This window comes from Devosia sp. Z11_6 (genome assembly GCF_058133665.1).
On the sequence record NZ_JBYUNQ010000003.1, the window covers coordinates 287326 to 341123 of the forward strand.

The 53798-nt window shown below is 61.0% G+C and carries 66 protein-coding genes and 2 tRNA genes (2 of these 68 only partly in view); 11 read left to right on the forward strand and 57 right to left on the reverse strand.

Annotated elements, in window-relative coordinates; translation table 11 throughout:
- The 4 genes in view from AC3YMN_RS10740 to crcB are tightly spaced (at most 20 nt apart) and all read right to left on the reverse strand, a layout consistent with a single transcriptional unit that may run on beyond the window.
- Window positions 1-346, reverse strand: the 5' portion of a protein-coding gene (locus tag AC3YMN_RS10740; RefSeq protein ID WP_127752932.1) for an ATP12 family chaperone protein. 434 nt of this gene lie to the left of the window's left edge; only the first 346 of its 780 coding nucleotides appear in the window; it begins with the start codon at window positions 344-346; its stop codon lies off the left edge, out of view.
- Window positions 330-1013 carry an HAD-IA family hydrolase gene (locus AC3YMN_RS10745; protein WP_127752931.1) on the reverse strand — a complete coding sequence of 228 codons (684 nt, stop codon included), beginning with the start codon at window positions 1011-1013 and terminating at the stop codon, window positions 330-332. Before AC3YMN_RS10745 ends, AC3YMN_RS10740 begins: the two co-directional genes overlap by 17 nt.
- Window positions 1010-1975, reverse strand: coding sequence for an RluA family pseudouridine synthase (locus tag AC3YMN_RS10750; protein ID WP_489890000.1), 966 nt, complete (start codon window positions 1973-1975; stop codon window positions 1010-1012). Before AC3YMN_RS10750 ends, AC3YMN_RS10745 begins: the two co-directional genes overlap by 4 nt.
- Window positions 1976-1995: 20 nt before the next feature.
- A complete protein-coding gene (gene crcB / locus AC3YMN_RS10755; RefSeq protein ID WP_489890001.1) occupies window positions 1996-2379 on the reverse strand; it encodes a fluoride efflux transporter CrcB in 384 nt (127 codons plus the stop codon).
- Between the two features lie 123 nt (window positions 2380-2502).
- Here crcB and AC3YMN_RS10760 point away from each other — a divergent pair, with 123 nt between their 5' ends.
- Window positions 2503-3654 carry a patatin-like phospholipase family protein gene (locus tag AC3YMN_RS10760; protein ID WP_489890002.1) on the forward strand — a complete coding sequence of 384 codons (1152 nt, stop codon included), beginning with the start codon at window positions 2503-2505 and terminating at the stop codon, window positions 3652-3654.
- On the opposite strand, the gene AC3YMN_RS10765 is transcribed toward AC3YMN_RS10760, so the two are convergent.
- Window positions 3651-4979 (reverse strand): replication-associated recombination protein A, encoded by a 1329-nt coding sequence (locus tag AC3YMN_RS10765; RefSeq protein WP_489890003.1) that lies wholly within the window; start codon window positions 4977-4979, stop codon window positions 3651-3653. The two genes, AC3YMN_RS10760 and AC3YMN_RS10765, sit on opposite strands and share 4 nt — an antisense overlap.
- A gap of 9 nt (window positions 4980-4988) precedes the next feature.
- Window positions 4989-6452 carry a Do family serine endopeptidase gene (locus AC3YMN_RS10770; RefSeq protein WP_489890004.1) on the reverse strand — a complete coding sequence of 488 codons (1464 nt, stop codon included), beginning with the start codon at window positions 6450-6452 and terminating at the stop codon, window positions 4989-4991.
- A 194-nt stretch (window positions 6453-6646) separates the two neighbouring features.
- On the opposite strand from AC3YMN_RS10770, the gene AC3YMN_RS10775 reads away from it, so the two are divergent.
- Window positions 6647-7828 (forward strand): type III PLP-dependent enzyme domain-containing protein, encoded by a 1182-nt coding sequence (locus AC3YMN_RS10775; protein WP_164854793.1) that lies wholly within the window; start codon window positions 6647-6649, stop codon window positions 7826-7828.
- Window positions 7829-7895: 67 nt separating this feature from the next.
- A complete protein-coding gene (locus AC3YMN_RS10780; protein WP_489890005.1) occupies window positions 7896-8426 on the forward strand; it encodes a P-loop NTPase family protein in 531 nt (176 codons plus the stop codon).
- Here AC3YMN_RS10780 and AC3YMN_RS10785 read toward each other — a convergent pair.
- The 32 genes from AC3YMN_RS10785 to rpsL form a co-directional block, all read right to left on the reverse strand.
- A complete protein-coding gene (locus tag AC3YMN_RS10785) occupies window positions 8405-9475 on the reverse strand; it encodes an NAD-dependent epimerase/dehydratase family protein (protein WP_489890006.1) in 1071 nt (356 codons plus the stop codon). The two genes, AC3YMN_RS10780 and AC3YMN_RS10785, sit on opposite strands and share 22 nt — an antisense overlap.
- Before the next feature lie 71 nt (window positions 9476-9546).
- Complete coding sequence (gene rplQ, locus AC3YMN_RS10790; protein WP_489890007.1) at window positions 9547-9972, reverse strand: 50S ribosomal protein L17; 426 nt, start codon at window positions 9970-9972, stop codon at window positions 9547-9549.
- Window positions 9973-10004: 32 nt separating this feature from the next.
- Entirely contained in the window at window positions 10005-11024 is a 1020-nt protein-coding gene (locus tag AC3YMN_RS10795) for a DNA-directed RNA polymerase subunit alpha (protein WP_172123154.1), read from the reverse strand.
- 99 nt (window positions 11025-11123) lie between these two features.
- Complete coding sequence (rpsK, locus tag AC3YMN_RS10800) at window positions 11124-11516, reverse strand: 30S ribosomal protein S11 (RefSeq protein WP_127752922.1); 393 nt, start codon at window positions 11514-11516, stop codon at window positions 11124-11126.
- Between the two features lie 82 nt (window positions 11517-11598).
- Window positions 11599-11967 carry a 30S ribosomal protein S13 gene (gene rpsM / locus AC3YMN_RS10805; protein ID WP_108398542.1) on the reverse strand — a complete coding sequence of 123 codons (369 nt, stop codon included), beginning with the start codon at window positions 11965-11967 and terminating at the stop codon, window positions 11599-11601.
- Window positions 11968-12144: 177 nt separating this feature from the next.
- Window positions 12145-12714, reverse strand: a complete 570-nt coding sequence (locus tag AC3YMN_RS10810; RefSeq protein WP_127752921.1) for an adenylate kinase — start codon at window positions 12712-12714, stop codon at window positions 12145-12147.
- The gene (secY, locus tag AC3YMN_RS10815; protein ID WP_127752920.1) at window positions 12711-14048 is read right to left on the reverse strand and encodes a preprotein translocase subunit SecY; all 1338 of its coding nucleotides are present in this window, start codon (window positions 14046-14048) and stop codon (window positions 12711-12713) included. Before secY ends, AC3YMN_RS10810 begins: the two co-directional genes overlap by 4 nt.
- Window positions 14049-14096: 48 nt before the next feature.
- Window positions 14097-14594, reverse strand: coding sequence for a 50S ribosomal protein L15 (gene rplO, locus AC3YMN_RS10820; protein ID WP_172123153.1), 498 nt, complete (start codon window positions 14592-14594; stop codon window positions 14097-14099).
- A 15-nt stretch (window positions 14595-14609) separates the two neighbouring features.
- A complete protein-coding gene (rpmD, locus tag AC3YMN_RS10825; RefSeq protein WP_127752918.1) occupies window positions 14610-14798 on the reverse strand; it encodes a 50S ribosomal protein L30 in 189 nt (62 codons plus the stop codon).
- A 26-nt stretch (window positions 14799-14824) separates the two neighbouring features.
- A complete protein-coding gene (gene rpsE, locus AC3YMN_RS10830) occupies window positions 14825-15358 on the reverse strand; it encodes a 30S ribosomal protein S5 (protein ID WP_127752917.1) in 534 nt (177 codons plus the stop codon).
- A 21-nt stretch (window positions 15359-15379) separates the two neighbouring features.
- Window positions 15380-15742 carry a 50S ribosomal protein L18 gene (rplR, locus tag AC3YMN_RS10835; protein WP_127752916.1) on the reverse strand — a complete coding sequence of 121 codons (363 nt, stop codon included), beginning with the start codon at window positions 15740-15742 and terminating at the stop codon, window positions 15380-15382.
- Window positions 15743-15754: 12 nt separating this feature from the next.
- Window positions 15755-16288 carry a 50S ribosomal protein L6 gene (gene rplF, locus AC3YMN_RS10840; protein ID WP_127752915.1) on the reverse strand — a complete coding sequence of 178 codons (534 nt, stop codon included), beginning with the start codon at window positions 16286-16288 and terminating at the stop codon, window positions 15755-15757.
- A gap of 52 nt (window positions 16289-16340) precedes the next feature.
- Window positions 16341-16739, reverse strand: a complete 399-nt coding sequence (gene rpsH, locus AC3YMN_RS10845; protein ID WP_127752914.1) for a 30S ribosomal protein S8 — start codon at window positions 16737-16739, stop codon at window positions 16341-16343.
- Window positions 16740-16751: 12 nt separating this feature from the next.
- Window positions 16752-17057: a 30S ribosomal protein S14 gene (gene rpsN / locus AC3YMN_RS10850; RefSeq protein ID WP_127752913.1), complete on the reverse strand. Its 306-nt coding sequence runs from the start codon at window positions 17055-17057 to the stop codon at window positions 16752-16754.
- A 29-nt stretch (window positions 17058-17086) separates the two neighbouring features.
- Window positions 17087-17644 (reverse strand): 50S ribosomal protein L5, encoded by a 558-nt coding sequence (rplE, locus tag AC3YMN_RS10855; protein WP_127752912.1) that lies wholly within the window; start codon window positions 17642-17644, stop codon window positions 17087-17089.
- Window positions 17637-17948: a 50S ribosomal protein L24 gene (gene rplX / locus AC3YMN_RS10860; RefSeq protein WP_127752911.1), complete on the reverse strand. Its 312-nt coding sequence runs from the start codon at window positions 17946-17948 to the stop codon at window positions 17637-17639. Before rplX ends, rplE begins: the two co-directional genes overlap by 8 nt.
- Window positions 17948-18316, reverse strand: a complete 369-nt coding sequence (rplN, locus tag AC3YMN_RS10865) for a 50S ribosomal protein L14 (RefSeq protein ID WP_046138380.1) — start codon at window positions 18314-18316, stop codon at window positions 17948-17950. Before rplN ends, rplX begins: the two co-directional genes overlap by 1 nt.
- Window positions 18313-18567, reverse strand: a complete 255-nt coding sequence (gene rpsQ / locus AC3YMN_RS10870) for a 30S ribosomal protein S17 (RefSeq protein ID WP_127752910.1) — start codon at window positions 18565-18567, stop codon at window positions 18313-18315. Before rpsQ ends, rplN begins: the two co-directional genes overlap by 4 nt.
- 12 nt (window positions 18568-18579) lie before the next feature.
- Window positions 18580-18774, reverse strand: coding sequence for a 50S ribosomal protein L29 (gene rpmC / locus AC3YMN_RS10875; protein WP_046172875.1), 195 nt, complete (start codon window positions 18772-18774; stop codon window positions 18580-18582).
- An 11-nt stretch (window positions 18775-18785) separates the two neighbouring features.
- Window positions 18786-19199 carry a 50S ribosomal protein L16 gene (gene rplP, locus AC3YMN_RS10880; protein WP_108459097.1) on the reverse strand — a complete coding sequence of 138 codons (414 nt, stop codon included), beginning with the start codon at window positions 19197-19199 and terminating at the stop codon, window positions 18786-18788.
- A gap of 15 nt (window positions 19200-19214) precedes the next feature.
- Window positions 19215-19964 (reverse strand): 30S ribosomal protein S3, encoded by a 750-nt coding sequence (gene rpsC / locus AC3YMN_RS10885; RefSeq protein WP_127752909.1) that lies wholly within the window; start codon window positions 19962-19964, stop codon window positions 19215-19217.
- Complete coding sequence (gene rplV, locus AC3YMN_RS10890) at window positions 19964-20344, reverse strand: 50S ribosomal protein L22 (RefSeq protein ID WP_127752908.1); 381 nt, start codon at window positions 20342-20344, stop codon at window positions 19964-19966. Before rplV ends, rpsC begins: the two co-directional genes overlap by 1 nt.
- Window position 20345: 1 nt before the next feature.
- A complete protein-coding gene (rpsS, locus tag AC3YMN_RS10895) occupies window positions 20346-20624 on the reverse strand; it encodes a 30S ribosomal protein S19 (RefSeq protein ID WP_126151783.1) in 279 nt (92 codons plus the stop codon).
- A 3-nt stretch (window positions 20625-20627) separates the two neighbouring features.
- On the reverse strand, window positions 20628-21467 hold the full coding sequence (gene rplB / locus AC3YMN_RS10900; protein WP_127752907.1) for a 50S ribosomal protein L2: 840 nt from the start codon (window positions 21465-21467) through the stop codon (window positions 20628-20630).
- A gap of 15 nt (window positions 21468-21482) precedes the next feature.
- Window positions 21483-21776 carry a 50S ribosomal protein L23 gene (locus AC3YMN_RS10905; protein WP_127752906.1) on the reverse strand — a complete coding sequence of 98 codons (294 nt, stop codon included), beginning with the start codon at window positions 21774-21776 and terminating at the stop codon, window positions 21483-21485.
- Window positions 21773-22393 carry a 50S ribosomal protein L4 gene (gene rplD / locus AC3YMN_RS10910; RefSeq protein WP_489890008.1) on the reverse strand — a complete coding sequence of 207 codons (621 nt, stop codon included), beginning with the start codon at window positions 22391-22393 and terminating at the stop codon, window positions 21773-21775. Before rplD ends, AC3YMN_RS10905 begins: the two co-directional genes overlap by 4 nt.
- The gene (rplC, locus tag AC3YMN_RS10915; RefSeq protein ID WP_127755207.1) at window positions 22394-23095 is read right to left on the reverse strand and encodes a 50S ribosomal protein L3; all 702 of its coding nucleotides are present in this window, start codon (window positions 23093-23095) and stop codon (window positions 22394-22396) included.
- 87 nt (window positions 23096-23182) lie between these two features.
- Window positions 23183-23491, reverse strand: a complete 309-nt coding sequence (gene rpsJ, locus AC3YMN_RS10920) for a 30S ribosomal protein S10 (protein ID WP_072338649.1) — start codon at window positions 23489-23491, stop codon at window positions 23183-23185.
- 67 nt (window positions 23492-23558) lie between these two features.
- Complete coding sequence (gene tuf, locus AC3YMN_RS10925) at window positions 23559-24749, reverse strand: elongation factor Tu (protein WP_127752904.1); 1191 nt, start codon at window positions 24747-24749, stop codon at window positions 23559-23561.
- A 53-nt stretch (window positions 24750-24802) separates the two neighbouring features.
- The gene (fusA, locus tag AC3YMN_RS10930) at window positions 24803-26893 is read right to left on the reverse strand and encodes an elongation factor G (RefSeq protein ID WP_127752903.1); all 2091 of its coding nucleotides are present in this window, start codon (window positions 26891-26893) and stop codon (window positions 24803-24805) included.
- A gap of 12 nt (window positions 26894-26905) precedes the next feature.
- Window positions 26906-27376 (reverse strand): 30S ribosomal protein S7, encoded by a 471-nt coding sequence (gene rpsG / locus AC3YMN_RS10935; protein ID WP_127752902.1) that lies wholly within the window; start codon window positions 27374-27376, stop codon window positions 26906-26908.
- 10 nt (window positions 27377-27386) lie between these two features.
- A complete protein-coding gene (rpsL, locus tag AC3YMN_RS10940) occupies window positions 27387-27758 on the reverse strand; it encodes a 30S ribosomal protein S12 (protein ID WP_046136734.1) in 372 nt (123 codons plus the stop codon).
- Window positions 27759-28220: 462 nt separating this feature from the next.
- Between rpsL and AC3YMN_RS10945 the strand changes: the two genes are divergently transcribed.
- The gene (locus tag AC3YMN_RS10945; RefSeq protein ID WP_489890009.1) at window positions 28221-28697 is read left to right on the forward strand and encodes a YbjN domain-containing protein; all 477 of its coding nucleotides are present in this window, start codon (window positions 28221-28223) and stop codon (window positions 28695-28697) included.
- Window positions 28698-28821: 124 nt separating this feature from the next.
- On the opposite strand, the gene rpoC is transcribed toward AC3YMN_RS10945, so the two are convergent.
- The 8 genes from rpoC to secE all read right to left on the reverse strand — a co-directional run bounded on the left by rpoC (window position 28822) and on the right by secE (window position 40933).
- Entirely contained in the window at window positions 28822-33009 is a 4188-nt protein-coding gene (gene rpoC, locus AC3YMN_RS10950; protein ID WP_127752900.1) for a DNA-directed RNA polymerase subunit beta', read from the reverse strand.
- 80 nt (window positions 33010-33089) lie between these two features.
- A complete protein-coding gene (gene rpoB / locus AC3YMN_RS10955; protein WP_127752899.1) occupies window positions 33090-37232 on the reverse strand; it encodes a DNA-directed RNA polymerase subunit beta in 4143 nt (1380 codons plus the stop codon).
- Between the two features lie 355 nt (window positions 37233-37587).
- The gene (rplL, locus tag AC3YMN_RS10960; RefSeq protein ID WP_127752898.1) at window positions 37588-37962 is read right to left on the reverse strand and encodes a 50S ribosomal protein L7/L12; all 375 of its coding nucleotides are present in this window, start codon (window positions 37960-37962) and stop codon (window positions 37588-37590) included.
- 61 nt (window positions 37963-38023) lie between these two features.
- Complete coding sequence (gene rplJ, locus AC3YMN_RS10965; protein WP_127752897.1) at window positions 38024-38545, reverse strand: 50S ribosomal protein L10; 522 nt, start codon at window positions 38543-38545, stop codon at window positions 38024-38026.
- Between the two features lie 323 nt (window positions 38546-38868).
- On the reverse strand, window positions 38869-39561 hold the full coding sequence (rplA, locus tag AC3YMN_RS10970) for a 50S ribosomal protein L1 (RefSeq protein WP_127752896.1): 693 nt from the start codon (window positions 39559-39561) through the stop codon (window positions 38869-38871).
- 3 nt (window positions 39562-39564) lie between these two features.
- On the reverse strand, window positions 39565-39993 hold the full coding sequence (gene rplK / locus AC3YMN_RS10975) for a 50S ribosomal protein L11 (protein WP_127752895.1): 429 nt from the start codon (window positions 39991-39993) through the stop codon (window positions 39565-39567).
- 172 nt (window positions 39994-40165) lie between these two features.
- Window positions 40166-40696 (reverse strand): transcription termination/antitermination protein NusG, encoded by a 531-nt coding sequence (gene nusG / locus AC3YMN_RS10980; protein WP_127752894.1) that lies wholly within the window; start codon window positions 40694-40696, stop codon window positions 40166-40168.
- A gap of 39 nt (window positions 40697-40735) precedes the next feature.
- Entirely contained in the window at window positions 40736-40933 is a 198-nt protein-coding gene (gene secE, locus AC3YMN_RS10985) for a preprotein translocase subunit SecE (RefSeq protein WP_164854949.1), read from the reverse strand.
- 250 nt (window positions 40934-41183) lie between these two features.
- Between secE and AC3YMN_RS10990 the strand changes: the two genes are divergently transcribed.
- The 3 genes from AC3YMN_RS10990 (at window position 41184) to AC3YMN_RS11000 (ending at window position 42778) form a co-directional block, all read left to right on the forward strand.
- On the forward strand, window positions 41184-41513 hold the full coding sequence (locus AC3YMN_RS10990) for a hypothetical protein (RefSeq protein ID WP_489890010.1): 330 nt from the start codon (window positions 41184-41186) through the stop codon (window positions 41511-41513).
- Window positions 41514-41639: 126 nt separating this feature from the next.
- Window positions 41640-42305, forward strand: a complete 666-nt coding sequence (locus AC3YMN_RS10995; protein WP_489890011.1) for a dihydrofolate reductase family protein — start codon at window positions 41640-41642, stop codon at window positions 42303-42305.
- A gap of 209 nt (window positions 42306-42514) precedes the next feature.
- Window positions 42515-42778: a hypothetical protein gene (locus AC3YMN_RS11000; RefSeq protein ID WP_127752890.1), complete on the forward strand. Its 264-nt coding sequence runs from the start codon at window positions 42515-42517 to the stop codon at window positions 42776-42778.
- Window positions 42779-42902: 124 nt separating this feature from the next.
- Here AC3YMN_RS11000 and AC3YMN_RS11005 read toward each other — a convergent pair.
- Window positions 42903-42978, reverse strand: a tRNA-Trp gene (locus AC3YMN_RS11005).
- A gap of 56 nt (window positions 42979-43034) precedes the next feature.
- Window positions 43035-43427 (reverse strand): MAPEG family protein, encoded by a 393-nt coding sequence (locus tag AC3YMN_RS11010; protein WP_489890012.1) that lies wholly within the window; start codon window positions 43425-43427, stop codon window positions 43035-43037.
- Between the two features lie 210 nt (window positions 43428-43637).
- Here AC3YMN_RS11010 and AC3YMN_RS11015 point away from each other — a divergent pair, with 210 nt between their 5' ends.
- Window positions 43638-44225, forward strand: a complete 588-nt coding sequence (locus AC3YMN_RS11015) for a HupE/UreJ family protein (protein ID WP_489890013.1) — start codon at window positions 43638-43640, stop codon at window positions 44223-44225.
- Here AC3YMN_RS11015 and AC3YMN_RS11020 read toward each other — a convergent pair.
- From AC3YMN_RS11020 to AC3YMN_RS11040, 5 genes are all read right to left on the reverse strand, one after another.
- Window positions 44222-45511 carry a DUF6395 domain-containing protein gene (locus tag AC3YMN_RS11020; protein ID WP_489890014.1) on the reverse strand — a complete coding sequence of 430 codons (1290 nt, stop codon included), beginning with the start codon at window positions 45509-45511 and terminating at the stop codon, window positions 44222-44224. The two genes, AC3YMN_RS11015 and AC3YMN_RS11020, sit on opposite strands and share 4 nt — an antisense overlap.
- A gap of 146 nt (window positions 45512-45657) precedes the next feature.
- Window positions 45658-45731: transfer RNA gene (locus AC3YMN_RS11025), tRNA-Gly, on the reverse strand.
- Window positions 45732-45848: 117 nt separating this feature from the next.
- Window positions 45849-46649 carry a Hint domain-containing protein gene (locus AC3YMN_RS11030; RefSeq protein WP_489890015.1) on the reverse strand — a complete coding sequence of 267 codons (801 nt, stop codon included), beginning with the start codon at window positions 46647-46649 and terminating at the stop codon, window positions 45849-45851.
- 106 nt (window positions 46650-46755) lie between these two features.
- On the reverse strand, window positions 46756-47304 hold the full coding sequence (gene phnN, locus AC3YMN_RS11035) for a phosphonate metabolism protein/1,5-bisphosphokinase (PRPP-forming) PhnN (protein ID WP_489890016.1): 549 nt from the start codon (window positions 47302-47304) through the stop codon (window positions 46756-46758).
- Window positions 47301-48449: an alpha-D-ribose 1-methylphosphonate 5-triphosphate diphosphatase gene (locus AC3YMN_RS11040; RefSeq protein WP_489890017.1), complete on the reverse strand. Its 1149-nt coding sequence runs from the start codon at window positions 48447-48449 to the stop codon at window positions 47301-47303. The genes phnN and AC3YMN_RS11040 overlap by 4 nt, the downstream gene beginning before the upstream one ends.
- Window positions 48450-48773: 324 nt before the next feature.
- Here AC3YMN_RS11040 and AC3YMN_RS11045 point away from each other — a divergent pair, with 324 nt between their 5' ends.
- Both AC3YMN_RS11045 and AC3YMN_RS11050 read left to right on the forward strand, forming a co-directional pair.
- Window positions 48774-48989, forward strand: coding sequence for a cold-shock protein (locus AC3YMN_RS11045; RefSeq protein ID WP_127752883.1), 216 nt, complete (start codon window positions 48774-48776; stop codon window positions 48987-48989).
- Window positions 48990-49163: 174 nt separating this feature from the next.
- A complete protein-coding gene (locus tag AC3YMN_RS11050) occupies window positions 49164-49388 on the forward strand; it encodes a hypothetical protein (protein WP_127752882.1) in 225 nt (74 codons plus the stop codon).
- Window positions 49389-49499: 111 nt separating this feature from the next.
- Here AC3YMN_RS11050 and AC3YMN_RS11055 read toward each other — a convergent pair whose 3' ends face one another.
- The gene (locus tag AC3YMN_RS11055; protein ID WP_127752881.1) at window positions 49500-49721 is read right to left on the reverse strand and encodes a hypothetical protein; all 222 of its coding nucleotides are present in this window, start codon (window positions 49719-49721) and stop codon (window positions 49500-49502) included.
- Between the two features lie 343 nt (window positions 49722-50064).
- Here AC3YMN_RS11055 and AC3YMN_RS11060 point away from each other — a divergent pair, with 343 nt between their 5' ends.
- Entirely contained in the window at window positions 50065-50304 is a 240-nt protein-coding gene (locus tag AC3YMN_RS11060) for a DUF6894 family protein (RefSeq protein ID WP_127752880.1), read from the forward strand.
- Here the strand turns inward: AC3YMN_RS11060 and AC3YMN_RS11065 are convergent.
- The 3 genes from AC3YMN_RS11065 to AC3YMN_RS11075 form a co-directional block, all read right to left on the reverse strand.
- Window positions 50301-51035: a Crp/Fnr family transcriptional regulator gene (locus tag AC3YMN_RS11065; protein WP_489890018.1), complete on the reverse strand. Its 735-nt coding sequence runs from the start codon at window positions 51033-51035 to the stop codon at window positions 50301-50303. The two genes, AC3YMN_RS11060 and AC3YMN_RS11065, sit on opposite strands and share 4 nt — an antisense overlap.
- Before the next feature lie 125 nt (window positions 51036-51160).
- The gene (locus AC3YMN_RS11070; protein ID WP_489890019.1) at window positions 51161-52813 is read right to left on the reverse strand and encodes an ABC transporter permease; all 1653 of its coding nucleotides are present in this window, start codon (window positions 52811-52813) and stop codon (window positions 51161-51163) included.
- On the reverse strand, window positions 52810-53798 hold the 3' portion of the coding sequence (locus AC3YMN_RS11075; protein ID WP_489890020.1) for an ABC transporter ATP-binding protein. Its footprint extends 97 nt past the window's final position; only the last 989 of its 1086 coding nucleotides appear in the window; its start codon lies off the right edge, out of view; the stop codon is at window positions 52810-52812. Before AC3YMN_RS11075 ends, AC3YMN_RS11070 begins: the two co-directional genes overlap by 4 nt.

The window sequence follows — 53798 nt, forward strand, 5'->3', positions numbered from 1 at the left end:
ATTTGATGATCTCGGCGCGCAATGCGGGCACCAATTCCTCACCGCTTTCGATGGCTGAATTGATCAGGCGGACGGTGGGCATGGTGGTGGCGTCGATGCGCTCGCCCTGGGCCGCCCATTCCTCGGCCATGGTGGTGGCAATGCCAGCAGCGGGCACGACGATGGGCAATTTGCGCCCGGGCGTGCGCGTGGGGCGACCATCTAGGGTGACGACGAAGCCACCGTCAACCGGAGCGACGCCCACGTCCTTGTAGAAGCGGAGGGGCAGCTCGACCTTGTCGAGTTCCTGGGCGCGGCCATAGCCGTCATCGAGGTGCTTCTGGATGTCTTCAAGCTGGTCGCGCATGCTCTTGCTCCATCAGCTGTTCAATCGCGGCGTCGAGCTGATCAAACGTGTCGATCAGGATATCGGCTCCGGCCGCGAGCAATTCATCGGCTTCGTGATAACCCCAGCTAACCCCGATCGCCCAGGCGCCGGCGGCCTTGCCCATCTCGATGTCAAAGGTGGTGTCGCCCACCATGATCGTATCGGTAGCCAGGGCGCCGCGTTCGTTCATGGCGCGATGGATCATGCCGGGGTGAGGCTTGGAGGGATTGTGGTCGGGCGTCTGGAAGCTGACGAAATGACCGGCAATGCCATGCAGCGCCAGGATGCGCTCGACGCCAGCCAAACCCTTGCCGGTGGCGATGCCGAGTTCGGTATCGCTGCGCACGCGCAGGCGGTTCAAAGCATCAAGTGCGCCGGGGAACAACGCTTCGCGGCTGCTGTCGGCTACGAGCGAGGCGCGATAGTGGGCTTTGTAGGCGTCGACCATGGGATCGATGATGGCGGGATCATCATTGCCGGCCAGACGCCCCAGCGCCAGTGGCAGCGACAAGCCGATGACCCGGCGCGCTTCGGCTGGCGTGGGTGGGCGCAGGCCGGCATCCTCGAAAGTGCGGGCCATGTGCTCGGCAATCAGGGCCTGCGTGTCGATCAGCGTGCCATCCATGTCGAACATGACAAGGGTCATGCCGCTTCCTCCGGATCATCGCCCTGAACATCATAGCGGTCGGGATCAAAGCCGAGCGCCTCGAAGCTCTGACGCATATGGGGCGGCAGCGGAGCCGAGATATCGAGGCGCTTGCCACCACGCAGGGGCAGAGCGATGCGGCGGGCGTGAAGATGAAGCCCCTCCCCCAGCCCTTCGGCAGGCTGCCAGTTCTCGATATTGAAATAGCGGGGATCGCCGATGATGGGCGTGCCGAGCTGGGCCATATGGACGCGCAACTGGTGGGTGCGGCCGGTGACGGGCTTGAGGGTCACCCAGGCAAAGCGACGGCTCGCAGTATCAGTGGTGGAGTAATAGCTGGTGGAATGCTGCGCGCCGGGCGTGCCGTTGCGCACCACGACCATCTGCTCGCCATCGGTGGTCGACTGCTTGGCCAAGAAGCAGGAGATCTCGCCTTGGCGCGGCGTGGGATTGCCCGCGACGATGGCCCAGTAGATCTTGCGCGCCGAGCGGGAGCGGAAGACCGAGCCGAAGTGGCTGGCCGCTGCGTGGGTCTTGGCGACCACAAGACAGCCCGAGGTGTCGCGGTCCAGGCGGTGCACCAGCCGGGGGGCTTCGCCCTTTTTGTTGGGCAGGCTCTTGAGCATGCCATCGATGTGTCGCTTGGTGCCGCTGCCGCCCTGCACGGCAAGGCCGGCAGGCTTGTTGAAGACATAAATGTCGTCGTCCTCATACAGGATGAGGTCGCGCAGGAACTGCGCGTCGGCATTGCTGACCTTGGGCGGCCGTGGCGCTTCGGCATCGTCGATGGGCGGGATGCGCACGGTCTGGCCGGCCGAGAGCCGCGTGCTGGTTTGCACCCGGCCCTTATCGACACGCACCTCACCATTGCGGATCAGCTTTTGCAGCCGTCCGAAACCAAGCTGGGGGAAATTCTGCGCAAACCAGCGATCCAGACGCATACCATCTTCATCGCCGCTCACTTGGCGCTGCTGCACCGCACTCATGTCAGGCTGCCTCGCGTGACCAAAAGCCCCAGATACAGCCCCGCCACCGAAACAGCAACCGATGCCAGCACATAGAGAGCGGCCTGGAGGAGTGCGCCGCGCTCGATCAGCGTCAAAGTGTCCAGCGAAAAGCTCGAAAACGTCGTGAAACCGCCCAGAACGCCCACTGCGGCAAAGAGCCTCGCTTCCTCAGCCCAACTCGTGCTCCAGCGCACAAGCGAGCCCACCAGCAGCCCCATGGCCACAGAGCCCGCAATGTTGACCAGCAAAATAGCGAAGGGGAAGCCTGAGGGTAGCATACGCCCCAGAATCGTCGAGGCGCCGAAGCGCCCCATCGCACCCAAAGCGCCGCCGCAGGCAATCAACAGATAACCACTCATGCACTTGCTCCTTGCTCCCCATGGCGGTTTAGCCACAGTTCAAACAAATGCAAGAAGGCCGGTGTTGGCACGGGAACAGTTCCAAGTCTCAGCTATTGGGCAACAAAGTGACTGGGGCAGATAATGACCGTTTTTGATCAGGGGCTTGCGCTCGGCGTTCGTTCCATGGGGATGGCCCTGTCCATGCTGGCTCTCGCGGGATGCGTGAGCATCAGCAGCCGGTTGCCGGCCGTACCGGCAGCGCTGACCGAACAGGCCGGCATCCCGGGCTCGGCCATTGACGCCGATATTCGCTATTGGGGCGACGAAACCGCCGAGATGAAGGCCGCGGACCTGCGCGACGCGGGCGATGGCAGCATCGATTACCTGACGCTTTCGGGCGGCGGCATCAATGGCGCCTATGGCGCGGGCTATCTGGTGGGCTGGACGGCGCGCGGGGACCGGCCGCAATTCGAGGTCGTCACCGGCATCAGCGTCGGCGCCATGATCGCGCCCATGGCATTCCTTGGCCCGCGCTATGACAGCCGGCTGCAGGCGATCTTCGCCGATCTGGCGTTGCAGCGCTCACCCGCCCTCGACTTCGTTTCAGCCGTGCTGGGCGCGCCCTCGATCGCCAGCAACCGCCCGCTCATCAATGCCATTGCCCGCCTTGTCGATGCACAGGCCCTTGATGAGATTGCCATTGAGCACAAAAAAGGACGGCGCCTGCTGATCGGCACCACCAACCTGGATGCCGAGCGGCCGGTGGTCTGGGATATCGGCGCTATCGCCGCCAGTGCCATCCCCAACAAGCTGCGGCTGGTGCGCCAGATCATCCTGGCCTCGGCGGCGGTCCCGGGCATTTATCCGCCTGTGCTGATCAATGTTGCTGCAGGCGGCAGAGGCTATGACGAGCTGCATGTGGATGGCGGGGTGACGCAGAACCTGGTTCTGCTGCCCGGCGGCTTTGATGGGCTGCCGGGCGCCGCGTCCCGCAACCGGCACCTCTATGTCATCTATAACGGCACCATCGCTCCCACCCGCGAGCCGGTGCAGATGACCAGCGCCTCGATCCTGGGCCGTTCGATCCCGACACTGCTGAAGTATCGCGGACGCAGCGACATCGCCGTGCTTTCGTCCATGGTGGCGGAAAGCGGCATCGACTACAGCCTTACGGCCATTCCGCCGGAGTTCCCAAGCACGGATAATCTGTTCGGCAGCCCGCAGTGGCTGGTGGCGCTCTATAACTATGGCTTTGAAAGCGGCAAGGCCGGCGTGTGGCAGCAGGAGGACTAGTCGTCCTCCTCGCGGGCCCCTTTTTCGGCACGCAGACGGGCGAAATAGTCCAGCCGCTTACCGAGGTCGCGTTCAAAGCCGCGGCCAACCGGATGATAAAAGCTCTGCCGCCCAAGCTTTTCGGGGAAGTACTCCTGCCCCGAAAAGCCTTCCGGCGTGTCGTGGTCATAGATGTAGCCATCGCCATAGCCCGAGCCCTTCATCAGCTTGGTGGGCGCGTTCAGAATGGTCATCGGCGGCATGGGCGAGCCGGTGGACTTGGCAAGGCTGGTGGCTGCTTTGAAGGCCGTGTAGACGGCGTTCGATTTGGGCGCGAGAGCCAGGTAGACCACGACCTGTGCGAGGGCGAGTTCGCCTTCGGGTGAACCCAGCATCTGGTAAGCGTCGCGGGCAGCGACGGCCTGCGGCAGCGCCTGCGGATCAGCCAGGCCGATGTCTTCCACGGCCATGCGGATGAGGCGGCGGGCGAGGAACAGCGGATCCTCGCCAGCGTCGAGCATGCGCGCGAAATAGTAAAGCGCGGCATCCGGGTCCGAGCCGCGCACGGTCTTATGCAGTGCCGAGATAAGATTGTAGTGCCCGTCCTGAGCCTTGTCGTAGATGGGCGCGCGGCGCTGCACGACTGTCAGGAGGGCGGCGGCATCGAGAATCTCGCCTGGCTTGGCCGAGGCCAGTACTTCTTCCACCAGGCCCAGCAAGGCGCGGCCATCGCCATCGGCAAGGGTCAGGAGCGTCGCGCGGGCATCGGGCTCCAGCGGCAGTGCAGCGCCACCCAACGCTTCGGCACGCCCGACGAGTTTTTCCAGATCTTCGAGGCTGAGCGATTCGAACCGCAGGACCTGGCTGCGCGAGAGCAAGGCGGCGTTGAGCTCAAAGCTTGGATTTTCGGTCGTGGCGCCGACCAGCACCACAGTGCCGTCTTCCATCACCGGCAGAAAGCCATCCTGCTGGGCACGATTGAAACGGTGGATTTCGTCGACGAACAGTAGGGTCTTCTTGCCGGAAAGGCGAACGAAGCGCGCCCGCTCAAACACCTTCTTGAGATCGGCCACGCCGGAAAACACCGCCGAAATCTGCTCGAACTCATAGCCGATCTGATCGGCGAGCAGGCGCGCGACGGTGGTCTTGCCCGTGCCCGGAGGACCCCACAGGATCAGCGACCCCAGCCGGCCAGAGGCGATCATGCGGCGCAGCGTGCCATCGCGCCCGAGCAAGTGGGTCTGCCCGATCACCTCATCGAGGCTGCGCGGGCGCAACTGATCGGCCAGAGGGCGGGCGCGATCCTCGGCGGACTGGTCGGTCGGGGTGGCGAAAAGATCGGCCATGGGGCTCCTTTAGCCGCTGACAATGCTGCGCAACACCCGCCCGTCGCGCTGGAGGATAATCTGCCAAGTGCGGACGCGCTGCGCGACGGCACTGGTGAAGGCCTGCACAGTATCCATGCTGATATCGTTGAGCGACAGCACGATGTCGTCCACTCGCAAACCCATCTGATCGGCAGGCGAGCCGGGCTCAACCGCCGTAATCAGCACACCCTTGGCGTCGTAAGGCAGGTCCTTGGCTTCGGCAAGGGCCGGATCAAGCTGACGCACGCTGGTGCCGGCAAAGCGGGTGTTGCCACTGATGTCGGCGATCTTGTCCGGTCCGGCAGCGGGGGCAGTCTCGACAGTGAAGGCAATGGCCTGGGTGTTGCCGCCGCGCAGGCGCTCAAGCTGCGTCTGGGTGCCGATTGGCTTGGTGGCGAGGCGGAAGTTGAAGGCGCTGGGATCATCGACAGTGATGCCGTCCACCGACACAATCACATCGCCCGAGGCAAAGCCGGCGCGTTCGGCCGGCCCGCCGGGCGCTACTTCGGTGATGAGCGCCCCATGCGGTGCGGGCATGCCGAGGCTCTTGGCGATATCAGCGGTCACTGTCTGCATTTTGGCGCCAAACCAGGGGCGCACGATTTCGCCGCCAGCGACGCCGGCATCATCCACCAGCCGCGCCATGTTGGCGGGAATGGCAAAGCCGATGCCCACCGAGCCGCCGGTCTGCGAATAAATGGCGGTGTTGATGCCCACAAGCTTGCCGTCAAGATCAACAAGCGCTCCGCCGGAATTGCCCGGATTGATCGCCGCATCGGTCTGGATGAAGAACTCGTAGTCGCTGCTTTCCACGCCAGTGCGGGCCAGGGCGGAAACAATGCCGCTCGTCACCGTCTGCCCGACGCCGAAGGGATTGCCGATGGCGAGCACCAGATCGCCAACGAGGAGCCCGTCCGAATCGGCAAAGGTGATGGCGGGGAAGGTGACGGAAGCGGGGTCGCGCACGCGCAGGACGGCCAGATCAGTCTGGGCATCTTCGACGACGATGTCGACTGCAAACTCACGGCCATCGGAAAGGGCGATACGCACATCGGTGGCGCCCTCGATCACATGGCGGTTGGTGAGCACGACGCCGCTGGCATCCACAATTACGCCCGAGCCCAGCGAGCGACTCTCGCGCGGGCGGCTCTGGAACTGGCGGCCACCAAAAAAGCGCTGGAAGAATGGATCGCTGGCAAAGGGGGAAGTCGCCTGCTGCTCGATGCGAGTCGCATAGACATTGACCACCGAAGGGGCGACCGTCGCCACGACCGGCGCAAAGCTGAGCTTGAGCTGCCCCTCGCTCTGGGGCACCTGCCGGGTGGCGGGGGCCGAGGTCAGATCCTGGCTTTGCGCTACGGAGGCTTGCTGTAGTGGAGCCAAAGCAAATGTCCCGCCCAGAGCCAGAGCCCCAAGCACCAAACCAGCCCCGATCCAAGCCTGCACACGCATCAAGCAAAACTCCAGCAAAGGGTGCGGCCCAGGGGCCGCGGAGGGGCAGCGAAACGCCCAGACTTTGTCGTCAAAATGGCACAGCGGCCAGCAGATAAATCCAATGCAAATAAAGGTTTGAATTGGGGGGCCCGGCACCCTATATGCAGCGCTCACCTCCCCCCTCTCCCCTGTGCCGGAAAGGCAAGTCGTCAATGACCACTGAGCCGAAACACGTGTTTCCCAATACCTCCGCGCTGATCGCTGCGGAAGCTCCGGATTTTCCGGCATTTCTGTTCTCGGAGCGGGAGCTGCACAAGGCCACAAAAGTGTTTCGCAAGGGCTTTGACGGGCTGCTGACTTATGCCGTCAAGTGCAACCCTTCGCCCCACATCATTGCGCAGCTGCACCGCGAAGGGCTGAAGGCATTCGACGTTGCTTCCAATCGAGAGATGGAGCTGGTGCGCGACTATGCGCCGGGTGCAGCAATGCACTACAACAACCCGATCAAGAACAAGCGGGAAATTGTGCGGGCGTATGAGGAGTTCGGCGTTCGCTCCTTCACCATCGACCATCCCCAGCAGCTCGATCAGCTTGCCTCCGTGGTATCGCCCTCGCGCGACGTTGAGGTCACGACGCGCTTCAAGGCCGGCAAGGCGCTGAAGTCGTACGATTTCGGCATCAAGTTTGGCGTGATGGAGCAAGGCGCCGCCGAGATCGTCACCATGGTCGAGCAGATGGGCTATACGCCGAGCCTGTGCTTCCATGTCGGCTCGCAGTGCGAAGACGCCTATGCCTATGAGCGTCACATCGCGGCGGCATCGCGCATCGTGAACGAAGCGGGGATCGAGCTGAAACGCCTTAATATCGGTGGCGGCTATCCCGCCCCCTACCCGACCAGCGAAGCGCCGCCGATGGACTATTATTTCGAAACGATCTCGACCGCGGTCGAGGATCATTTCGGCAACAAGAATCGCCCTGAGCTGATCATCGAGCCCGGTCGGGCCCTCGTGACCTCGTCCACCTCGCTGCTGCTGCGGGTAAAGCATCAGCGTGGCGGCCAATCGGTTTATGTCAATGACGGCGCCTATGGCTCGCTGATGGAAGTGAAGTTCATGCACTTTACTCCCCCAGTGCGGGTGTGGCGCGGTGCGCGGGTGCACGACAACAATGCGGAGTTCTCTGAGTTCACCATCTGGGGCCCAACCTGCGACAGCTATGACGTGTTGCCCCAGGTGTTCACCCTGCCCGCCGATATCGATGAAGACGACTGGATCGAGTTCGGCCTGATGGGTGCCTATACCCAGGCCTCGCTGACCCCGTTCAACGGCTTTGACCGCCGTGACCAGTACTGGGTCGAGGAAGTCTACACCGGCAAGGATGTCCAGCCGGAGTAAGCGCGAAACAGCTGAACAAGGGCCATCCCAGACCATCGGGGTGGCCCTTTCGTTTGGGGGGAGAAAGATGCCGCAAGTGCCGCCACTGGCCGCCATGGGCGATCGCATCGTGATCATGGGGCCCAGCAATGCCGGCAAGTCGACGCTGTGCGTGGCCTTGGCCCGAAACCTCGAGGCTACGCCGGTGCACCTCGACCAGCTTCGGCACCTGTCGGGCACGGACTGGCAGCTGCGCCCGGATGCACAGTTTCACCAGCTACACGACGAGGCCATCCGGGGTGAGCGTTGGGTGATGGACGGCAACTATTCCGTATTGCTGCCGCAGCGCCTCCAGCGTGCTACCGGCGTCATCATTCTCGATGACCATTTCATCCGGCGCCATCTGCGCTATCTCAGGCGAACCTTGTTGCAGAAGCGCCGTGCCGGCAGCCTCGAAGGCAACAAGGACAGCGTCAAATGGGCGATGATCCGCTGGATCTGGAAGACACGGCGCAGCACTGATCGCCTGAACCTGCTGGTGGGCGAGGCCGGCCTACCCGTGGTGTTCTGCCGGAACCTCAATGAGGTGAAGGCGCTTTATTGTGCCTGGGCGCTCTGAGCCGGCGTGTTGGCGTCGGTCGGCTTTACCAAGCCGAGCCGGATCACGCTTTCGGCGGTGGCGAGAATGGCATCCCGCCCACTGATGAAGGGGCGGCCGAGCAAGCCTTCCCCTTTGCTGCGATCATAGTGTTTCTGGTTGCCGATATCGTTGATGATCTGGCGCGTCGGCCCGCCAAACCGCGCCAGGAGCTTGATCAACCAATCCGGCACCTGCTTGCGGGTAATGGCGCGGTCGGGATAGGCGCTGCGCAAAATTTCGGCCACATCGGGAAAGGGTACATAGTCCGAGGTTGCCAGATAACGGTGCCCGGCAGAAGATGGCTGCTGGAGCGCGGCGACGTGCATGGCGGCCACGTCGCGGACATCCACCACCGAAAAGCCATTGCTGGGCATGGCGGGCGTAGACCCCTCCAGGAGCCCCGAAACCATACGCAGGGACACACTGGCATCATCATCGAGCGCCGGCCCCAGTATCGCGCCGGGATGGATCGTGGTCAGCGCCAGGCGCTCGGAGCGCGCATAAGCCCAGGCGGCGCGTTCGGCCTTGGTCTTGCCCACACAATAAGCCCAGGTGAACTTCATCGCGGCGAGATCGGTGAAGTGCTCCTCGGTGTAAACCCGCTGGCCCGTGACATGCCCATGGCCATAGCCGACGGTGGCGATTGAAGACGTCATCACCACGCGTTTGACCCCCGTGACCACGGCAAAGCGCAAGACCCGCTCGGTGCCCTCTACGGCCGGGGCGATAACCTCCTGCGGATCTTTGGGTTCGATACCGAGGATCTGGGCTGCGACATGGACAATCGCATCCACCCCGATCATCGCGTCCCGCCAACCCCGATCGTGCATCAGGTCGAGCTTGACGAGTTGCAGGCGTGACAAGACCCCCTGCCCCAACTCGGCGGCGACAGTCTTGCGGACGGCCTCTGCCTTGCCTTCGGAGCGCACCGTGCCGCGTACGTCAAAACCGGCGCGCAGCAACTCGAGGACGGTCCACTTTCCGACAAACCCACTCGCACCGGTGACCAGGATCCGACCAGACTGCATTGCGGCACCCAAAACAAAAGCGGCCACGGAGTGAACCGCAGCCGCTTCTAAAAGTCTATGGGTCTGAGCGCTTACGCGGCTTCGGACTCGTCTTCGTCGCGATACTGTACCGGGCCGCTGTCCTGGCCCTTCGCATTGACGTCACGATCAACAAACTCGATCACGGCCATGGGCGCATTGTCGCCATAGCGGAAGCCGGCCTTCATGATGCGGATATAGCCGCCCTGACGCTCGGCATAACGCGGGCCAAGCACGGCAAAGAGCTTGGCGACCTGTCCTTCATCACGGATCTGAGCAATCGCCTGACGGCGAGCATGCAGATCGCCACGCTTGCCAAGGGTGATGAGCTTTTCGACGATCGGACGCAGGTCCTTAGCCTTGGGCAGCGTGGTGACGATCTGCTCGTGCTTGATCAGCGCGGCGGACATATTGGCGAACATCGCCTTGCGATGGCTGGCCGTACGGTTGAGTTTGCGGCCTGAATTACCGTGGCGCATGGTGGTCTCCTAAAGTGCTTGGCAGCGCGCGATCAATAATGATCTTCGTAGCGCTTGGCGAGGTCATCGATATTCTCGGGTGGCCAGTTGTTGACGTCCATTCCGAGATGAAGCCCCATCTGTGCCAGGACTTCCTTGATTTCGTTGAGCGACTTGCGGCCGAAGTTCGGGGTCCGCAGCATCTCGGCTTCCGTCTTCTGGATCAGGTCGCCGATGTAAACGATGTTGTCGTTCTTGAGGCAGTTGGCCGAACGCACCGAAAGCTCGAGTTCGTCGACCTTCTTGAGCAGCGCCGGATTGAAGGCCAGCTCGGGCACAGAATCCTGCGCCTTTTCCTTGCTGGGCTCTTCGAAGTTCACGAACACCGACAGCTGATCCTGCAGGATGCGGGCGGCGTATGCCACGGCATCATCCGGCGAGATCGCGCCATTGGTTTCCACCTGCAGCGTCAGCTTGTCCTTGTCGAGCGATTCACCGGCGCGGGTGGCATCGACCTTGTAGGATACGCGACGAACCGGCGAAAACAGGGAGTCGACCGGGATATAGCCGATCGGCGCGTCTTCAGGACGGTTCTTGTCGGCAGGCACATAGCCTTTGCCGGTGTTCACGGTGAACTCGATATTGATCTCGGCGCCATCATCAAGATGGCAGATCACGAAATCGGGGTTCAGCACTTCGATGTCGCCGGTGACCTTGATGTCGCCCGCGGTCACAGCGCCCGGCCCCTGCCGCGTGAGCTGCAGACGCTTTGGGCCTTCGCCGCCCATCTTCAACGCGATCTCTTTCACGTTGAGGACAAGGTCGGTCATGTCCTCGCGCACGCCCGGCAGCGAGGAGAATTCGTGCAGAATGCCATCAATCTGGATTGCCGTCACCGCCGCGCCCTGGAGCGACGACAGCAGCACGCGACGCAGGGCGTTACCAAGGGTAAGCCCGTAACCGCGCTCAAGCGGCTCGGCAACAACCGAGGCCACGCGCGCGTTATCGCTGCCCGAAACAATCTCCAGCTTGGTCGGCTTAATCAGTTCTTGCCAGTTCCTCTGGATCGTCACGGTTCTTGTCCTTTCAAAATCGCGGCCCTCGCCCGGCCGCACCGCCGCAAACGCAATAAGACTCCCGGCCGCCCCGGCCGGGAGCTCTTGACTGCTCTATTAAACGCGGCGCCGCTTGCGCGGACGGCAGCCGTTGTGCGGGATTGAAGTGACGTCACGGATCGAGGTGACGTTGAAACCGGCAGCCTGGAGAGCGCGCAGCGCAGACTCGCGACCCGAACCAGGACCGCGCACTTCAACCTCAAGGGTCTTCATGCCGTGTTCCTGAGCCTTCTTGGCAGCATCTTCAGCAGCGACCTGAGCCGCGTACGGGGTCGACTTGCGAGAACCCTTGAAGCCCATCACACCCGAGGAGCTCCACGAAATCGTGTTGCCCTGCATGTCAGCGATGGTGACCATGGTGTTGTTGAAGGATGCATTCACGTGAGCAACACCCGACGTGATATTCTTGCGCTCCTTGCGGCGGACGCGCGTGGTTTCAGTCTTAGCCATTTAATTCCTCTGATCGATATCTACGCTGCCGTCAGCCTTGGAGCGGCCCCGGCAGCTACATCGAAGAACCCCAAATGGGTTCTTACTTCTTCTTGCCGGCGATCGGCTTGGCCGGACCCTTGCGGGTGCGGGCATTGGTGTGGGTACGCTGACCGCGAACCGGCAAACCGCGACGGTGGCGCAGGCCGCGATAATTGCCCAGGTCCATCAGACGCTTGATGTTCATTGCCACATTGCGGCGCAGATCACCTTCCACGACATAGTCGCGGTCGATGGTTTCACGGATCTGGATAACTTCAGCGTCGGTCAGTTCATTGACGCGGCGCTCGGCTGGAATGCCAACCTTGGTGCAGATATCCTCGGCGAACTTGTCACCAATCCCGTGGATATACTGCAACGCGATGATCACGCGCTTATTCGTCGGGATATTGACGCCAGCAATACGAGCCACGTCTGCTCTCCTTCATTCAACACGGATACCATCACGGCCCGTGCCTTTAAACAACAAGGGACCGGATTTCGACCCCCAACCAATTGAGGAACCGAATCCAGCCCAATAATCTATGGAACTGACGCGGTTCTTTAAGGACTTGACAAGCCAGAGTCAACTGCCCTGCCAAATCTGCCTTCAGTGCTCGATGGCCGCCTTGATGGCATCGGTCACTGCGGTGACCGGCGCCATGCCGTCCACAGTTCGCAGTAGACCCTTGCCACTGTAATAGGCAACCAACGGCGCGGTTTGCTCGCCGTAAACGGCAAGGCGCTTGCGCAGCACGTCCTCGTTGTCGTCGGCGCGAGCGCCGCCACTTTCCTTGGCGCGATTAATCACGCGCTGGACCAGAACATCGGGATCGGCCTTGATCTCGACCACGGCGTCGAGCTCGACACCCTTGGCCGCCAGCATCTCACCCAAGGCTTCCGCCTGGGCAATGGTGCGGGGAAAGCCGTCGAGGATAAAGCCCGGCTGGCAGTCCTGTGCATCGAGCCGTTCAGCAACGATGCCATTGACGATCTCGTCGGAAACTAGATCCCCACGATCCACAATGGCCTTGGCCTCAAGCCCCAACGGGGTCTTGGCGGCAATAGCCGACCTCAGGATGTCCCCGGTGGAGAGCTGCGGAATTCCGTAGGTCTCCAGCAGGATTTTTGCTTGTGTCCCCTTGCCCGCTCCTGGCGGCCCCAACAGGATCAACCTCATCGACGTTTGCCCCCACCCAGACGAGACTTCTTGACCAGCCCTTCATATTGCTGCGCAATCAGATGGCTCTGGATCTGGCTAACCGTATCGAGCGTCACCGTCACCATGATCAGCAGCGAGGTGCCGCCGATGAACTGGCTCACCGCCAGCTGGTTGTGGATCAACTCAGGAATCAGCGCCACGACAGTCAGATAAAGCGCGCCGATCAGAGTGATACGAGTCAGCACATAGTCGATGTACTGAGCGGTCCGCTCGCCGGGACGAATGCCCGGGATGAAGCCGCCAGAGCGCTTGAGATTGTCAGCAGTTTCCTGCGGGTTGAAGACGATTGCCGTGTAGAAGAAGGCGAAGAAGATGATGAAGAAGGCAAAGAGCGCAAGGTAAAGTGGTTGCCCACGACCGAGCAGCGCCGTGGTCACCTGAAGCCATTGCGGCGCGTTGCCTTGAGCGGCAAAGGACGCGATGGTTGCAGGCAGCAGCAGGAGCGATGAACCGAAGATCACCGGGATCACGCCTGCCGTGTTGAGCTTGAGCGGCAGATGCGAGGTGTCACCCTGGAACATCTTGTTGCCGACCTGGCGCTTTGGATACTGGATCAGCAGCCGGCGCTGGGCACGTTCGAAGAAAACGATGAAGGCGATCACCGCGATCGAAAGCAGCACGATGCCAAAGCCAGCCAGGGGCGGCAAAGCACCGGTCCGGCTCAGCTCGAAAGTCTGAACGATTGTGGTCGGCAGGTTGGCGACGATACCGGCAAAGATGATCAAGGAAATGCCGTTACCTACGCCGCGTGCAGTGATCTGTTCGCCCAGCCACATCAGGAACATGGTGCCGCCAACCAGCGTGATCACCGTCGAGATACGGAAGAACCAACCTGGATTGAGCACAACGCCCTGGCTGCCCTCCAGTCCGACGGCGATGCCGTAGGCCTGAACGGCACAAAACACCACGGCAAGATAGCGCGTGTACTGGTTCATCTTGCGACGGCCAGCTTCGCCTTCTTTCTTGAGCGCCTCAAGACGAGGCGATGCGGTGGCGATCACCTGCACGACGATCGAAGCCGTGATATAGGGGATCAGGTTGAGGGCAAAGATCGCCATGCGTTCGACGGCACCGCCGGCGAACATGTTGAACATGCCGATAATGCCCTGCTGGGATTGTTCGAAGGTCGCGCGGAACGCGTCCGGATCAATGCCAGGAACGGGAATGAAAGTGCCAAGCCGATAAACGAGCAGCGCGCCCAGTGTGAACCAGATGCGCTGCTGAAGGGCCTTGGCCTTCGAGAAGGTCGAGAAGTTAAGATTACGAGCTAGTTGCTCGGCTGCGGACGCCATGCATCGCTCCCTATGGCTTTAAGGCCAGGCGCGTAAGACCGAGTGAGATCACTCGGCCTGTGCGTCCTCTGCCGTCGACTTTGCCTTGAGCAAATCGACCTTGCCGCCTGCAGATTCAATAGCTGCAAGCGCACCCTTGGTTGCATAATCAACCTTGAAGGTGACCTTGGAGGCGGTGAAACCCTCAGCACCGATCAGGCGCACGCCGTCCTTGACGCGACGGATCACGCCGGCAGCAACAAGAGCCTGAGCATCGACAATACCGGACACGTCCAGCTTGCCGCTGTCGATGTAGTTCTGGATGCGATCGATACGGATCTGGTTCCAGTCCTTGGGGTTCGGCGGATTGAAGCCGCGCTTTGGCATACGCATGTGAAGGGGCATCTGGCCGCCTTCAAAACCGTTGATCGCCACGCCTGAGCGTGCGGTCTGGCCCTTGCCACCGCGACCACCGGTCTTGCCCTTGCCCGAACCGATACCGCGGCCTACGCGGATACGGGTCTTGCTGGAGCCTGGATTATCACGAAGTTCGTTCAAACGGGTCATGGGGGACCTTCTTTCCTACTCGCCGATTACGCGGACGAGGTGCGGGAGCTTGTTGATCATGCCGCGCACTTCGGGCGTATCAATCAGCTCGCGCTTCTTGTTCATCTTGTTCAGCCCCAGACCGATCAGGGTTGCACGCTGCACCTTGTCACGGCGGATCGGTGATCCGATCTGCTGGACGGTAATGGTTTTGCCATCAGCCATTTTTAATCTCCGACTAGGTGGTGCGATTAGACTTCGACGGCAGCTTCGCCGCGGCGAGCCTGCAGTTCGGAAACCTTTAGGCCACGACGGGAGGCCACCGAGCGAGGGCTATCAACGCGCTTGAGCGCATCAAAGGTAGCCCGCACCATGTTGTATGGGTTTGCAGTGCCCTGCGACTTGGCAACGATGTCGTTGATGCCAAGCGTTTCGAACACAGCGCGCATCGGACCACCAGCAATGATGCCGGTACCCGGAACAGCTGCGCGCAGGATCACCTTGCCGGCGCCGTGACGACCCTGCACATCGTGGTGCAGCGTACGAGCGTCGCGCAGGGGTACGCGGATCATCTGCCGCTTCGCCTGCTCGGTGGCCTTGCGGATTGCTTCGGGAACTTCGCGCGCCTTGCCGTGACCAAAGCCAACGCGGCCCTTCTGGTCGCCAACAACAACAAGCGCTGCAAAGCCGAAGCGACGGCCACCCTTGACCACCTTAGCCACACGGTTGATGTGGACCAGGCGATCGACGAATTCGCTTTCGCGTTCTTGAACGTCTCTGCTCATAATGTTTTTCCTTGCCGTGTCTTAGAACTGCAGACCGCCCTCACGGGCTGCCTCTGCAAGGGCCTTTACACGGCCGTGATAGATGTACGACCCACGGTCGAAGACGACTTCGGCAACGCCAGCCTGGGTGCCGCGCTCGGCAATCAGCTTGCCGATCGCTGCTGCAGCCTCAGCGGTGCTGCCATTGGCAACACTGGACTTGATGTCCTTGTCGAGCGTCGAAGCGGCCGCAAGGGTGCGACCCGTCGTGTCATCGATGATCTGAGCGTAGATGTTCTTGTCCGAACGGAAAACCGACAGACGCGGACGACCGAAGGCACGAGCCTTGAGCGCCTTGCGGACACGGGCCTTGCGGCGCTCCGCACCTTTTGCACTAATAGCCATAGCTGGCGCTCCTTACTTCTTCTTGCCTTCTTTGCGGAAGACCTGTTCGCCCAGGTACCGCACGCCCTTGCCCTTGTAGGGCTCTGGAGCACGCCACTCGCGGATATTGGCCGCAACCTGGCCAACCTGCTGCTTGTCCGTACCGGTTACGATGATCTCGGTCGGTGCAGGGACAGCAAGCGTGATGCCCGCAGGGGCTTGGTAGATCACTTCGTGGCTGAACCCAAGCGAAAGCTTGATGTCCTTGCCCTGCATTGCAGCGCGATAACCAACACCCTGGATCGCCAGCCGCTTTTCAAAGCCCGTGCTGACACCGGTGACCATGTTCTGGATCAGTGCACGGGTGGTGCCCCAGGCAGCGCGCGCCTCACGGGTGTCGTTGGCCGGAACAACGGTGATGCCGTCGTCGCCCTGCTCAACATTGACAACTTCCATGAGGGGCAGGCTCAGCTCGCCCTTGGGCCCCTTGGCGGTTACGGTGCGACCATTGACGGTCACCGTAACGCCACTCACCGGTGCAACCGGTTTCTTGCCAGTACGTGACATTTTCAGTTCAATCCTTGAGTAATCGTCTTACCGTGGATCCAGGGCACAAGCCCTAGAACACGCGGCAGAGTACCTCGCCACCGACATTGGCGGCCTTGGCTTCGTGGTCGGCCATCACACCCTTGGGGGTGGAGAGGATCGACACACCCAGGCCATTCGCAACCTGGGGGATATTCTTGACCGACGCATAAACGCGTCGGCCGGGACGCGAAACGCGCTCGATGGTGCGAATCACGGGGTCGTTTTCGGCATACTTCAGTTCAATTTCGTATTCGGCAGCGCCGTTCTCGAACTTGGTTTCCGAATAGCCGCGGATGAAGCCTTCGGACTGAAGCACGTCCAGGACGCGACCACGCAGCGTGGAAGCCGGCGTGGACACGGAAGTCTTGCGGCGCAACTGGGCATTGCGGATGCGGGTCAGCATATCGCCGATGGGATCGGAAAAGCTCATCTCAGATTCTCCTTACCAGCTCGACTTCACGAGGCCGGGAATCATGCCCATGTTGCCCAGCTCACGCAGGGCAATACGGCTCATCTTGAGCTTACGATAGTAAGCGCGTGGACGACCCGACACTTCGCAACGATTGCGCACCCGCACCTTGGCGGAATTGCGCGGCAGTTCGGCCAGCTTCAACTGGGCCGCGAAACGCTGATCAATGGGGATCGACTGATCCTTGGTCTGCGCCTTGAGAGCTGCGCGCTTGCCGGCATACTGCTTGGCGAGCGCAACGCGCTTCTTGTTCTTTTCAATGGAGCTGGTCTTGGCCATGTCCTGTTCCTTATCCTTCCCCTGCCCGCTTACTGGCGGAACGGGAAGTTGAATGCCTTGAGAAGCGCGCGCGCCTCATCATCGCTCTTGGCCGTCGTCGCAATGACGATGTCCATGCCCCAGACCTGGTCAACCTGATCGTAGTTGATTTCCGGGAAGATGATATGTTCCTTGATGCCCATAGCGTAGTTGCCACGGCCGTCAAATGAATTCGGATTGAGGCCGCGGAAATCTCGCACGCGGGGCAGCGCAATGTTGACCAGACGGTCAAGGAATTCATACATGCGCGTCTTGCGCAGCGTGACCTTGACGCCCAGCGGCATGTCTTCGCGCACCTTGAAGCCGGCGATCGACTTGCGAGCATGGGTGATCACGGGCTTCTGGCCGGCAATCTTTTCCAGATCGCCCGCAGCGCTCTTGACCTTCTTGGTGTCGTTGACGGCTTCGCCAACGCCCATGTTCAGCACGATCTTGTCGAGCTTGGGCATTTCCATGACGTTCTTGTAGGAGAACTGCTCCTGAAGAACCTTGCGGATATTTTCTTCATACTCGGTACGAAGCCGCGGAATGTAAGCGGTCTCAGCCATCGATCACATCTCCGGTCGACTTGGCAACGCGCGTCTTGACGCCGTCGTTGATCTGGAAACCGACGCGGGTGGGCTTGCCATCCTTGTCGGCGAGCGCGATGTTCGACAAATGGATCGGGGCTTCCTTGGTGAAGATCCCTGCATCGGTCGACGCGGTCTGCTTGGTGTGGCGACGAACCAGGTTGATACCCTGGACCAGCGCCTTGGTTTCGGTCGGGATGACCTGCAGGACCTGCCCGGTCTTGCCCTTGTCCTTGCCGGCCAGGACGACGACCTTGTCGCCCTTTTTAATCTTGGCAGCCATTACAGCACCTCTGGCGCGAGCGAAATGATCTTCATGTGGTTCTTGGCGCGAAGCTCGCGCGGAACTGGTCCGAAGATACGAGTGCCGATTGGCTCTTTCTGATTGTTGATCAGAACCGCGGCATTCTTGTCGAAGCGGATTACGGTGCCATCGGGACGACGGATGTCGAACGCGGTGCGAACGACCACGGCCTTCATGACCTGGCCCTTCTTGACACGGCCACGTGGAATGGCATCCTTGACGGAGACGACGATGATGTCGCCGACCGAAGCGTACTTGCGGTGCGAACCGCCCAGTACCTTGATGCACATGACCCGCTTGGCGCCGGAGTTGTCGGCGACATCGAGATTGGACTGCATCTGGATCATGGCGTAGCACCTTCCTGAGCCGCGTCCTGAACCAGCGTCCAGCGCTTGTTCTTGGAAATCGGCGCACACTCTTCGATCCAAACGATCTGCCCGACCTTGGCCAAATTGGCCTCGTCATGGGCGTGATACTTCTTGGACCGGCGAACCGTCTTCTTCATCACGGGATGCGTGAAGCGGCGCTCAACGCGCACCACGACCGTCTTCTCATTGGCGTCGGAGACCACAGTCCCCTGCAAAACGCGCTTTGGCATGGTCGCGGCTCCTTACTTCGCTGCGTTCTTTTCGCCGAGGATCGTCTTGATCCGCGCGATGTCGCGGCGGACGGACTTTACCTGGGCCGGCTTTTCCAGCTGCTGAGTAGCACGCTGGAAACGCAGGTTGAACTGTTCTTTCTTGAGGTCGACGAGCTGATCCTTCAGTTCGTCTGCGGTCTTGCTCCGCACATCACTGGCTTTCATGCTCGCAGTCCTTAGTCGGCAATGCGGGTAACAACCCGCGTCATGATCGGAAGCTTCATTGCGCCAAGGCGCAGCGCTTCCTTGGCAACGTCCTCGGGGACGCCGTCGATCTCGAATACAATGCGGCCCGGTTTAACACGAGCAGCCCAGAATTCAACCGAACCCTTGCCCTTACCCATACGCACTTCAGTCGGCTTCTTGGAAACCGGCACATCTGGGAAGATACGGATCCAGACACGACCCTGGCGCTTCATCTCGCGGGTAATGGCGCGACGAGCAGCTTCGATCTGGCGAGCGGTGACCCGCTCTGGCTCAGTTGCCTTGAGGGCATACTGGCCGAAGGCAAGCTCGGTGCCGCCCTTGGCGACGCCGTGGATACGGCCCTTGTGCGCCTTGCGGAACTTAGTCTTTTTTGGTTGCAGCATAATGAACTAACCTTCTTATGCGCGTTCACGATCGCGGTCACCGCGATCAGGCCGCGGACCACGCTCGCTGCGTTCGCTACGCTGACCACCGGCATCGTTGCCTTCAGTCGCGCGACGCTCATGGGCAGTGGGATCGTGCTCAAGAACTTCACCCTTGAAGATCCAGACCTTGATACCGATGATGCCATACGTGGTTTCGGCTTCGGCAGTGCCGTAGTCGATATCAGCACGCAGGGTGTGCAGCGGAACGCGACCTTCGCGGTACCATTCGGTACGAGCGATGTCAGCGCCACCAAGGCGACCACCAACATTCACGCGGATCCCACCGGCGCCCATGCGAATTGCGGTCTGCACAGCACGCTTCATGGCGCGGCGGAAGGCAACACGACGTTCCAGCTGCTGGGCAATGCCTTGGGCAACGAGGGTCGCATCGGTTTCCGGCTTGCGCACTTCAACGATGTTGATGTGCACTTCGCTGTCAGTGTACTTCTTGACCTTGGCGCGGATCTTGTCGATGTCCGCGCCCTTCTTGCCGATCACGATGCCCGGACGGGCGGTGTGGATCGACACGCGGCACTTACGGTGCGGACGCTCGATGACGATCTTGGACACGGCAGCGGCCTTGAGGTCCTCGAGCAGAGTCTCGCGGATCTTGAGGTCTTCCTGCAGCAGCGAACCGTATTCGCCCTTGTTGGCGAACCAGCGGCTGTCCCAGGTGCGGTTGATGCCCAGGCGGAAGCCAATTGGATTGATCTTCTGGCCCATTATGCGGCCTCCTCAACTTGCCGGACGATGATCGTCAGATGCGCGAAAGGCTTCTCGATCCGCGACGACCGGCCACGGCCACGAGCCGTGAAACGCTTCATGACAAGCGAGTTGCCGACATAGGCTTCGGCGACGACGAGCGCGTCGGTATCGAGGCCATGGTTGTTCTCGGCGTTCGCGATGGCGCTCTCGAGCACCTTCTTGACCTGGCCGGAAATGCGCTTGTGCGAGAACTCGAGTTCGGCGAGAGCCTTCTCGACCTTCTTGCCACGGATCAGCTGGGCCAGAAGGTTGAGCTTCTGCGGGCTGATGCGCAGCATGCGCAACACAGCCTTGGCCTCGTTGTCCTTGAGCGAACGCTGGGTTTTTGGCTTGCCCATCTTACTTCCTCTTGGCCTTCTTGTCGGCCGCATGCCCGTAATAGGTACGGGTAGGAGCGAATTCGCCGAACTTGTGGCCGATCATGTCTTCAGTGACGTTCACCGGAACATGCTTCTGGCCGTTGTGGACGCCGAAGGTGATGCCGACAAACTGCGGCAGAATGGTCGAGCGGCGGCTCCAGATCTTGACCACATCGCTGCGGCCTGACGACTGGGCCTTCTCGGCCTTCTTGAGCAGATAGCCGTCAACAAACGGCCCCTTCCAAATCGAACGGGTCATGTTTTACCTGCCCTTCTTCACGTGGCGGCTACGAACGATGAACTTGTCCGTTGCCTTGTTGCTGCGAGTCTTCTTGCCCTTGGTCGGCTTGCCCCAAGGCGTAACCGGGTGACGGCCACCAGAGGTACGGCCTTCACCACCACCATGCGGGTGATCGATCGGGTTCATGGCCACGCCGCGGGTGACGGGCTTGCGACCCAGCCAACGCGACCGGCCGGCCTTGCCGAGCGAGGTGTTGGAGTGGTCCTGGTTGGAAACCGCGCCAACGGTTGCAAGGCAAGTGCCATGCACGCGGCGCTGTTCACCCGAGTTCAGGCGCAGGATCGCCCAACCCTGGTCGCGACCAACATACTGGGCATAAGCACCAGCCGAGCGAGCGACCTGACCCCCCTTGCGGGGCTTAAGCTCAATGTTGTGCACGATCGTGCCAACGGGCATACGCTCGAGCGGCATTGCATTGCCGGGCTTCACGTCGGCGCCGTTCATCGAAGAGATGACCTTGTCACCAGCCGACAAACGCTGCGGCGCAATGATATAAGCCTTCTCGCCGTCTTCGTAGATCACCAGGGCGATCCAGGCGGTGCGGTTGGGATCGTATTCCAGCCGCTCGACAGTGCCGACCGAGTCGAACTTGACGCGCTTAAAGTCAACCAGACGATAGGTCCGCTTGTGACCGCCGCCACGGTGGAACGCAGTGATGCGTCCACGGTTGTTACGGCCACCCTTTTTGGACAAACCCTCGGTCAAGGTCTTGACCGGAGCGCCCTTCCAGAGTTCCGAACGATCGGTCGTGATCAGCTGACGACGGCCTTCGGAGGTGGGATTGTAAGTTTTTAGAGCCATTTTTGTCTCTGTCCCTTAGAGGCCGGTCGAAATATCGATCGACTGGCCGTCGACGAGGGTCACGATGGCCTTCTTGACGTCGTTACGAACGCCGATCTTGCCGCGGAAACGCTTCACCTTGCCCTTGCGGACGAGGGTGTTAACTGCCTTGACCTTGACCTGGAAGAGCTGCTCGACGGCAGCCTTAATCTCGGTCTTGCTGGCATCGATTGCCACATCGAAAACAACCTGGTTGTTTTCCGAAGCCATGGTCGACTTTTCAGTCACCACTGGATTGCGGACGATGTCGTAAGCGCTAAGCTTGTTCATGCGAACCTCGCTTCCAGCGCTTCGAGCGCTGCCTTGGTCAGGACGAGCTTTTCACGCTTGAGGATCGAAACAACGTTGATCCCCTGCACCGGCAGCACGTCGATGTGCGGAATGTTGCGGGCGGCCAGAGCGAAGTTCTGGTCCACAGCCGCACCATCGATGATCAGCGCATTGGACCAGGCCAAGTTGCCGAACACGGTGCGAAGCGCCGCAGTCTTGGGAGCAGCAGTCGCAACGCTATCCAGGACGATCAGATCGCCTGCCTTAGCCTTGGCCGACAAAGCATGCTTGAGTGCCAGGGCGCGGACCTTCTTGGGAAGATCGATCGCATGGCTGCGCGGGGTCGGACCGAATGCACGGCCACCACCACGGAACTGGGGAGCCTTGCGATCGCCGTGACGGGCGCCGCCCGAACCCTTCTGCTTCACGAACTTCTTGCCCGTGCGCACGCCTTCCGAACGATGCTTGACATCGTGCGTGCCGGCCATGGCCTTGAGCTGCTGGTAGCGAACCATGCGGTGCAGGATGTCCTGCCGCACTTCGAGGCCGAACACGTCGTCAGCAAGCGTAACGCTGCCGTTCGACTGGCCATCAAGAGTGGTTACCTGGAGTTCCATTTATACTGCCTCCCCCGCAACATCAGCGGCGGGCTTGAACGAACCGGGGAAAGCCGCATCCTTGGGAGCAGGCTTCTTGACGGCGTCCTTGATCATGATCCAAGCGCCCTTGGCGCCGGGGACCGAACCCTGGATCATGATCAAACCGCGCTCGACATCGGTCTTGACGACCTTGAGGTTCTGCGTGGTGATGCGACGATCGCCCATATGGCCCGGCATCTTCTTGTTTTTGAAGGTCTTGCCCGGGTCCTGACGGCCACCGGTCGAACCGATCGAACGGTGCGACACAGACACACCGTGGGTCGCGCGCAGACCACCAAAGTTCCAGCGCTTCATACCGCCGGCAAAACCCTTACCAATCGAGGTGCCGGTGACATCCACCAGCTGGCCTTCGACAAAGTGGTCAGCCTGCAGCTGCGCGCCGACCTCGATGAGGTTGGCCTCATCAACGCGGAACTCAGCGACGTGGCGCTTTGGCTCGACCTTGGCAACGGCGAACTGGCCGCGTTCTGCCTTGGTCGTATTCTTGGCTTTCGCCTGCCCAGCACCGAGCTGCAACGCCACATAGCCGTCTTTTTCCGCGGTCCGCTGACCTACCACCTGGCAGTTCTGCAGCTCAAGCACCGTGACCGGCACATGCGCGCCGTCATCGGTGAAAATGCGGGTCATGCCCAGCTTCTGTGCGATCAATCCAGAACGCATCGGTTTAAACCTTTTCAAACTGGCGCTGTGCCGGGTCATTGTTTCCCAAGAGGACCCTGTTGGCGGCAAGCGCGAAAATTATGTCACTTAGAGCTTGATTTCGACGTCCACACCGGCGGCGAGGTCGAGCTTCATCAGTGCATCAACCGTCTGGGGAGTCGGATCCACGATGTCGAGAAGACGCTTGTGGGTCCGGATCTCGAACTGCTCGCGCGACTTCTTGTCGATGTGCGGCGAGCGGTTGACGGTGAACTTCTCGATCCGCGTCGGCAGCGGAATTGGGCCGCGTACCTGCGCGCCCGTACGCTTGGCCGTATTGACGATCTCGCGGGTCGAGCTATCGAGCACACGATGGTCAAAGGCCTTGAGCCTGATGCGAATATTTTGACCGTTCATCTTGTGAATCCTGACAGAAATGGACGCGGCGCGCGTCAATCCGCGCGCCGCGAATAAACAGTCGCTCTTACTTAAGGATCTTGGCGACCACGCCGGCGCCGACGGTGCGGCCACCTTCACGGATAGCGAAGCGGAGCTTCTCTTCCATGGCGATCGGAACGATCAGCTGAACGTTCATGTTGATGTTGTCGCCAGGCATAACCATTTCCGTGCCTTCCGGCAGGGTCACGATACCGGTCACGTCGGTGGTCCGGAAGTAGAACTGCGGACGGTAGTTACCGAAGAACGGGGTGTGACGGCCGCCTTCTTCCTTGGTGAGGATATAGGCCTCAGCAACGAAGTCGGTGTGTGGGGTCACGGAACCGGGCTTGCACAGAACCTGACCACGCTCCACCTGGGTGCGGTCGATACCACGGATCAGCGCGCCGATGTTGTCGCCAGCCTGGCCCGAGTCGAGCAGCTTGCGGAACATTTCGACACCGGTAACGGTGGTCTTCTGGGTTGCCTTGATGCCGACGATTTCGACTTCTTCGCCAACCTTGACGATGCCGCGTTCAACGCGACCGGTCACCACAGTACCACGACCCGAGATCGAGAACACGTCTTCGATCGGCATCAGGAACGGCTGGTCAACAGGACGCTCTGGCTGCGGGATGTACTCGTCAACGGTCTTCATCAGCGCCAGAACGGCGTCGTGACCAAGAGCCTTGTCCGAGTCCTCGAGAGCGGCCAAGGCCGAACCCTTGGTGATCGGGATATCATCGCCGGGGAATTCGTACGAGCTCAGGAGCTCGCGGACTTCCAGCTCAACCAGCTCAAGCAGTTCCGGATCGTCGACCATGTCGCACTTGTTCAGGAACACCACGAGAGCAGGCACGCCAACCTGACGGGCCAGCAAGATGTGCTCGCGAGTCTGGGGCATTGGGCCGTCAGCAGCCGACACGACCAGGATCGCGCCGTCCATCTGGGCTGCGCCGGTGATCATGTTCTTCACATAGTCGGCGTGGCCGGGGCAGTCCACGTGAGCGTAGTGCCGATTGGCAGTCTCATACTCAACGTGAGCGGTGTTGATGGTGATGCCACGGGCCTTTTCTTCGGGCGCCGCGTCGATCTGGTCGTACGCCTTGAAGGTCGCGCCACCGGTTTCGGCCAGAACCTTGGTGATGGCTGCGGTCAGCGAGGTCTTGCCATGGTCAACGTGACCGATGGTGCCGATGTTGCAGTGAGGCTTATTGCGGGAAAACTTTTCCTTGCCCATTGCTTCTCTCCGTATCGGTTAGCCCTGCGGCCAACCTAGTTTCAGTTTCTTGTTTAGGCGTACTTGGCCTGGACTTCGTCAGCGACTGCCTGTGGCACTTGCTCGTAGTGGTCGAACGTCATCGTATATTGTGCACGACCCTGGCTCATGGAGCGCAGCGAGTTCACATAGCCGAACATGTTCGCGAGCGGCACATAGGCATTCACCACCTGAAGGACACCACGACTCTCGGTTCCATGAATTTGGCCCCGACGGGAGTTCAGGTCGCCGATGACGTCGCCCATGTAATCTTCCGGCGTGACAACTTCAACCTTCATGATGGGCTCCAGGATTTTTGGAGCCGCTTTACGAAGACCTTCGTTGAAACCAGCACGACCGGCGATTTCGAATGCCAGCACCGAGGAGTCAACATCGTGGTAGGCGCCTTCGGTCAGCGTCACCTTGACGTCCACGATCGGGAACCCGATCAACGGACCAGCAGCCATCACCGACTTCACGCCCTTTTCGACGCCCGGGATGTATTCCTTGGGCACCGAGCCACCAACAACGGCGTTGACGAACTCAAGACCCTTGCCGACTTCACCTGGCTCAACCGTCAGCTTGACACGAGCGAACTGGCCCGAACCACCCGACTGCTTCTTGTGGGTATAGTCCACATCGGCCTTGCGGGTGATGGTCTCACGATAAGCCACCTGAGGCTGACCGATATTGGCTTCCACCTTGAACTCGCGACGCATGCGATCAACGAGAATGTCGAGGTGCAACTCGCCCATGCCCGAGATGATGGTCTGACCCGATTCTTCGTCAGTCTTGACGCGGAACGACGGATCCTCGGCAGCAAGACGATTGAGCGCAAGACCCATCTTTTCCTGGTCGGCCTTCGACTTCGGTTCAACCGAGATATCGATAACCGGCTCGGGGAAGATCATGCGTTCAAGGATAACCGGAGCATTCTGCGCGCAAAGCGTATCGCCCGTGGTCGTGTCCTTGAGGCCAACGATAGCGACGATGTCGCCAGCGAAGGCTTCGGTGATCTGCTCGCGGCTGTTGGCGTGCATCTGGAACATACGGCCGACGCGTTCGCGCTTTTCCTTGACCGTGTTTTCCAGCATTGCGCCCTGCTCGATGTGACCCGAGTAGATGCGGCAGAAGGTCAACGAACCCATATGCGGATCGTTGGCAATCTTGAAAGCCAGCATCGAGAGCGGCTCATTGTCGTCGGCGTGACGCTCGATCGGTGCCTCCGTACGGGCATCGATACCCTGGATGGCTGGAACGTCAGCAGGCGACGGCAGGTAGTCGATCACGCCGTCCAGCAGAGGCTGCACGCCCTTGTTCTTGAAGGCGGAGCCCGCAAAGATCAGGAAGAACTTCGCATCGATGACACCGCGACGGAGCAGCCGGCGGATCGTATCGTTGTTCGGCACTTCGCCGTTCAGATACGCTTCCATGGCGTCGTCGTCGAGTTCAACCGCGGCTTCGATCAGCGCTTCGCGATACTTCTCGGCTTTGTCCTTGAGGTCTTCGGGGATCTCAACAACGTCCCACTGGGCCCCAAGCTCTTCGTTGCGCCAGACCAGAGCGTTCATCTCGATCAGGTCGACAACGCCCTTGAACTCATTCTCAGCGCCGATCGGCAGCTGCACCGGAACGCCCTTGGCACCAAGACGCGAACCGACCATCTCGACGCAGCGATAAAAATCGGCGCCGATCTTGTCCATCTTGTTCACGAAGATCAGACGGGGAACCCGGTACTTGTCGGCCTGACGCCAAACGGTCTCAGTCTGTGGCTCAACACCAGCATTGGCGTCCAGCAGGGCAACGGCACCGTCGAGCACACGCAGCGAACGCTCAACTTCAATGGTGAAGTCAACGTGGCCGGGGGTGTCGATGATGTTGAAGCGGTGCTGGGTACCGTTCCGATCTTTCCAGAACGTGGTCGTGGCAGCAGACGTGATCGTAATGCCGCGTTCCTGCTCTTGCTCCATCCAGTCCATGGTCGCGGCGCCGTCGTGGACTTCGCCGATCTTATGGGACTTGCCGGTGTAGTACAGAATGCGCTCAGTCGTAGTCGTCTTGCCAGCATCGATGTGCGCCATGATGCCGAAGTTACGATAGAGCGGAATTGGATATTCGCGTGCCATAGGGCGCTCCTACTACCAGCGGTAGTGCGAGAAGGCACGGTTGGCGTCAGCCATACGGTGCGTATCTTCGCGTTTCTTGACGGCCTGACCACGCCCGTTCACAGCATCCATGAGCTCGCCAGAAAGGCGCTCACGCATGGTGTTCTCACCGCGCTTGCGGGCCGAGTCGATCAGCCAGCGAATGGCAAGAGCCTGCTGACGGTCGGCACGGACTTCGACGGGAACCTGGTAGGTTGCACCGCCAACACGGCGCGAACGAACTTCGACAGCCGGACGGATGTTGTCGAGCGCGGTATGGAAAACCGTGATCGGGTCCTGCTTGATCTTGGCTTCGACGATGTCGAACGCACCATAAACGATGGACTCGGCAGCGGACTTCTTGCCGTCCTTCATCAGGGAGTTCATGAACTTGGTTACGACGAGATCACCGAACTTGGGATCAGGGATAACGTCACGCTTTTCTGCGCGGTGGCGACGGGACATGACTCTCTCCTTACTTCGGACGCTTCGCGCCGTACTTCGAACGACGCTGCTTGCGGTCCTTCACGCTCTGGGTGTCAAGGACACCGCGGAGCACGTGGTAACGAACACCCGGAAGATCGCGAACACGACCGCCACGGATCAGCACAACCGAGTGCTCCTGGAGGTTGTGGCCTTCGCCCGGAATGTACGAGATCACCTCGCGGGAGTTGGTCAGGCGCACCTTGGCGACCTTGCGAAGGGCCGAGTTCGGCTTCTTCGGAGTGGTCGTATAGACACGGGAGCACACGCCGCGCTTCTGCGGATTGGCTTCCATTGCGGGAACCTTGTTCCGCTTGGGCTTGCTGGCGCGTGGTTTGCGGATCAGCTGATTAATGGTCGGCATTGAGCTCTTTCCATCGTCCAAATTCATTTCGATCGTGACAAGCAAACCAAAATAGCGCTCACCTGACCCCCTAAGGGGTATGGCGGCGCCTCAATTGCAGCGGACCACGCGCCATCAAAGGCGGCAGTCATGCGCACAAGGATTTACTTCGTCTATCTACCCACAGTGTGTTTGAGTGTCCTGGATGCCCGCGCTAGGTGGCAGGTACCCGAAGCGACAATCACGACCGACCGCTAAGGTATGGGCTGTTTAGAGGCGGAGAGTCGTTCCGTCAAGGATTCTTTCGGGATTTTGCGCATTGGAGGCATGCGTCAAATATTCAGTATGTTGGCATTTGCGACCTTCATGGCGGTTCAACCATGCTTCTCCTTTCGGGCGCCACGCCCTTCCTCCAAAGCAGTGAAAGTGTAGTGTTCGATCGAGCAACAGCCCCTTGGCTGTCAGCCCACCATGGAGGTTTTAATGAGAGTTATAGCAAAGACTGCCGGCGCATTCATGGTGCTCGCCTTTACCGGCATTGCCACAGGGCAAGAGGCGATTACCGGGGCCAATGTGGATGCGGTTCGAGCGGCAGCAACCGAGTACGGTACAGCAGTCCTCTCGGCTCAGCCCAACGGGGATCCACTGATCAATGGCAAGATCGGAGAAGTCGGCTATCAGATCTTGTTCCGCAACTGCACGGACAATGCCGACTGTGAGGACATCAACTTCTTTCTTGGCTTTGTTGATGTGAAGCCAACGCTGGAGGTGATCAACGAGTGGAATGCATCCAAGCGTTTTAGCCGGGCCTACCTCGACCAGGACAAGGACGCGTGTGTCGAGATGGACATCGATCTGGTCGAAGGGGTGAGCCCGGCCTACCTCAATTCGCAAATAGCAATCTGGACCATGGTGGTCGAGCAATTCGCAGATCACGTCGGTTACACGGCGCCGTCCTAGGCCCTTAGACCGCTGCCCTCGCCTCGTTCGCCATCGTTGAACCGCCACTGCGGGAGCGAGATGTGCAGCTGGCATAAAGAAAGGGGGCCTTGCGGCCCCCTCCCCTAAATCGCAGTAGCTGGTCTTACTCGGCTGCTGTTGGCGCCGGGATCTGGACGGTCGACGCCTGGCGACGGCGCTCCTCGAGGATAAGGTCGTCGCGCTTGGCGGCGATCATCCGTGCAGAGGAGATACCCGCGCCGGTGCCGGCTGGGATCAGACGGCCCACGATCACGTTCTCCTTGAGACCCTCGAGCAAATCGGCCTTGCCGGAAACCGCTGCTTCCGTGAGAACGCGGGTGGTTTCCTGGAACGAGGCTGCCGACACGAACGAGCGGGTCTGGAGCGACGCCTTGGTGATGCCGAGCAGGACCGGGTTGGCGGTTGCCGGCTTCTTGCCTTCGCTGACCAGCTGGTCGTTGAGTTCGTCGAAATCCAGCTTGTCGAGCTGCTCGTCCTTGAGCAGGCCGGACTCACCGGGATCCACGATCTCAACCTTCTGCAGCATTTGGCGAACAATCACCTCGATGTGCTTGTCGTTGATCAGCACGCCCTGCAGTCGATAGACCTCCTGGATTTCATTGACGAGGTAACGAGCAAGCTCTTCCACGCCCTTGATGGCTAGGATGTCATGCGGCGCCGGGTTGCCGTCGAGGATGTACTCACCCTTTTCGATGGCGTCGCCTTCCTGAAGGTGGAAGGGCTTGCCCTTGGGGATCAGGTACTCGACGGGCTCTGCACCTTCCTCATGCGGCTCGATGATGACGCGACGCTTGTTCTTGTAGTCGCGACCGAACCGGACGGTACCATCGATCTCGGCGATGATGGCGTGGTCCTTCGGACGACGAGCTTCGAACAGTTCGGCCACACGCGGCAGACCGCCGGTGATGTCCTTGGTCTTGGCCGATTCCAGCGGAATACGGGCCAGCACGTCACCGGGCGCAACCTTCTCGCCGGGTTCAACCGCAATGACGGCATCAACCGAGAGCAGGTAACGAGCGTCGCCGCCACGTTCCACCTTCTGCACCACACCGCCTCGGGCAATGGCAATCGCAGGCTTGAGGCCCTCGCCACGCTGGTTGGTGCGCCAGTCGATGACAACGCGCTTGGTGAAGCCGGTGGCTTCGTCGGTGTTTTCCGCAACCGAGGCACCATCGACGAGATCTTCGAACACGACCTCGCCTTCAACTTCGGCAAGCACTGGACGGGTGTAGGGATCCCATTCAGCCAAACGCTGACCACGCCGCACCGTGTCGCCTTCAGCCACGAGGAGCTTGGAGCCGTAAGTCACCTTATGGGTAGCCCGCTCCTTACCGTCGGCATCGAGGATGGCCAGCGACACGTTACGCGACATCACCACATGGCGACCGCCCTCGATCTTGGCGAGGTTCGGATTACGAACGGCAATCGTGCCTTCCGCGCCTGCCTCAAGGAAGGAGGAGTCGACCACCTGCGCCGTGCCACCAATGTGGAACGTACGCATGGTGAGCTGGGTACCGGGTTCACCAATGGACTGAGCAGCAATAACGCCAACAGCCTCACCCATGTTTACCGGCGTACCACGGGCCAAGTCACGACCATAGCAGGCCGCGCAGGTACCCTGACGCATGTCGCAGGTCAGCGGGGAGCGAATCCGGATCGACTGGATGCGCGCTTCCTCGATGATGTCGATATGCTTTTCTTCCAGCAGCGTACCCTTGGTGGCGATCAGATCACCGGACAGCGGATGGAAGATGTCGTCGGCAGCGGTACGACCAAGTACCCGCTGGCCGATGGAAGCCACGATCTGGCCGGCATCGACAATCGGCTCCATGGTCAGGCCACGCTCGGTGCCGCAATCGTTTGACACGATGATCGCGTCCTGCGCCACGTCCACCAGGCGACGGGTGAGATAGCCCGAGTTCGCGGTCTTCAACGCCGTATCCGCCAGACCCTTACGGGCACCGTGGGTGGAGTTGAAGTATTCGAGAACGTTGAGGCCTTCCTTGAAGTTAGCCGTGATCGGGGTCTCGATGATCGAGCCATCGGGACGGGCCATAAGACCACGCATGCCGGCCAACTGCTTCATCTGCGCTGGTGAACCACGCGCGCCTGAGTGGCTCATCATGTAAACGGAGTTGATGGGCTTTTGGCGGCCGGTTTCTTCGTCGATTTGGACGGTGCGGATGGCTTCCATCATCTTTTCGGCCACGGCGTCGCCGCATTTGGCCCAGGCGTCAACGACCTTGTTGTACTTCTCGCCCTGAGTAATCAGGCCGTCATTGTACTGCTGCTCGAACTCTTCGACTTGCTTACGGGCAGCTTCCACGATCGTGTACTTGGACGCCGGGATCACCATGTCGTCCTTGCCGAACGAGATGCCAGCGTCGCAGGCGTTCTTGAAGCCGAGCTGCATGACGCGGTCACAGAAGATCACGGTCTCCTTCTGACCGCAGCCACGGTAAACCGTGTCGATCATCTTGGAGATCATCTTCTTGGTCATCAGCTGGTTGGCCGTCGAGAACGGCACCGCCGGGTTCTTGGGCAGGATCTGCCCAATCAGCATGCGGCCAGGCGTAGTTTCCACGATCTCGGTGGTCTTGTTACCCGCTTCATCGAAGCTGGTGACACGGCCTTTGATCTTGGTGTGGAGGGTCACGACCTTGTTGTCGAGGGCATGCTCGAGCTCGGCATAAGAGCCGAACACCATGCCTTCACCCGGCTCCTTCTCGTTCATCAACGAGAGGTAGTATAGGCCCAGCACGATATCCTGCGAGGGCACAATGATCGGCTGACCATTGGCGGGGTGCAGAATGTTGTTGGTCGACATCATCAGCACGCGCGCTTCCAGCTGCGCTTCGAGCGACAGCGGAACGTGCACGGCCATCTGGTCACCGTCGAAGTCGGCGTTGAAAGCCGAGCAAACGAGCGGATGCAGACGGATGGCCTTGCCTTCGATCAGAATGGGCTCGAAAGCCTGGATGCCAAGACGGTGGAGCGTGGGCGCGCGGTTCAGCAGAACCGGGTGCTCGCGGATCACTTCGTCAAGGATATCCCAGACTTCGGGCTTTTCCTTCTCAACCAGCTTCTTGGCCTGCTTGACCGTCGAGGAGAAACCCTTGGCCTCAAGGCGCGAGTAGATGAAGGGCTTGAAGAGCTCAAGCGCCATCTTCTTGGGCAGGCCGCACTGGTGCAGCTTGAGGTTGGGACCAACGGTGATGACCGAGCGGCCGGAATAGTCGACGCGCTTGCCGAGCAGGTTCTGGCGGAACCGGCCCTGCTTGCCCTTGAGCATATCGGACAAGGACTTGAGCGGACGCTTGTTGGCACCGGTGATGGTGCGGCCACGGCGGCCGTTGTCGAACAGCGCGTCCACAGCTTCCTGCAGCATGCGCTTTTCGTTGCGGATGATGATGTCGGGCGCACGCAGCTCGATCAGGCGCTTCAACCGGTTGTTGCGGTTGATGACGCGACGATAAAGATCGTTCAGATCGGACGTGGCGAAACGGCCGCCATCCAGCGGCACCAGCGGGCGCAGCTCGGGCGGAATCACCGGGATGACGGTCATGATCATCCATTCGGGCTTGTTGCCCGAAACGATGAACTGCTCGACGATCTTGAGGCGCTTGGCCAGCTTCTTGGGCTTCAGCTCAGTGGTCGACTCGGCAATTTCGACGCGCAGGTCAGCGGCGATCTTTTCGAGGTCGAGGGCGAGCAGAATGTCGCGGATGGCTTCAGCGCCGATCTTGGCGGTGAAGCTGTCGGCACCGTATTCGTCCTGAGCGTCCAGGAACTGCTCTTCGGTCAGCAGCTCGTGCTGGGTGAAGGGGCTGAGGCCCGGATCGAGAATAACGTAGTTCTCGAAGTAAAGAATGCGCTCGATGTCCTTGAGCGTCATATCGAGCAAGAGCGCGATACGGGACGGCAAAGACTTCAGGAACCAGATGTGAGCAACGGGCGCGGCCAATTCAATATGGCCCATGCGCTCGCGACGCACGCGGCTGAGGGTCACCTCAACACCGCACTTTTCGCAGATGACGCCCTTGAACTTCATGCGCTTGTACTTGCCGCACAAGCATTCGTAGTCCTTCACAGGGCCAAAGATGCGCGCGCAGAAAAGACCGTCGCGTTCAGGCTTGAACGTACGATAGTTGATGGTCTCGGGCTTCTTGATCTCGCCGTAGGACCAGCTCAGGATCTTCTCGGGCGAAGCGATGGAGATCTTCATCTGATCGAAGGTCTGCACCGGGACAGCCGGATTAAACGGGTCCATGACGTGGGAATGATGGTTCATTCAAACTCTCCTCTACCCGCCCAGGCCGTGGTTTCGCCACAGACCTGAACGGATGATGAACGGGATGGGGAAGTGCCGGATTATTCCGCCGCTTCCTGAGGAGGTGCGAGCTCCGCTTCGGCCTGACCGAGGTCGCCGCCGAGGTCGCGCATGTCGAGTTCGACATTGAGACCGAGCGAACGGATTTCCTTGACCAGAACGTTGAAGCTCTCGGGGATGCCCGGCTCGAACGTATCGTCGCCGCGCACAATGGATTCATAGACCTTGGTACGACCGGTAACGTCGTCCGACTTGATGGTGAGCATTTCCTGGAGCGTGTAAGCCGCGCCATAGGCTTCGAGAGCCCACACTTCCATCTCGCCGAAACGCTGTCCGCCGAACTGTGCCTTGCCGCCCAGCGGCTGCTGGGTAACCAGGGAGTACGGGCCGATCGAACGGGCGTGGATCTTGTTGTCCACCAGGTGGTCGAGCTTGAGCATATAGATATACCCAACCGTCACCTGCCGATCGAACTGCTCGCCCGAGCGACCGTCGAACACGGTGGACTGACCCGAGCCCTTGAGCCCTGCCCGCTCCAGCATCTCAACGATGTCGGCTTCCTTGGCGCCATCAAACACCGGGGTCGCGATCGACACGCCCTTCGAGAGGTGTTCGCCGAGGCGGATCAGACCGTCGTCATCGAGATCGGTGATGGATTCATCGCCGGCAAACAGCGCACCCACTTCCGCACGCAGCGGCTTGAGGTCACCCTTTTGCTGATAGATGCGCACCATCTCGTCGATCTTCTTGCCCATGCCGGCGCAAGCCCAGCCCAGGTGAGTCTCGAGGATCTGACCCACATTCATGCGCGAAGGCACGCCGAGCGGGTTGAGCACGATATCCACCGAAGTGCCGTCTTCGAGATAAGGCATGTCTTCGATGGGCACGATGCGCGACACCACACCCTTGTTGCCGTGACGGCCGGCCATCTTGTCGCCTGGCTGGATCTTGCGCTTGGTCGCGATGAAGACCTTGACCATCTTCATCACGCCCGGAGGCAGTTCGTCACCGCGCTGCAGCTTGTCCACCTTGTCGATGAAGCGCTGCTCGAGCAGACGACGGCTTTCCTCGTACTGGGCGTGCAAGGCTTCCATCTCGGTCATGACCTTGTCGTCATCAACCGCGAACTGCCACCACTTGGAGCGGGGCTGGGCCTCGAACATCTGGTCATTGAGGCGGGTGCCGACGACATAGCCCTTCGGGCCAGCAGTGGCAGCCTTGCCAAACAGCATTTCCTTGAGACGCGCATAAACGTTGCGGTCCAGGATCGACTGTTCGTCATCACGGTCCTTGGCCAGACGCTCGATTTCCTCGCGCTCGATGGCCATGGCGCGCTCGTCCTTGTCGATGCCGTGGCGATTGAACACGCGCACTTCAACAACAGTACCAGCATCGCCGGGCGGAACGCGGAGCGAGGTATCGCGAACGTCGGAAGCCTTTTCACCAAAGATGGCCCGGAGGAGCTTTTCTTCCGGCGTCATCGGCGACTCGCCCTTGGGCGTGATCTTGCCCACGAGAATGTCGCCCGGCATCACTTCGGCACCGATATGGACGATACCGGCTTCGTCGAGGTTCTTGAGCGCTTCTTCCGACACGTTCGGAATGTCGCGCGTGATTTCCTCAGGACCAAGCTTGGTGTCGCGGGCCATAACTTCATATTCCTCGATGTGGATCGAGGTGAAGACGTCCTGCATCGCGATCTTCTCGCTCAGCAGAATGGAGTCTTCGAAGTTGTAGCCGTTCCAGGGCATGAACGCGACGAGCACGTTGCGGCCCAGAGCCAGATCGCCCAGTTCAGTCGAGGGACCATCGGCGATGATGTCGCCCTGGTTCACATGGTCGCCGACGACCACCAGCGGACGCTGGTTGATGCAGGTGGACTGGTTGGAGCGCTGGAACTTCATCAGGTTGTAGATGTCGACGCCAGTCTTGCTCGCATCGGTTTCTTCGGTCGCCCGAATAACGATACGGGTCGCGTCCACCTGATCGACGATGCCCTTGCGCTTGGCCACGATGGCGGCGCCGGAGTCACGGGCAACCACAGCTTCCATGCCGGTGCCGACAAACGGCGCTTCAGCGCGCAGCAGCGGCACAGCCTGACGCTGCATGTTGGAGCCCATCAGAGCACGGTTGGCGTCGTCGTTCTCGAGGAACGGGATCAGCGAGGCGGCAACCGACACCATCTGCTTTGGGGAAACGTCCATCAGATCGACGTTTTCCTTGGGCGTCAGGCCGTTGTCGCCAGCATGGCGGGCAACCACCAGGTCATGCTCAAGCTCGCCGCTTTCAGTGAAAGTGACGTTGGCCTGGGCGACATAGTGCTTGGCCTCTTCCATGGCGGACAGATAGACCACGTCGTCGGTCAGCTTGCCGTCGACGATCTTGCGGTACGGGGTTTCGATGAAGCCGTATTTGTTGACGCGCGCAAAGGTCGAGAGCGAGTTGATCAGACCGATATTGGGACCTTCAGGGGTCTCAATCGGGCAGATACGACCATAGTGGGTCGGGTGCACGTCGCGCACTTCAAAGCCAGCACGCTCACGGGTGAGACCACCAGGCCCAAGAGCCGACAGGCGGCGCTTATGGGTGATTTCCGAAAGCGGATTGGTCTGATCCATGAACTGGCTGAGCTGGGAAGAACCGAAGAACTCGCGCACGGCGGCGGCCGCCGGCTTGGCGTTGATCAGATCCTGGGGCATGACCGTGTCGATTTCGACCGAGCTCATGCGCTCCTTGATGGCGCGCTCCATGCGGAGCAGACCAAGACGATAGGAGTTTTCCATCAGCTCGCCGACCGAGCGCACGCGGCGATTGCCGAGATTGTCGATGTCGTCGATTTCGCCACGGCCGTCGCGCAGATCCACGAGGGTGCGCACGACTTCAACGATGTCTTCCTTGCGCAGGGTGCGCATGGTGTCGGGAGCGTCGAGCTCAAGGCGCATGTTCATCTTGACGCGGCCCACGGCGGACAGGTCATAGCGCTCGCTATCAAAGAACAGCGACTTGAACATGGCTTCGGCGGTATCAACGGTCGGCGGTTCGCCGGGACGCATCACGCGATAGATGTCGAACAGCGCGTCTTCACGCGACTCGTTCTTGTCGATCGCAAGCGTGTTGCGCAGGTAAGCGCCCACATTGATGTGGTCGATATCGAGCAGCGGCAGCTCATCGAAACCGAGGTCAACCAGGGTGGCGAGCACCTTCTCGTCCAGCTCGTCGCCAGCTTCGGCATAGATCTCGCCGGTCTGGAGATTGACCAGATCCTCGGCCAGATACATGCCGTAGAGATCGGCATCGGTGGCCAGCAAATGGGTCAAACCATTCTCGGCAAGCTTCTTGGCCTGACGTGCGGACAGCTTCTTGCCGCCTTCATGGACGACGTCGCCGGTCTTAGCGTCGATCAGGTCATGGCTAGGCTTGGCACCCTTCCACTTCTCGGCGTCGTAAGGAACCTGCCAACCGCTCGCGGTCTTTTCGTACTGGAGCGTGGTGTAATAGGTCGCGAGGATTTCCTCGGCATCCATGCCGAGCGCCTTGAGCAGCGAGGTCACCGGGATCTTGCGACGCCGATCGATACGCGCATAGACGATGTCCTTGGCGTCAAATTCCAGATCGAGCCAGGAGCCGCGATAGGGAATGATGCGGCCTGCGAACAGGAGCTTGCCCGAGGAGTGGGTCTTGCCCTTGTCGTGATCAAAGAACACGCCAGGCGAACGGTGCATCTGGGAAACGATGACGCGCTCGGTACCGTTGACGATGAAGGTGCCGTTGGAGGTCATGAAGGGCATGTCGCCCATATAGACGTCCTGCTCCTTGATATCCTTGACCGAGCGGGCGCCGGTTTCCTCGTCCACTTCAAACACGATCAGCCGCAGCGTCACCTTGAGCGGGGCAGCGAAAGTGATATCGCGCGCACGGCACTCGTCGATGTCGTATTTGGGCTGCTCGAATTCGTATTTCACAAATTCGAGAGAAGCGGTGTTGGAAAAGTCGGTGATGGGGAACACCGAACGAAATACGGATTGAAGCCCTTCATCGGGACGGCCGCCTTCGGGCTCGTCTACGAGAAGAAACTGATCATAGGAGGCCTTCTGGACCTCGATCAGGTTGGGCATCTCCGTGACTTCGCGAATGGAACCGAAGGACTTGCGTACCTTGCGGCGGCCGTTGAACGTGGTAGCCATGAAAGCTCCTGTTTCTCTGCGATTGTCTCGGAGGCACCTAGCCAAAGCCCCGACTATCAGCCGTCGGGGATCGGGATATGTGCCCTTGTGGGGTCTAGTCGTTTAGGCTCAGCGATGGCTCAAGGCCCTGCCCCAGCCATGGGAAGGGAAGACATGAAACGTCAAACAACCCCATGGCCAATAACCATGAGGTTTCGGGACGTCAGCGTGCCTCAGACATCGAAATCGTCATATGTTCCGCAAATTGGCGCCAGGACCTATCCAACCGGTCCGGCGATTCGTTTCCAAGCTGAAACGATAAAGCGAAATGGCACATAGCGCGCCATTTCGCAAATTGCAAGGGGTAAAAGCGAACTTACTTGAGTTCGACCTTGGCGCCGGCAGCTTCCAGCTTCTTCTGTATGTCTTCGGCTTCAGCCTTGGTAGCGCCTTCCTTGATGGCCTTGGGAGCCGATTCAACGAGTGCCTTGGCTTCGCCCAGGCCCAGGCCGGTGATGGCGCGGACTTCCTTGATGACGTTGATCTTGTTCTCGCCGAAGGAGGCGAGGATCACGTCAAATTCGGTCTTTTCTTCAGCAGCAGGAGCGGCAGCGCCGCCGCCAGCAGCGGCAACAGCAACAGGAGCTGCAGCCGAAACGCCCCACTTTTCTTCAAGCATCTTGGACAGCTCGGAAGCTTCCAGAACGGTCAGGGCAGACAGGTCGTCTACGATCTTGGCGAGATCAGCCATTTGATAAATCTCTTCTTTTCAGGTGTTCAGTTCAAACCGGTTCCCGAGGGAACCATGGGGGTTACGCTGCTTCGTTGCTCTTTTCCGCGTGAGCGGCCAACACGCGCGCGATACCACCAGCCGGAGCGACGATGACCGAAGCGATACGGGTCGCGGGCTGCTTGAGCATCCCGGCGAGCGTGGCGCGCAGTTCATCGAGCGACGGCATGGTCGACAAGGCCTTGACGCTGTTTGCGTCGAGAGCGGTCTTGCCCATGACGCCACCAAGAACGACGTATTTCGCGTTCTTGTCGGCAAATTTCTGCGCCAGCTTGGGCGCAGTCATGGGGTCTTCCGCATAGGCGATGACGATCGGACCGGTAAACAGGTCCGAGATGTCGGCGTGGTCGGTGTCTTTAAGAGCAAGCTTGGCAAGACGGTTTTTTGCGATCTTCACATAGCCACCGGCACCCTTCACCTCACGGCGAAGCGATTCCAGATTGGCCACGGTCAGACCGGCATTCTGCGCGAGGACGATCGACCCAGCGCCCGAGAGGGCTGACTGAAGCGATGCGACAAGCTCACGCTTTTCCGCTCTTTCCACTGCTAGTCTCCACATTAAGCCCGACAAGAAACAATGCCGGGCCATTGCCAATTGCTGCCCTCCGATCTCCCGAAGGAGGAGAGGAGCAACGGTTACATGCCTGTCAACCGTGCTGCCCGGATGGGCAACTGGCCTGGTTCGAACCTTGAACACCCCGGCCCTTGCGGGCCAGAAATTCCTGGTCTTCACCCCATCTATGCTGGCGTCGGTGGACATTAAGCTGACCCAGATCGATCAGCACCGGCAGTCTCGGACAGGACTTACGCACCCGACAGGCGAACCAATCGGGTGCGGTCCGGGCGGCGAACCGCCCGAATTTCGTTTTAGAGCGCGGAAGCCGGCTCTACGTGCACGCCGGGGCCCATGGTCGAGGACACGGCAACGCGCTTGACATAGGTGCCCTTGGCACCGGCGGGCTTGCTCTTCTGCACGGCGTCGGTGAACGCCTTGATGTTCTGCAGGAGGGCTTCGTCCGAGAACGAAACCTTGCCAACGCCAGCATGCAGGATACCGGCCTTTTCGACGCGGTATTCAACAGCGCCGCCCTTGGCAGCCTTGACGGCGCCAGCGACGTCCATGGTCACGGTGCCGACCTTGGGGTTCGGCATCAGGTTGCGTGGCCCGAGGATCTTACCGAGACGACCAACGATGGGCATCATGTCAGGGGTGGCAATGCAGCGATCGAAATCGATCTTGCCGCCCTGGATCTGCTCCATCAGGTCTTCGGCGCCAACAATGTCGGCACCAGCAGCGGTGGCTTCATCAGCCTTGGCGCCACGGGCGAACACGGCGACGCGCACGGTCTTGCCGGTACCATTGGGCAGGCTCACAACGCCGCGGACCATCTGGTCGGCGTGGCGGGGATCAACACCCAGATTGATGGCAACTTCGATGGTTTCGTCGAACTTGGCGGTGGCGCGTTCCTTGACCATCTTGATGGCCTCATCAAGCTTGTAGAGCTTGTTGCGGTCGATGCCTTCGCGTGCCTTGACGGTCTTCTTACCGATATGTGCCATCTATCAACCCTCGACCTGGATGCCCATGGAACGGGCGGAGCCGGCGATCATCGACACAGCAGCGTCGACATTGTCGGCATTGAGATCCTTCATCTTCTTTTCTGCGATTTCGCGCAGCTGAGCCTGCGTGATGGTGCCAGCCGATTCCTTGCCCGGAAGCTTGGAGCCGGACTTGAGGTTGACGGCCTTCTTGATGAAGTAGGTCACCGGGGGAGACTTCATCTCGAAGGTGAAGCTCTTGTCGGCATAGGCAGTGATCACGACTGGAATGGGCGAACCCTTTTCCATTTCCTGCGTGGCGGCATTGAACGCCTTGCAGAATTCCATGATGTTCAGACCGCGCTGACCCAGTGCTGGGCCAATCGGCGGGGAAGGTGTTGCGGAACCCGCAGGCACCTGCAGCTTGACATAGCCAGTGATTTTCTTTGCCATGATCGTCCTTTGATGTTGCCTCCGCTGTCAGCGGAGCGTTTGACGCTGTGGTGCGAAGCTTGATCGGCCGCCTGGCAGCAACCGCCCTCTTCCACAGATTTCGCCGGATCGCTCCGGCAGTATCCGGCTTGCGCCGGAATGGGGATGCCGCGGATCAGCGCGGCAAAATCGATCAGACCTTTTCGACCTGACCGTATTCGAGTTCCACCGGAGTGGGGCGCCCGAAGATGGACACCTCGACCTTGAGGCGCGAACGCTCCTCGTCGACTTCCTCCACCACGCCATTGAAGCTGGCGAAGGGGCCATCCGACACGCGGACATTCTCGCCCACTTCGAAGGACACGGACGGCTTGGGATGATCCACGCCTTCCTGCACCTGCTGCAGGATCGCCATGGCCTCCTTTTCCGAGATCGGCATCGGCTTGTTGTCCGAACCGAGGAAACCGGTGACCTTGGGGGTATTCTTGATGAGGTGGAAGGCCTCGTCGGTCATATCCATCTTCACCAGCACATAGCCGGGGAAGAACTTGCGCTCGGCATCGACCTTGCGGCCACGACGGATCTCCGTGACCTTTTCGGTCGGCACGATCACGTCCTCGAACAAATGCTCGAGCTTCTTTTGCGCAACCTTCTGGCGAATGTCTTCCGCCACCTTGCGCTCAAAGTTCGAATACGCCTGAACGATATACCAGCGCTTGGCCATGCCGCCTCGTCGCTCCCTAGTGGTTATTCGCCGACCGCTTTAGCGGATCGACAGCATCAGCGATACCAGCCACGAAATCAGCTGGTCGGCCAACAGGAAAAACAGACTGGCCAACATAACCAGCACAAGTACCATGATCGTAGAGATCATCACCTCGTTGCGGCCGGGCCAAGTCACCTTGCTGACTTCGGTTCGAACCTGCTGGAGGAAGGTGATCGGGTTCGTACGCGCCATCAGCGAATCATCTCTTTGGTGTTTTGGTGCAAAACCAAAGGCCGCGCAGGACACCCGCACGGCTGGAAGCTGCTATCTAGAGAAATCAGACGCGGATTGCAACAGCCCCTGCCCGATTTGTTGGACCGCACTGGGCCCGAACAGCTTACCTGCCGCAGTCTACATCCACCGAGCTAGGCCGGGAAGTTGAGTTGCAGTGTCACACTGATCTGCTTTGATGCGATCGGGCGGTTGGCCGGTGGAGGACGGGTCGATGAGCTTTGAGATCAAGGCCTGTGACATCCTGTATTTCGAGCCGCACCGCATCATCAAGGGCCGCACGGTCGGGGTGATCCGGGTAAAGGTGCGCGAAACCTTCATGGGCGCGGTTTCCGAGTTCTCGCTGGACCTGAAATGCCGGGCAGATATCGGGCGCGCCCAGGCCGCGGAAATCCGCACTGCACTGCTTGCCCACGCCGCCCATCAGCTCAACCGGATCAAGGCCCGGCACGAGCAGATGGAGGCGGACGAACTCGCGGCGAGCGAAGCAATGGCGGCTGCTACCGCGGAGCCTGGTGGCCGGGCTCAAGGCCGACTGCGCTGAAGCCTCATAACGGCCACGGCCAATCCAAACTCCCCTGCAGCGCCGATGCAAATTTCCGTGTGGCTGAATGTCGGCTATGCGCCTTTGTGGGCGTCCTGATTGCGACGGATATGAGGAGTTACAGGCATGAGAAAGCTCATCGTAGGTGCATTTGCCAGCCTTGACGGCGTGATGCAGGCCCCCGGCGGCCCAAGCGAAGATCCCACGGGTGGCTTTCAATATGGTGGTTGGGGTGTCCCTTATTTCGACGAAGCGGTGGGGCAATTCATGGATGCCGGGTTTGCCGAGCCCTATGATCTGCTGCTCGGGCGCAAGACCTACGAAATATTTGCTGCGCACTGGCCGCATATGCCGGCGGATGATCCGATTGCCACGGCCTTCAACACGGTGACGAAATATGTCGCGACCCGATCCGACCAGGAGTTTGGGTGGATCAATACCACTCCGCTGCGCGGTGAGGTGGTGGAGCCCCTAAGGCGCCTCAAGGCGGAGGACGGCCCCAATCTGCTGACGCAGGGCAGCACGGTGCTGGTGCAAACGCTGCTGGCCCATGACCTTGTGGATCAACTTCGCCTCCTGAGCTTTCCCGTGCTGCTGGGCCCGGGCAAGCGGCTGTTCGGGCACGGCACCAAGCCGCGGGCCCTTAAACTCGTCAGCAACAGCGTCTCGGCGAGCGGGGTCAGCATGAGCGTTTATGAGCGCGCGGGAGAGGTTTCAACCGGATCCTTTGCCTTGGCCGAGCCCACGGCGGCAGAACAAGCTCGGCAGGAGCGGATGGCCCGGGAAGGATAGTGTCTGCGTGCACAGGTGCCGGGGGCCGGTGCCCCCGCCCCTACCCTCCTTATCAGGAAATGGGCGAGGGCTGGTGGCACTGCGGCAGGGGTTGCTGGTGCAGCTGATCGGCCTGAGGAGCCTCGCGGGGTTTCATTCCCGCTGATATGGCCTAGATTAAGGGGTGAGTTTTTCTGCCGCGCTTGCGCGGATACGAATGGAGCCAAACCATGCTGTTGCGATCCGCCCTCATTGCCGCCGTGTTGCTCGTACCCGTCAGCGGAGCAATGGCCGCTTGCCCGCCCGGCACCCGCAGCGTGCAGGAAACCAATAACCGCATCGTGTGCATCCAGCAGGAACTGGCCGAGGAAACCGCCGCACGTGCCAATGAACGGCAGCTGAAGGATTTGCAGACCGACTGGCGGCAGAACCAGCTGGAACAGCGCTTCAAGGAGCTGCCCCGTTTCAGCCCCGTTCCCAAGTGGAACGAATAGCTCCCAAGCGGTAGAGCCGGCGAGAGGTCGCCATCCGCTTCTTGCCTTGCGCATCACCAAACCGGCCAGGCAACAAAAAGCCCGCTCACCGAGCGGGCTGGCAGCGATCAATGGTGGAAGTGCCTGGCAGGGGCTGGGGGACTCGAACCCACGACCCTCGGTTTTGGAGACCGATGCTCTACCAACTGAGCTAAACCCCTTCAGGCGAGCTATCCACTAATGGCAAAGCGCGCGGTGTGCAAGAGGTTCGCGACGCTCATCCCCAAAGATGGGGCACAAGCGGGATCGCCACAAGGATGGTGCCGAGCAGCCCCAGCGCATAACTGATCGAGCGCCAGGGGCTGAGCGCGCGCATATAGCACAAGAGATGTGCGACTCGCGCAGCGAGGAACAATGTCGCGCCCAGCAGGGACAGCCAGCCCTGCTCCCCCAGCACAATCGAGAGCACGGCCAGAGTGAGAAAAGCCGGCAGGTTTTCCTGCAGATTGGCGAGGGCGCGGCGTGAGCGGGCTAGTTCGGGCGTGGGTTCGGGCAGATTGTCGCGCGCGCCCATTTGCGCCTCGGGCCCGACCTGCTTGGCCAGGAGAACGCCGGGAAGCTGGGACTGCACAAAGAGGAGCAGCAGCACAAGAAAGATGATCAACAGCATGGCAAGGGGCGACTCCGGTTAAGGCGCGCAGTGTGGCCCAGTGCCACGGGCTTGAGAACCGCTAAACGCCGGGGCGGCAAACAAGGTGCGCGAGGCACGAGGGGGCATTTACAAGCGTGGCGCCTCCGGGGATAACTAACGCGCGAGTGAATGGAAGCCGTGGGAAGCAACCTGAACCGGAGGGACGGACGTGTCCCCGAAAGGATATCGATGCGCCTAGTGCTTGCCCTTGTTATGCTCGCCGTTTCTCCCAGCCTTGCCTTTGCCCATAGCGGGCCCGAACACGCCCTCGGCTTTGTGCACGGATTCGAGCATCCCGTTGGTGGGCTCGATCATCTGCTGGCGATGGTGGCGGTTGGGGTGTTCGCCTTTGTGTTGGGCGGCCGCGCGCTTTGGGCGGTGCCGCTGAGCTTTGTGGCAATGATGATTGTTGGCTTTGGCGCTGGGGTCGCCGGGGTGCCGGTGCCGTTTGTGGAACTGGGGATTGCCGTTTCGAGCGTGCTGATCGGGGGCGCCGCGGCGCTGGGGCGGCCGATGCCGGTCGCGGCGGCAATGGGCCTCGTGGGGGTCTTCGCGCTGTTCCATGGCCACGCGCACGGGGCGGAAATGCCCGGCGGCGCCAATGGGCTGGACTATGTCGCCGGATTCACGCTGGCGACCGCGAGCCTGCATTTTGCGGGGATGGCGGCGAGCTTGACGGTGGCGCGGCTCGCCGGGCGGTTTGGCGCCGGTGCGGCGCGCGTGGCGGGCGGCGGTTTTGCCCTGGCGGGCCTTGGCGCGATCGCGGGCTGGATCTAGGCGGCAGCAAAGCAGTTCCAAGCCCGCACGGCCGTGATCTCCTCCTCGCTCATGGGCTGGTAGCGCCGCGACAAGCGTTCGGTCATGGCTGACGCGATGGTGTCGGGCAAAATATCAAGCCCCGGTGGGAAGTATCGGCCGAGATCGAAGCGGACGGGGGGCACCTGCGCAACCGCCTCGGCCATGCTGGGCAGGTAGAGGCTCTCCGGCACCCGGTCCTGCAGCCATTTGAACGAGGATGCGAGGTAAACCGGCCTGACCTGGCAGAGCTTGGCGATATAGGGATTGTCGAAGCGGGCGATGTCCATCGCTTCGAACTGGGGAATGGAGATCGCGGTTTCGCGCTTCAGGGCCTCGTAAAGCAGGCGCTTGCGGTAGCATTTGAGACAGCGCCCGCAGGGCCCGCCATTTGGCCCCATGATGCAGAACGAGACCTGGTCGCCCAATCCATGCAGGGCAACTTCCTTGATGTTGAGATATTCGGGCAGCATGGTGGCGGCAGGCGCGATGCGCAGGCCAAGGGCGGCGAAGGCCCGGCCGATCGTGTCATGGCGATTGCCGGGCCTGAACTCGACATAGCGGCGGCCGTTTTCGTTGAACGAGCCTTCGAACACCGTGCCCGACAGGATGCAGTTGAGGCCGCGATCGGCTCCGGCCAGCAGCATGGGAATGGCATAGGTGGCCCAGGTGGTGACGCCGCGCGGGGACGCGATGTTTTCGGCATTGGTCCAGATATACTGGTCGCAGACGGGGGCGTCGTTGAGCCGGATGGCGTCGCGATCGGCGTAGAAGCGGTAGATGGGCAGGTGGAAGACGTTGTTGACGATGATGGCGCTAACGAGGTGGTAGCTGAACACTTCGGGCAGCAGCGTCTTGACCGCGACAGCATCAAAGCCGCCGCCCAAGGCGAGCCCGCAGGTGGCGAGGGTGATGGGCGAAGCATTCTCGGGGCGCGGCCCCGTTACGGTCGTGGTGACTTCGACCGGCTCGGGCCCGGCAGCGCCCCGTTTGTTGGCGTGAAGGAACTCGGGGATCACATCGGACACTGGGAAGGAAAAAGAGACCTTGTTGCCGATGAAAGGCAGGAAGAGCAGGCAGCAGGCCAGCGCCAGCCGATCGTAATCAAGGTTCTGGATATCGAGGCCGAAAGACACGCGGGTTTCGGTCAGCGTGAGCGGCGTTTTATCGCTCTGGACGCGGTTGCCGGTGCGCACATCGCCATGGGCGTCGACCAGCCCGGCGGTGATGGTGAACACCCCTGGCTCCTGGCGGAAGGTAAAATGCATCGGGGGTCCTCCACAGCCGGCAGGCGTCCGGGCCCAATATGGAGGATTGCCGGCGCCAATGCAGCCGCACCCGCGATGGGAGTTGCAACGGAGTTACGACGCGCTTGCAGCGCGTGCGGGTAATTTACTGACAATGTGAGGAATTTTGGAGCGGGTAGCGGGAATCGAACCCGCATATTCAGCTTGGAAGGCTGCTGCTCTACCACTGAGCTATACCCGCCCGCTTGGGGGCGAACCCGAGGCACAGAACTAGCGGGAGGCGCGGGCCAATGCAAGAGCGCGGGTGGGCCATCGCGCACTTTGCGGGGGATTGATGCGCAGCGAGGCCCCTGCCCGCTCAACCGGCCATTTGGGCGCGGGCGGCGAAGCGGTCATGGGCGCGCATGGAGGCGTCGCGCAGATCAAGACCCCAGCCGGTGAGCCAGCGCCTGACAGAGGCGAGGGCACGGTCGCGGCGGCGACCATAGCGGATGACGCGGGCATATTTGGCGGTGATTGCAGTGTGCGGGCCGTAGAGAAGCGCATATTCGGCGGCATTGTCGAACTGGTCACGGCCCTTGTTGGCGAGGAGGGTTTCGACCGCAACGCCATTGGCAAAGATCACCTGATGCTCGGCCAATTCGATGTTGAACAGCTCGAGGGTGGGGGAATGATCCCAGGGCTCTTCCGTAATGGTGGTGCCGTTGATGAGTTGATAGGCGGGGATCAGCACGCCGTCGAGAAAGAGGCTGTGTTCGCGCGAGACCAGCAGGTCGCGACCGGGGACATTTCGGGCCATGGCCGAGCGGCGGATGCGAACCGGCCGCATCGTGAGCGACCAGCCGGCGGCGGGACGATGGCGCAGGCTGCGCCCGATCCATTTGACGGGCTGGGTGCCGGAAGCGGTTTGCACGAGATCGCCGATCCGCAGGGTTTCGACGGCAACAGTGCCCTTGGCGGTCCCGATGCGCGTGCCGGGGAGGAAGCAGGAGACGGCGTCAGTGTCGGCGGCGCCACCGCCAACCACCGAGCGGGAACGGGCACTGCGCCGGTGCCCGCCCGACCCGCAAGCTGCGAGCGAGCCGGCAAGGAGCGTAGCGGTGAAAGTGCGGGTTGCCTTGGCGAGAAACTCACGTCTGCCGATGCCAGGAAGATCCATGCTGCTGCCTACTCTCGTAACTACAGAACACTGTATAGAGGAGCAGAATCACGCACAGTTAAACTTTTGAGTAAGCTGGACTTTCCCGTACTTACTATAGCTTAGTTCACCGCCCGCCGAGCTCTTGCAGCAGCGTCACGAACTGAGCGCCGGCAACGGAAAGCTCACCCGAATTGTCAATGACGACGGCGTCGGCGGGCAGCGTGTCGCACTCGATCCGGCGCGCGAGGCGTCGCTCCACGGAGGCCGGTGATTCCCGGCCGCGGCGCAGGAGCCGCTCGGCGATCACCGGGCGATCCGCCACCACGGAGACGACCACCGCGGTGGGATAGCGCTGCAGCAGCGCTGGCAACACGCCGCGGGAGAGATTGGCGACGACGACCCGGCCACTGGCGAGTTCATGTTCCAGCGCGACCGGAAGACCGTAGCGCAGGCCGTGGGCAGCCCAGCTAAGCGCGAAATCGCCGCGGGCTTCGGCGGCCATGAAACCTTCGGGATCAAGCGTGTCGTGATCCTCGGCATTGCCATCGGCGCTGCGGGTAACGACCCGGCGTACGAAACAGATCTTGTCGCCCAGCCGATCGCGGGCGAAGCGGATCAGACTGTCCTTGCCGACGCCACTGGGGCCGACAACGGCGACGAAGGTGCCGGTCATACCACCCGGCGACCTTGGCGCCAGACGGTCAGGACGATCGGGATGCCGTCTTCGATGCGCAGATGCACCAGGTCGGCGCGCTTGCCGACGGCGATCTCGCCGCGGTCATCAAAGCCGATGGCGGCGGCCGGACGCTTGGTGACCAGTTGCACAGCCTTGGGCAAGCTCACCCCTTCGGGGCCGTCGGCGAGGGCAAAGGCGGCCTGCAACATGCTGAACGGGATGTAGTCGGAGGAGATGATGTCGAGCAGGTCGGCAGCGGCCAGCGCGCGGGCCGAGACATTGCCGGAGTGGGAGCTACCGCGCACCACATTGGGCCCGCCCATCAGGATCGCCATGCCGGCCTCGCGGGAGGCGCGCGCCGCATCCAGCGTGGTGGGAAATTCGGCGATATGGGTGCCGAGCGTCACCGCTTCTTCCACATGGTCTGACGTCGCGTCGTCGTGGCTGGCTAGGACGATGCCGCGGCTTTGGCACAGATCGGCAATGGCGCGGCGGTGGCGGCCGGCAAAGGTTTGCGATTCGATGTTGCGCCGAGTGGTGAACTCCTCGAGCGCGGCGTCGCTGAGCTTGAGCTTGCCCTGGTAATAGGACTTATAAACCTCTTCCTTGACGAATTGGCGCTGGCCGGGCGCGTGGTCCATCAACGATGCCAAGCGCACCTGGGGATCGTCCATCACCTGCAAAAAGCTCTCAAGGCAGTCGGGTGCGGAAACCTCGCAGCGCAGATGGACGTGATGTTCGGCGCGCAGGCGCCCTGCCCGCGTCCCTGCCCCAATCGCCCCGGCCAGAATGCGCGACTCATCCAGGCCGACATCGGCGTGCTCGTCGGTGCCAACGCGAATGGCATCGAGCACGGTGGTGATGCCGGAAGCGGCAATCTGGGCATCATGGGCCTGCACTGCCGCCACTGGGTTCCAGCGCACGCGGGGACGCGGGGCGTAATGGGTTTCGAGATGGTCGGTATGGAGTTCCACGAGACCGGGGATCAGGTAGTCCCCCTCCAGGTCCGTGCCGGATGCACTGACGGTGCCGATCTCGGCGATATGCCCGTCCACAACACGAAGGGAACCCTGGATCACCTCATCGGCCAGCACCATACGTGCATTGTTGAGAACAAGGTCTGCCGGGAAGGCTGTGGTCATGGAAAGGTCCGCACTGAAAAGCCGGAAGAAGGCCGGAATATTATGATGGTAGTTGGGCCGCCGGCATGTCGCCAGCCTTTAAAGCGCCAGCGGCTTCCCGGGGCCAAACTGGCCCGGATTGGCGCGGCGGACATGCGGCCTTGCTTTGAACACCATTGACTGTCATACAAGGGTTACACGTTTACAGCCAATCGTCGGCTGCCTGATCTTCCGGTTCTCCGGGCCCTGGCTCCCTTCTCTTTCTTGCGAACGTTATCACCCTTGCGCATGTCGCCCAAGGGAGCGCTCGCTTGCATGTGCTTCGGGCTTTCAAAGGACTTCATCATGGCAACCATCAATGGTACCGTAAAATTCTTCAACACCACCAAGGGCTTCGGCTTTATTTCGCCTGAAGATGGCAGCAAGGACGCTTTCGTCCACATCTCGGCAGTAGAGCGTTCGGGCCTGCAGGGCCTGTATGAAAACGACAAGGTTTCCTACGAACTGGAAACCGGTCGTGACGGCAAGGTTTCGGCAGCCAATCTGTCGCTGCTGAGCTAAGCCCAAGACTTTAGCACCGGGGTGCGCCGCCTGGCACATCCCGGTGTTTGTTTTGTTCCAGGCGGGAGTGCTCTTGTGTCGGCTAACTTGAAAAGTATCGCAGTGCCAATGAAGCGCAGCCGGGGTTCCGCAGCTGCTGCCCCTGTGCCTGCGGTGACTGATAATGTTGCGCCGATGGCCCGTAGCATCCCTGCCCCCGTGGCCCGCCAGGTCAACCATCTCTACAGCACCGGCGATCGGCTGATGCTGCTGAGCAATGTGCGCGCAGGCAAGGCGGCGACGCCATGCGTCGTGCTGCGCCTGCTGCCCTTTGAAGGCCGCGAATTTCAGTACCGCGTCCACGATGATTCCGACGGTCGCGAGCGCGTCGTCGCCGAGGCTGATCTGCAGGGGCTTTAAGCCCCAGCCTGCAGAGGGCTCCGCCCCCGATAACATCCATTGCCGTGCTGTTCAGCGCCTTGCAGGCTTCTGCGGGGCGCTTTTGCCGTTGGAGCGCCGGTCGGGCCAGCGTTAAACCGCGCCGGCCGTGCCTGGTGCCTGCAAGAGGCTGCGGGTGTGGGGATCGGAAAGGGCGGCATTGAGTGCCTCGGCCAGCAGCCGGGCATTGAGCGACATCGCTGCCGTCATCCCAAAGCGCTGCTCGAGCCGCGACACTGCTTGCGCCGTCACCGAATCGGCTGATGCGGGTTGCTCGTCGAGAATGGTCTGCATGGTGTGGGGTAGCAGGTGCATCGTATCGGCCCCGGTGCGTTGCCTCGGCACAGTGCGCTTTTGGCGGTTCGGCGTCACCCGCAAGAGTTGCGAAACCATAAGTTGCCCACAGGAAAGCCCAAGCTGGGCAAAGCACCCGCGGCGGCGAGCACCGCTTCGGAGCCCCGTTATTGGTATCACTTTGCGGCTCACGATTGCTTGACCTAAATCATGGGCAGTGGCCGGATTTCACGATAGGAGAATAATCAGGACCTTAGCCGCACAAGCTTGCTTGGCGCGGTGCAAAGACCCGAGCCCGGCACAGGTTAATTCAGCAACTGGCCTGCTCCATCTTCGTTGACGGGCTACACAGGGTGCCTTTGTGATGCAGCGCTTCTTTTTCGACGTCGATGACGGGAGCTTCCACGAAGACTCGGAAGGCACGAACCTGCGGGACGAACAGGCCGCGGAGGATGAGGCTGTGAAGGCGCTGGCCGAGATGGTGCGCGATTTGATTCCCACCTCGCCGCCGGGCAGCATCACCATGTGGGTGCGAGACGAGCACCAGGAGCGACTGCTGGAGCTCTCCATCAGCTTGACGATCAAGCGGCCGGGCCAGGCTTAGCGCCTGCGGGTCTCGTGGAGGTAATAGAGGTAGGCGGGTTCGAACTGCGCGAGGTCGCGCAGGGCGGGCCAATCAAGCACGGTCGCCTTGCCCCCCTCCAGGCTGACCAATCCGCGCTGCTGCAAGCCCTGCAAGCTATGGCTGGCTAGGACAATGCTGGCGCCGATCACATCGGCCACTTCGTCCTGGCTTAGCGGGAACGGAAAAGGCCCGCCTTCGAGGTCGCCGATCATCTCCCAGCGGACATAAAGCTCGCACAGGATATGGGCGACACGGGCAAGCGTCTGGGTTTGGCCAATCATGGTCATCCAGGCGCGGAAGGTGGCGGCATCGATAAGGGTTTCGCGCCAGAGAAGGTCGCTCAGCGCCGGGCTGGCGTGGATAGCCCGCCCGATGTCCTCATGGGCGATCAAGGCTACCTGGCAGTCGACCGTTGCCACCAGGTCATGGTCCATCTTCTTGAGATGGTAGCTGTGCAGATCGGGCACATCCCCCGGGATGTGGATGGAAAGGATCTGCCGATTGCCCTGGGGCGTCAGCTTGCTGCGGTGCAGCATGCCTTCGAGCAGCAGGCAACTATGCCGGGAGATTTCGCCATCGCTGACGACGTGCTCACCCTTGGCCAGAGACTTGACCTGGAGGGGCATGGCGTCGATCGCCGCCTTCATCTCCTCGGTCAGTTCGCCAATGGCTTCCAGCTTACGGAACAGGTTGCCGGTTTCTGCTTTCATGGGATCCCCCGGGCAGCGCGGACAAACAGCGCCGACCAGAGGGTTAGCCTAGTTGCAGCACGCAACCAAGGCAATCATGCTGGGGAGCGTGAACTGGCGGACAGCTTGCCGCCAGCTCGACCGAGTTAAACGCGCAGTTCCTTGTGACCGCCCGGCAGGCGCATCAGCAGGAACAGCGACAGCATGGTCAAAGCCAGCAGGATCGTCGACAAGGCGGCGGCGGTGCCGAGCTGGCCGCGGATCACCTGGGCGTAGATGCCCAGCGAGAGCGTTTGCGTCGAGGTGTTGTAGAGGAACAGCGTGGTGCTGAGCTCAGTGATGATGGTCACCCAGCTCAGCACCGCACCCGACATGATGCCGGGCGCGAGCGCGGGCACGATCACCCGGACCAGCGTGCGGAACTTGGAGGCGCCGAGGCTGATGGCCGCTTCCTCGATGCTGGGGCTGATCTGGTGCATGAGCGCGGTGGTGGAGCGCACGGCATAAGGCAGGCGCCGGATGGTCAGCGCGATCACCATGATGGCGAAAGTGCCGGTGAGCACCAGCGGGCCCTGACTGAAGGCGGTGACGAGAGCAATGCCGATGATGAGACCGGGCACCACATAGGGCACCATGGTCATGGTATCGAGCGTATTGCTGAGGGCACCCTTGCGCCGCACGGTGAGATAGGCAACCAGCACGGCGATGACGACGAGGATGACCAGCGCGGTCAGGCCAATGCCGAAGGTGTTGCCGATATAGCGGAAGATGTCGCGGCGGGCGTCGGTATAGCTGTCGAGGGTCCAGCCGGCCACGAACTGACCGTAGAGCGTCTTGCGGAACGAGCTGACCACGACAACTGCGAGCGGCGCCAAGGCGAGAACCAGGAAGCCATAGACATAGGCATGCACGGCAACGCCGCGCCAGCCTGGAAGCTTGCGCGCCTCGATGGAGCGCAGTGCGGTCATCGAGAACTGCCGGCGATCCACCAGCACTTTTTGCACGAGGAAGACCGTAAGCGTCACCAGGATGACGATGACGGCCACTGCGGCGGCAAAGCTCTTGTCGATGCTGACCTCGCCCACAAAGGAGCTGTAGATGAGCACGGGAATGGTGCGGAATCCCTGCCCGATCAGCATCGGGGTGCCGAAATCGGCAAAGGCGCGCACGAACACCAGTAGGCTGCCGGCCAGCACGGTGGGAAGCAGCAGCGGCGAGATCACCTGCATGGCGCGACGCCAGCCGGTGATGCCCATGCTTTCGGACGCCTCGAGCAGCGACACATCAATGGTGCGCCAGGCGCCCATCAGATAGGTGAAGATCAGCGGCACGAGCTGGAGCGTGAGCACCAGGACAATGCCGGGAAAGCCATAGATGCTGGGCGATTCGACGCCGAAAGTACTTTCGAGCCAGCGGGTGATCATGCCGTTGTTGCCCAGCAGTAGGATCCAGGAATAAGCCCCGATGAAGGGCGGGGACATCATGGAGGCCAGGATCAGCATCTGCACGGTGCGATTGCCGCGGATGCGGAACATGGTCATGAAGTAAGCGAGCGGGAACGCCACGGCCAGCGCCAGGATGGTGACGCAGACGGTCACGAGCAGGCTGTTGACCAGGGTACCGTAATAAAGGCGCGAGGAGAAAAAGGTCGCAAAGCCGGCAAGCGAGAACTCGCCGCCAGCGCTGACGCTGTTGATCAGCACGATCACGAGCGGCCAGATCACCATGAGCAGGTAGCCGCCGGTGAGGGTCAGTGCGATGGCCGTCCAGCCGTCGAGACGATCGCCGGCGAGCTTCACTGCTGGGCTCCATTGCTGATGGAGGTGCCGGTTTGCGCATCAAAGAAGGTCAGCATGTCGCGGTCGAACTGCAGGAAGACCTGCTCGCCACGCGTCCACTGCGAGGAGCGGCGGGAGAATTCGAGGAACTCCACGGTTTCCCCGCTCCGGAGACGCGCCTGGACCTGGGAGTGGGAGCCAAGGAAAGTTTCCTCGACGATCTCGGCCGGCAGGCCGGTTGCGGCGGCACGCACGGCTTCGGGGCGCACCGAGACTTCGACGGTGCCGGTGGCGGTGTCGTTGACGGCAGCAGTGATGTCGAGGGGTTCGCCATCACCGAGATCGATCAGGGCGCGTCCGTCAACGCGGCGCAGATCGCGGGTGAGCAGATTAGTCTTGCCGATGAATTCGGCAACGAAGCGGTTGGCCGGATGGCGATAGATCTGGGCGGGCGTGCCGACCTGCTGCACGATGCCCTGATGCATCACGGCGATGCGGTCGGACACGGCCATGGCTTCTTCCTGGTCGTGGGTCACGTAGACGGTGGTGATCCCCGCTTCGCGCTGGGCCTGGCGGATGGTGTCGCGCATTTCAACGCGCAGCTTGGCGTCGAGATTGGACAGGGGTTCGTCCATCAGCAGCACGGCGGGCTGGATCACGAGGGCACGGGCCAGGGCAACGCGCTGTTGCTGGCCGCCGGACATGGCGCCGGGCAGCCGGTCCTTGAGATGGGCCATGTGTACGGAAGCGAGCGCGGCTTCGACGCGGCGGGCCATCTCGGCTTTTTCGACATTGCGGGTCTGCAAACCAAAGGCGACGTTCTTGGCCGCCGTCATCTGTGGGAACAAGGCATAGTTCTGGAACACCATGCCGATGTTTCGCGCCGCCGGCGGGCGATCATTGATCACCGCGCCGTCGAACGAAATGGTGCCGGATTCAATGGAGTTGAAGCCGGCGATCATGCGCAACAGCGTGGTCTTGCCGCAACCGGAGGGACCCAGCAGCG

Coding starts and splice junctions, on each gene's coding strand:
- AC3YMN_RS11030 (WP_489890015.1), bottom strand. CDS start 46,649: ATGGATCTTCCTGGCATCGGCAGACGTGAGTTTCTCGCCAAGGCAACC.
- tuf (WP_127752904.1), bottom strand. CDS start 24,749: ATGGGCAAGGAAAAGTTTTCCCGCAATAAGCCTCACTGCAACATCGGC.
- rpoB (WP_127752899.1), bottom strand. CDS start 37,232: ATGGCTACCACGTTCAACGGCCGCCGCAAGGTACGCAAGTCCTTCGGT.
- AC3YMN_RS10745 (WP_127752931.1), bottom strand. CDS start 1,013: ATGACCCTTGTCATGTTCGACATGGATGGCACGCTGATCGACACGCAG.
- rpsS (WP_126151783.1), bottom strand. CDS start 20,624: ATGACCCGTTCGATTTGGAAGGGGCCGTTTGTTGACGGCTATCTGCTC.
- rpsC (WP_127752909.1), bottom strand. CDS start 19,964: ATGGGCCAGAAGATCAATCCAATTGGCTTCCGCCTGGGCATCAACCGC.
- rpsK (WP_127752922.1), bottom strand. CDS start 11,516: ATGGCTAAGACTGAAACCACGCGCGTCCGCCGCAAGGAGCGCAAGAAT.
- AC3YMN_RS10995 (WP_489890011.1), top strand. CDS start 41,640: ATGAGAAAGCTCATCGTAGGTGCATTTGCCAGCCTTGACGGCGTGATG.
- rplB (WP_127752907.1), bottom strand. CDS start 21,467: ATGGCTCTAAAAACTTACAATCCCACCTCCGAAGGCCGTCGTCAGCTG.
- AC3YMN_RS11055 (WP_127752881.1), bottom strand. CDS start 49,721: ATGCACCTGCTACCCCACACCATGCAGACCATTCTCGACGAGCAACCC.
- rpmC (WP_046172875.1), bottom strand. CDS start 18,774: ATGAAAGCCAGTGATGTGCGGAGCAAGACCGCAGACGAACTGAAGGAT.
- rplQ (WP_489890007.1), bottom strand. CDS start 9,972: ATGCGCCACGGTAATTCAGGCCGCAAACTCAACCGTACGGCCAGCCAT.
- AC3YMN_RS11050 (WP_127752882.1), top strand. CDS start 49,164: ATGGCCCGTAGCATCCCTGCCCCCGTGGCCCGCCAGGTCAACCATCTC.
- AC3YMN_RS11010 (WP_489890012.1), bottom strand. CDS start 43,427: ATGCTGTTGATCATCTTTCTTGTGCTGCTGCTCCTCTTTGTGCAGTCC.
- fusA (WP_127752903.1), bottom strand. CDS start 26,893: ATGGCACGCGAATATCCAATTCCGCTCTATCGTAACTTCGGCATCATG.
- rpmD (WP_127752918.1), bottom strand. CDS start 14,798: ATGGCTGATGGCAAAACCATTACCGTCCAGCAGATCGGATCACCGATC.
- rpsH (WP_127752914.1), bottom strand. CDS start 16,739: ATGAGCTTTTCCGATCCCATCGGCGATATGCTGACCCGCATCCGCAAT.
- rplR (WP_127752916.1), bottom strand. CDS start 15,742: ATGGCTATTAGTGCAAAAGGTGCGGAGCGCCGCAAGGCCCGTGTCCGC.
- rplC (WP_127755207.1), bottom strand. CDS start 23,095: ATGCGTTCTGGATTGATCGCACAGAAGCTGGGCATGACCCGCATTTTC.
- rpoC (WP_127752900.1), bottom strand. CDS start 33,009: ATGAACCATCATTCCCACGTCATGGACCCGTTTAATCCGGCTGTCCCG.
- rplN (WP_046138380.1), bottom strand. CDS start 18,316: ATGATCCAGATGCAGTCCAATCTCGATGTCGCCGACAACTCCGGCGCC.
- rplD (WP_489890008.1), bottom strand. CDS start 22,393: ATGGAACTCCAGGTAACCACTCTTGATGGCCAGTCGAACGGCAGCGTT.
- AC3YMN_RS10810 (WP_127752921.1), bottom strand. CDS start 12,714: ATGAGGTTGATCCTGTTGGGGCCGCCAGGAGCGGGCAAGGGGACACAA.
- secY (WP_127752920.1), bottom strand. CDS start 14,048: ATGGCGTCCGCAGCCGAGCAACTAGCTCGTAATCTTAACTTCTCGACC.
- AC3YMN_RS10990 (WP_489890010.1), top strand. CDS start 41,184: ATGAGCTTTGAGATCAAGGCCTGTGACATCCTGTATTTCGAGCCGCAC.
- rpsN (WP_127752913.1), bottom strand. CDS start 17,057: ATGGCCAAGACCAGCTCCATTGAAAAGAACAAGAAGCGCGTTGCGCTC.
- AC3YMN_RS11015 (WP_489890013.1), top strand. CDS start 43,638: ATGCGCCTAGTGCTTGCCCTTGTTATGCTCGCCGTTTCTCCCAGCCTT.
- rplP (WP_108459097.1), bottom strand. CDS start 19,199: ATGCTGCAACCAAAAAAGACTAAGTTCCGCAAGGCGCACAAGGGCCGT.
- rpsQ (WP_127752910.1), bottom strand. CDS start 18,567: ATGCCAAAGCGCGTTTTGCAGGGGACTGTGGTCTCCGACGCCAATGAG.
- AC3YMN_RS11000 (WP_127752890.1), top strand. CDS start 42,515: ATGCTGTTGCGATCCGCCCTCATTGCCGCCGTGTTGCTCGTACCCGTC.
- nusG (WP_127752894.1), bottom strand. CDS start 40,696: ATGGCCAAGCGCTGGTATATCGTTCAGGCGTATTCGAACTTTGAGCGC.
- AC3YMN_RS10765 (WP_489890003.1), bottom strand. CDS start 4,979: ATGGCCGATCTTTTCGCCACCCCGACCGACCAGTCCGCCGAGGATCGC.
- phnN (WP_489890016.1), bottom strand. CDS start 47,304: ATGACCGGCACCTTCGTCGCCGTTGTCGGCCCCAGTGGCGTCGGCAAG.
- rplV (WP_127752908.1), bottom strand. CDS start 20,344: ATGGGCAAGCCAAAAACCCAGCGTTCGCTCAAGGACAACGAGGCCAAG.
- rplL (WP_127752898.1), bottom strand. CDS start 37,962: ATGGCTGATCTCGCCAAGATCGTAGACGACCTGTCTGCCCTGACCGTT.
- rplE (WP_127752912.1), bottom strand. CDS start 17,644: ATGGCTGAGACCGCTTACATTCCGCGGCTTCGTACCGAGTATGAAGAA.
- rplK (WP_127752895.1), bottom strand. CDS start 39,993: ATGGCAAAGAAAATCACTGGCTATGTCAAGCTGCAGGTGCCTGCGGGT.
- AC3YMN_RS11065 (WP_489890018.1), bottom strand. CDS start 51,035: ATGAAAGCAGAAACCGGCAACCTGTTCCGTAAGCTGGAAGCCATTGGC.
- AC3YMN_RS11020 (WP_489890014.1), bottom strand. CDS start 45,511: ATGCATTTTACCTTCCGCCAGGAGCCAGGGGTGTTCACCATCACCGCC.
- rplO (WP_172123153.1), bottom strand. CDS start 14,594: ATGACCCGTTTGAACGAACTTCGTGATAATCCAGGCTCCAGCAAGACC.
- rplA (WP_127752896.1), bottom strand. CDS start 39,561: ATGGCACATATCGGTAAGAAGACCGTCAAGGCACGCGAAGGCATCGAC.
- AC3YMN_RS10780 (WP_489890005.1), top strand. CDS start 7,896: ATGCCGCAAGTGCCGCCACTGGCCGCCATGGGCGATCGCATCGTGATC.
- rplF (WP_127752915.1), bottom strand. CDS start 16,288: ATGTCACGTACTGGCAAGAAACCGGTTGCACCGGTGAGTGGCGTTACG.
- AC3YMN_RS10775 (WP_164854793.1), top strand. CDS start 6,647: ATGACCACTGAGCCGAAACACGTGTTTCCCAATACCTCCGCGCTGATC.
- AC3YMN_RS10760 (WP_489890002.1), top strand. CDS start 2,503: ATGACCGTTTTTGATCAGGGGCTTGCGCTCGGCGTTCGTTCCATGGGG.
- AC3YMN_RS11040 (WP_489890017.1), bottom strand. CDS start 48,449: ATGACCACAGCCTTCCCGGCAGACCTTGTTCTCAACAATGCACGTATG.
- AC3YMN_RS10945 (WP_489890009.1), top strand. CDS start 28,221: ATGAGAGTTATAGCAAAGACTGCCGGCGCATTCATGGTGCTCGCCTTT.
- AC3YMN_RS10770 (WP_489890004.1), bottom strand. CDS start 6,452: ATGCGTGTGCAGGCTTGGATCGGGGCTGGTTTGGTGCTTGGGGCTCTG.
- crcB (WP_489890001.1), bottom strand. CDS start 2,379: ATGAGTGGTTATCTGTTGATTGCCTGCGGCGGCGCTTTGGGTGCGATG.
- AC3YMN_RS10785 (WP_489890006.1), bottom strand. CDS start 9,475: ATGCAGTCTGGTCGGATCCTGGTCACCGGTGCGAGTGGGTTTGTCGGA.
- rplX (WP_127752911.1), bottom strand. CDS start 17,948: ATGGCTGCCAAGATTAAAAAGGGCGACAAGGTCGTCGTCCTGGCCGGC.
- rpsJ (WP_072338649.1), bottom strand. CDS start 23,491: ATGAACGGTCAAAATATTCGCATCAGGCTCAAGGCCTTTGACCATCGT.
- rpsE (WP_127752917.1), bottom strand. CDS start 15,358: ATGAGCAGAGACGTTCAAGAACGCGAAAGCGAATTCGTCGATCGCCTG.
- rpsL (WP_046136734.1), bottom strand. CDS start 27,758: ATGCCGACCATTAATCAGCTGATCCGCAAACCACGCGCCAGCAAGCCC.
- AC3YMN_RS11060 (WP_127752880.1), top strand. CDS start 50,065: ATGCAGCGCTTCTTTTTCGACGTCGATGACGGGAGCTTCCACGAAGAC.
- rpsG (WP_127752902.1), bottom strand. CDS start 27,376: ATGTCCCGTCGCCACCGCGCAGAAAAGCGTGACGTTATCCCTGATCCC.
- AC3YMN_RS10905 (WP_127752906.1), bottom strand. CDS start 21,776: ATGAACAAGCTTAGCGCTTACGACATCGTCCGCAATCCAGTGGTGACT.
- AC3YMN_RS11045 (WP_127752883.1), top strand. CDS start 48,774: ATGGCAACCATCAATGGTACCGTAAAATTCTTCAACACCACCAAGGGC.